Origin of the sequence: Massilia luteola (genome assembly GCF_034420155.1) — a bacterium.
Taxonomy (GTDB): Bacteria; Pseudomonadota; Gammaproteobacteria; order Burkholderiales; family Burkholderiaceae_D; genus Telluria; species Telluria luteola.
In genome coordinates, this window is record NZ_JAXOFN010000001.1 from 623,418 (window position 1) to 674,384 (window position 50,967).

Genomic DNA, 50,967 nt, shown 5'->3' on the forward strand with positions numbered 1-50,967 from the left:
GTGGATGCTACGCCAGAGAAAGGGATCGTGCAACAAGGGAAAACCCTGTACTGACAGGGCGTATGCAATTATTTCAATTCCCATGATCCAATCAGATCTTGCTGAATATACAATCGGAGGATTCGGATTTCCGACATCGGACACCATGAGAGTGCGTACGCATCTGGCCCTGTTGGCGGCCGCCGTCTTCCTGCCCGTGATCCTCGGGTCGGCGATCGCCATCCGGCTGCTGCTCGATGCGGAACGCCAGGCGGTGTTGCGCAGCATGCAGGAACTGGCGCGCGCCACCGCGTTGACGATGGACCGCGAGCTCACGGCCGCGCTGGCCAGCGGCCAGGCGTTGACGACGTCGCTGACCCTGTTCCGCGGCGATTTCGCGACGTTCTACAGCCAGGCCAGGAGCGCCAATGCGGGCACCGGCCGCGACACGGCGCTGCTGCGCGCGGACGGCGAGCAGGTGTTCAATACCGCCCGTCCGTACGGCGCGCCGTCCGCGGCACCGTCGGCCGCCACGCGCCTGCGGGTGCGCACGGTGCTCGAGCGCGGCGTGCCGGTCGTGTCGGACCTGATCGTCGGCGCCACGGCGCGCCGCTTCGCGGTGGCGGCCCAGATCCCGGTGACGCTGGGCGACGGCCGCGGCATGGTGCTCGGCCAGCGGATCGATGCGCGCCGCCTGAACGCCATGCTGCCCGGGGATGTGCCGCGCTCGTGGCTGATTTCGGTATTCGACCGCGCCGGCCGCACCATCGCGCGCAACCGGAGCTGGGAGGAATACGTGGCGGGGCAGCCGCGTCCCGCCGTGCTGGCGGCCCTGCGCGCCGGCACGGCGATCGTGCGCAGCGAAAGCCGCGAGGGCACGCCGATGTACGCGGCGCTGGTGCGCTCGCCCCTGTCCGGCTGGACGGCCGCCGTCGGCGTGCCGGTCGCGGAACTGGAGGCGACGGCCGCGCACGCCGTCGCGCTCACGGCCGGCACGCTGTTGTGCGCGGTGGCGCTGGCGTGCCTGGGCGCGCTGCTGTTCGCGCGGCGCCTGCTGCGCGCCACCGAATACCTCAGCACCGCGACGGAAGGCATGGTCGACGGCTGGCTGCCCCCGCCGGCCGACCTGCGCATCACCGAGCTGAACGCGCTGCAGAAGGTATTGCACGCCGTGTCCACCCGCCTGATCCGGCTGGAGGGCGCGCGCCAGCGCCACCTGGCCGAGGCGCAGGCGGCGCGCAGTGTCGCCGAGGCGCAGAACCGCGCGAAGGACGAATTCCTCGCCATGCTGGGCCACGAGCTGCGCAATCCGCTGGGCGCGATCAGTTCCGCGATCGCGCTGATCCAGATGGGCGCCAGCGGCCAGGCGGCCGAGCGGGCGCACCAGATCATCGGGCGCCAGAGCCGGCACCTGGGCCACCTCGTCGACGAATTGCTGGACGCGAACCGCGTGCTGAGCGGCCGCGTGACGCTGGCGCCGGTGCCGCTCGACCTGGCCGCGGCGGTGCGCGAGGTGGCGTCGACGTTGCAGACGCAGGGCACGACGGCCGAGCACACGGTCGACCTCGACCTGGAACCGGTGTGGGTCCACTGCGATCCGACGCGGCTGCAGCAGGTGATCGGCAACCTGATCGAGAACGCCGCCAAGTACACGCAGGCCGGCGGCCGGATCCGCGTGGCGGTCCGCGCCGCGGGCGGCATGGCCGAGCTGGCGGTGGCCGACGACGGCAAGGGCATCGACGCCGACCTGCTGCCGCGCATCTGGGACGTGTTCGTGCAGGGCAAGGTGCTCAGCCGCGCGAAGGGCGGCCTGGGGATCGGCCTGGCCGTCGTCAAGTCGCTCGTCGAGCAGCACCGCGGCAGCGTGGCCGTCGCCAGCGGCGGACCGCAGCGGGGCAGCACGTTCACGGTCCGCCTGCCGCTGACCGGCGCCGCGCACCCTGGCGGCGGCGCGGACGACACGGCCGTTCCCGCGCCGCCGCCGGGCCGGCGCGTGCTGCTGGTGGAAGACAACGACGACCTGCGCGACATGACCTGCGCCCTGCTGCAGGCGCGCGGCTGCACGGTGCTGACGGCGGCCGGCGGCAAGGCCGCGCTCGCGCTGGCCGCGCGCCACCGGCCCGACGTGGCGTTCGTCGACATCGACCTGCCCGACATCTCCGGCTATGACGTCGCGCGCGCGCTGGCGCGCCAGGGCGGCATCCGGCTCGTGGCCGTGACCGGCTACGGCCAGCCCGACGACGTGCGGCGCGCGCTGGACGCCGGGTTCGACCTGCACCTGAAAAAACCCGTGCGGCTGGACGAGCTGGAACGCGCGCTCGGCGAGACCGCCGCCGTGCGCTGAGCGCCGGTTCTTTTGATTATGGCCGCCATGTGATCGCGCGGCGCGGCTGTTATCGCTATCTGTTTTGTAACGGTGAAATGGAATGCTGATCATGCGATCGGGCCTATTTGGCGCCTTCGCTACAATTCCGACGAGCGCCAGCGCGGAATTCTTTAAATTTTGTTAAACATGGCGAACACGATTGAAATTTGATTGGCGGTGATCGGATTGTCAAGTAATCTGGGGTTTCAGAGCGCAGGCAACCAATAATCGAAAACCATGGCCGACTCGACACCCGACGCATCGATCGGCGTCCGCGACGACGGGGGCGTGGAAGCCGTCCTGCGCGAACGCACCGCACACCTGCCCGTGCACGACGGCGTGGAGGAAGCCGGTGCGCTGGCCGGGTTGGCCCAGGCGCTGGCCGACGACCCCGCACATGCCATGCAGCGCCTGGCGGACGCCGTGCGCGCGCTGTGCGGCGCCGATGCCGTCGTCGTCGCCGTACTCGATACCGTGCCCGATACCGCAGCCGATGCCGTGCCCGATGCCGCGCCCGATGGTGCGGACACGGTGCGCTGGTGCGTCGTGTCCGGCGCGCTCGCCGGGCGGCAGGGCGAGCGCTGGCCATTGGACGCCTGCGCGTGCGGCGCGGCCATCCTGACCAACGGCGCCGTCCTGTTCGCGGACCCGGCCTCCCGGTTCCCGTCGCTGCGCGCCGCTGGCCCGGTGCCGGGCGAATTCCTCGGCGTGCCCTGGCGCATCCACGACGGCGCCGTCGGCGCGCTGGGCGCCGTGCTGGGCGCGGACGGCGGCGCGCATTTCGACGCCGAGGACCTGCGCCTGCTGCGTGCCTGCGCCGCCTTCGCCGCGGCCGCCCACCAGGCCGGCGGCAGCAAGGGCGCCGACGGCGTCGAGATCGAACGCAAGGTAGAGGAGCGCCTGCGTCCCGTCCTGGAAAGCAAGGAACACCTGGAGCGCGAGGTCGAGGAGCACCGCGCCGCCGAGCGGCTGCTGCGCGAGCACAAGGCCCTCGTCGACGCCACCCTCAGCATCAGCACCGTCGGCGTGCTGTACTTCGACATCGACGGCACCGTCCGCGACGTCAACGCCGCGTTCGAACGGATGACCGGCTACAACTGCGCCGAGCTGCGCACGATGCCGAACTGGCGCGACATGACGCCGCCCGAATTCCGGGACGCGTCGGCGCGCGCGCTGCGCGACCTCATCGAGCACGGCGTCACGCTGCCGTACACCAAGCAGATGACGCGCAAGGACGGCAGCCGCTGGTGGGGCCTGTTCGCGCCCGCGCGCATCTCGGGCGAGGGCGCGCAGGGGCGCTGCGTGCTGTTCGTGATCGACGTCACGGCGAACAAGGAGACGGAGGCGCGCCTGGCCGAGAGCGAGGAGCGCTTTCGCGCGATGGTCGAGGGCTTCGCGCAGACCGTCTGGGAGACGGATGCGCACGGCCGCCTCAACATGGGCTCGCCCAGCTGGACGACCTACACGGGGCAGTCGGAGCCGGCGTCGCTGGGCGTCGGGTGGATCGACGCCGTGCATCCGGACGACCGCGCCTACGTGCTGCGCGAATGGCGCGCGGCCGTCGGCACGCGGCGCATCTTCAACGCCGAGTTCCGCGTGCAGGCGGCATCCGGCGGTTGGCGCTGGAGCAATGCGCGCGCGGCCCCGCTGTTCAATCCGGACGGCAGCGTGCGCAAATGGGTCGGCATGCACATCGACGTCGACGAGCGCCGCCGCACCCAGGCCGCGCTGGCCGAGAGCGAGCGCCGCTACCGCATGCTGTTCGAGGCCATGGACGAGGGCTTCCTGCTGGCGACGGTGCGCTTCGACGAGGCGGGCAAGCCCGTCGGCCTCGATTATGCCGAGGCGAATCCGGCCGCCGTGCGCATGGCCAATATCGCCTACGTGGGCCCGGGCCAGTTGCGCATGCGTCCCGAGCACGAGCCGTGCTGGCTGGACGCCTGCGCGCAGGTCGTGCGCACGGGCGTGTCCAGCCGCTCGCAATGCTTCTCGCAGCCGCTGGCCAGCTGGTACGACTTCTTCGTCTACCCGGTCGGCGGGCGCCAGGTGCCGCGGGTGGCGATCCTGTTCCACGACATCACCGTGCGCAAGCGCGCCGAGGATGCCCTGCGCGAGAGCGAAGGCCGGTTCCGCGCGCTCGCCGACGCGTCGCCCGCCCTCGTGTACCAGTTCGACGTGGACGGCAACGTCATCTACCTGAACCAGCGCTGCGTGGCGCACGAGGCGGCGGCCGGGGAAGGCAAGGGCGGCTGGAAGGACATCGCCCGGCCGGACGACATGGACGCGTATCTGCGCGACGTGTACGACGGCATCCGCGCGCGCGGCGCCTTTACCCAGCGGCTCCACACGATGGTCAGGGACGGCAGCTGGCACTGGTTCGAATCCCATGCGTCGCCCTGGCATTCGGGCGACGGCGAACACCGTGGCTACGTCGGCATTTCGCTCGACATCACGGGGGCCGTGCAGGCCGAGGAGGCCCTAAAGGAGGCCGACCGTCGCAAGGACGAGTTCCTTGCGACGCTGGCCCACGAACTGCGCAATCCCCTGGCCCCGATCAGCAATGCGGTGCAGCTGATGCGCCGTCCGGACGGGCGGCGCCAGTCCGACCGCGTCGTCGAGATGGTGGGACGCCAGGTGCGCCAGATGGCGCGCCTCGTCGACGACCTGATGGAGGTGTCGCGCATCACGCGGGGCAAGATCGACCTCAAGCTGGAGCGGGTGCCGTTCGCCGAGATCGTGGCCAGCGCCATCGAGACGAGCCAGCCGATGATCGACCGGGCCGGCCACCAGCTCGCCGTGGCCCTGCCGGAGCAGCCCCTGTTCCTCGACGCCGACCGGGTGCGCCTGACGCAGGTGTTTTCCAACCTGCTCAACAACGCCGCCAAGTACACGGACACGGGCGGCCGCATCTGGTTCGACGTGCGGCGCGAGAACGACCAGGTCGTGGCCACCGTGCGCGACACGGGCATCGGCATTCCGGCTGACGCGCTGCCGGGCGTGTTCGACATGTTCGCCCAGGCGCACCGCTCCGCCGGCCGCGGACAGGGCGGGCTCGGTATCGGCCTGACGATGGTGCGCAGCCTCGTCGAGATGCACCACGGCACCGTCGAGGCGCGCAGTCCCGGGGCGGGCCAGGGCAGCGAATTCATCGTGCGGCTGCCGCTGGCGCCCGACCATGACCTCGGGAACGACGTGCCGCAACTGGGCCAGGCGCGCCCGGCCGCGCCGTTCCACGGCCAGCGCATCCTCGTCGTGGACGATAACCGCGACGCCGCGGATACGCTCGGGCTGCTGCTGGAAGCGGACGGGGCCGAAGTGCGCGTCGTGTACGACGGCCGCGCCGCGCTGGCGATGGCGGAAACTTTCCTGCCGACCAGTGTTCTGCTCGATATCGGCATGCCGGGCATGGATGGCTACGAGGTCGCCCGCCGGCTGCGCCAGGACGAACGCTTTTCCGGCCTGCGCATCGCGGCGCTCACGGGCTGGGGCCAGGACGCGGACCGGCGCCAGACCCGCAACCGGGGCTTTTCGCACCATCTCACCAAGCCCGTCACCATCGAGGAGTTGCATAATATTCTTGCGTGACACTGTTTGCATGAGATCGGCGACACAATAAGTTACAAATTTGTGACATATGCGCGCTGCATTTTGTTCCGCTCTGTGCGTTAGCGAACGTCAATACCAACATCGCCTGAGTAGACTGAACTCAACGTCAACCGATGTTGGGAGGCAGCGATGGCGTGGATTTCACAATTTGTCAGGTACCTGGGCGTCTTTGGCGACCCGCAGTCACACCCGGAAACGATTTCGGACCTCCCACCGTTCGCGTTGCGCCAGACACTCGAGGCGTTGCTGCGTACCGGCTGGATGAAGACGTTCGAGTACGATGCGGACGACGCATGGGTCGATTACGCGCGGGTCGATTTGCGCCGGGGGCGATCGAAGCTGAGGCTGGAGTGGGACCAGGACAGTGGCGGCACCGTCGAAGGGCCGCGCGCCGTGCTGGACGGGTTGCGGGTGCTCGATCCGTGGACGCAGATGCGGCACGCGCATTGAGACTCGAGACCGGGTGTCGGCGCCGAGGTGGCCGTGGGGTGGCCTCCCCGAGCCCGTCAACCGCACCGCCGCGTCAGAACTGCTCGTCCGCTCCGAGGTAGCGCCACTGCCCCGCAGGCAATTCGCCGAGCTTCACGCGCCCGATGCGCACGCGCTTGAGGCCGATGACCTTGAGGCCCACCATGTCGCACATGCGGCGGATCTGGCGCTTGCGGCCTTCCTTCAGGGTGAAGCTGAGCTGGTCGTCGTTTTGCCAGCGCACCTTCGCGGGCAGCAGGGGCTTGCCGTCCATCCACAGGCCGTGGTTCAGCTTCCTGAGGTCGGCGTCCGGCAGGCGGCCCGGCTTCGTGTACTGCACGCGCACGAGGTATTCCTTTTCGATGGACGTCGTTTCGCCGATCAGCTGCTTGGCGATGCGGCCGTCCTGCGTCAGCACCAGCAGGCCGACGGAATCGATGTCCAGGCGGCCGGCCGGCACGAGCGATTTCAACTGGGTCGGGTGGAACTGTTCGGGCGACGGATCGTCGGCCCAGCGGTTTTCCGGCTTCACGAGCACGACGGCCGGCTTGTAGCCATCCTCGGCCTGGCCGCTGACGAAGCCGACCGGCTTGTTCAGCAGTACCGTCACGCGCTTCGCCTGCTGGGCGGCGGCCTGGCGCTCGACCGTGATCTTTTGGTGCGGCAAGACTTTGCTGCCGAGTTCGGACACCACCTGGCCGTCGACGCGCACCCAGCCTTTCGCGATCCATTCGTCGGCCTCGCGGCGGGACGAGAGGCCAAGTTCGGACATGCGTTTGGAGAGGCGTACGGGGTCGGTCATGATACTGATTCTGAAATAATGAACCGTCGTCCCCGCGGAGGCGGGGACCCAATCTTGCGCGCGTTATCGCAACGTGGAAGACTTGGCCCCCCGCCTGCGCGGGGGCGACGTTGGTTTGGATTGTTGATATTAAATCGATATTAGATCTTTACGGCGTCCAGCAACTCGGTCTCCAGCTGCACCTGCACGCGCTGGTTGTTCAGCGCCTGGCCGTCGATGAGGAACACGTCCTCGACGCGCTCGCCGAGGGTCATGATCTTCGCGGTGTGCAGGTTGATGCGGTAGCGCGCGAGGACGCTCGCGATTGTGTACAGCAGGCCGTTGCGGTCGTTGGCGCCGATGGACAGCACCCAGAACTGGCCGCGCTCGTCCGGACGCATGTCCACCGTCGGCGTGATGGGAAAGTGGCGCGACATGCGCGACAGCCGGCCCCGCAGCGGCGGCGACAAGGGCTCCTGGTGCACGAGCACCTCGCACAGCTCGTGCTCGATCAGGTTGATGATGTCGCGGTAGCTGTTGGCGAAATGCTCGTCCGTGATGAGGAAGGTGTCGAGCGCATAGCCGTCCTTCGTCGTGTGGATCTTGGCGTCGAGGATGGAAAAATTCTTGCGGTCGAAATAGCTGCAGATGCGCGCGAACAGGTCGGGCTGGTCCTTCACGTACACCGTCACCTGCAGGCCTTCGCCGATCGGCGCCAGGCGCGATTTCACGACGGGTTTGTCGCGCCCCAGCTTGTCGACCAGGCAGCGGGTCTGCCAGGCGATGTCGGACGCGTCGTGGCGCAGGAAATACGCCATGTCGAGCTGCTTCCACAACGCCTCGTGCGCGTCGGCCGCGAGGCCGAACAGGCGCAAGGTCGCCAGCGCTTCCTGCTGGCGCGCGCGCAGTTCGCGGTCGGCCGACGGCGGCTCGCCGCCGAGCACGCGCAGGGTCATCTTGTACAGGTCTTCCAGCAGCTTCGCCTTCCACGCGTTCCACACCTTGGGGCTCGTGCCGCGGATGTCGGCCACCGTCAGCAGGTACAGCGCCGTCAGGTGACGCTCGTCGCGCACGAGGCGGGCGAAGGACTGGATCACGTCCGGGTCCGACAGGTCCTGCTTCTGCGCGACGACCGACATGGTGAGATGGTGCTCGACGAGGAACACGACCAGCTCCGTGTCTTCCTCGGACAGGGCGTGGTCGCGGCAGAATTCCAGCGCGTCCGTCTTGCCCAGTGCCGAGTGGTCGCCGCCGCGGCCCTTGGCGATGTCGTGGAACAGCGCGGCCACGTACAGCAGCCAGCGGTCGCGGAAATTGGCGATCAGCTGGCTGCAGAACGGATATTCGTGCGCATGCTCCGTCATCGTGAAGCGCCGCATGTTCCGCACCACCATCATGATGTGCTGGTCGACCGTGTAGACGTGGAACAGGTCGTGCTGCATCTGGCCGATGATGCGGCGGAAGTTCGGCAGGTAGCGGCCGAGGATCCCCATGTCGTTCATGCGGCGCAGCGCGTGCACGAGGCCGGCGGGCGCCTGCAGCACGCGCAGGAACAGGGCGCGGTGGCGCGGGTCGGTGCGGAAGGCGTCGTCGATGAGGGTGCGCGCATGCCACAGCGCGCGCATCGTGCGGGCCGTCATGCCCTTGATGTCGGGGCGTTCCGTCATCAGCACGAAGATTTCCAGCACGGCGGACGGCGTGGCCTCGAACGTGTCGTCGGCGGCGATGTCGATGAAGCCGCCCACCTCGTTGAAGCGCGGGTTGATCGCGACCGCCTGCGACGGCGTGGGGAACAGCTGCGCCTCGATGTTCTGCAGCAGGATCGTGTTCAGCTGGGTGACCGTCTTCGCGGCCCAGTAATAGCGCTGCATCAGGAATTCGCTGGCGCGGCGCGCTTCCAGGCCTTCGCCCGTCGACGTGAGGCCGAACGTTTCCGCGATCGCCGTCTGGACGTCGAACACGAGGCGGTCTTCGCGCCGGTTCGTCTGCAGGTGCAGGCGGATGCGGATGTCCTTGAAGGCGCGCTCCTTTTCCATCAGCTGGCGCGCTTCCTCGCGCGTGATCAGGCCGCGGATCGCGAGCTGGCTCCACGAATTCGCGAGCCCCGCCGCCTTGGCCACCCACAGGATCACCTGCAGGTCGCGCAGGGCGCCCGGGCTTTCCTTGACGTTCGGCTCCAGCGAGAACGGCGTGAATTCGTACTTGGCGTGGCGCAGCCGCATCTCGGCCGTCTTGGCGTGGAAGAAGGCCTGCGCATCCATCGCGGCGTCGTAGCGGTGCAGCAGCGCGTCGAACACCGTCTCGCTGCCCGTCACGAGGCGCGCTTCCAGCAGGCTGGTCTGGACCGTGATGTCGGCGGCCGATTCGGTCATGCACTCGTCGACCGTGCGGATGCTGTGGCCGATTTCCAGGCCCAGGTCCCACAGGAGTTGCACGAAGTTCTCCAGCTTCGCCTGCACGATGGCGTCGGGCGCGCTGCCCAGCAGGATCAGCAGGTCGACGTCGGAAAAGGGGAACAGCTCGCCGCGGCCGTAGCCGCCCACGCCCACGAGGGCGGCGTTCTGCGGCAGGCCGGCCGCGTGCCAGGCATCCGTCAGCACGCCGTCCACGCTGTGGCGCAGGCCGCGCAACAGTTTTTCCGGCTTGCCGTTCTCGCGGAACTCGGCGATGACGAGCTGGCGCTCGGCCTTCAGGCGCTGCTTCAGTTGCAGCGGCTGCAGGGGCTGGGACGGGGCGATGGTGGCGGTCGACATGGCGGCGCGAGCGGGCGGTTCGGGCTCAGGCCGCGACGGTGTCTTTCGGCCGCACGATGGCCGGCGGCGGCGGGGTGCCGGCCGACGTCGTCAGCACTTCATAGCCGGTCTCCGTCACCAGGATCATGTGTTCCCACTGGGCCGACAGGCTGCGGTCCTTCGTCTTGATGGTCCAGCCGTCCGGCATCTCGCGGATCTCGCGGCGGCCCGCGTTGATCATCGGTTCGATCGTGAAGATCATGCCCGCCTTCAGCTCCTCGCCGGTGCCGGGGCGGCCGTAGTGCAGCACCTGCGGCTCTTCGTGGAAGACCTTGCCGATGCCGTGGCCGCAGAATTCGCGCACGACCGAGTAGCCCGCGTTTTCCGCGTGTTGCTGGATCACGTGGCCGATGTCGCCCAGGTGCGCGCCCGGCTTCACTTTCGAAATACCCAGCCACATGCATTCGTAGGTGATGTCGGCCAGGCGGCGCGCCAGCTTGGACGGCTCGCCGATGAAGAACATGCGGCTGTTGTCGCCGTGGTAACCATCCTTCGTGATGACGGTGACGTCGATGTTGACCACGTCGCCATTCTTCAGGACCTTGTCGCCCGGAATGCCGTGGCAGATCACGTCGTTGACGGAGGTGCAGACGGCTTTCGGGAACGGCGGGTAGCCCGGCGGCGCGTAGTTCAGCGGGGCGGGGACGGTGCCTTGCACATTTACCATGTATTCATGGCACAGGCGATCCAGTTCGCCCGTCGTGACGCCCGGCTTGACGAAGGGGGTGATGTAGTCGAGCACCTCGGCACCGAGGCGGCCGGCGATGCGCATGCCTTCGATGTCTTCCTGGGTCTTGATGGAGATGGTCATGGTGGTCCGTTCTGCAATATGTTCTGTATCGGCCATTATATGTGATTCGGAAGCCGGTCGGGCCGTGGGGCGGCCCGGCCGCGGCGACCCGATGGCGCGCGGCCGGAGAAGCGCACGCGTGCGCAAGCTTGAAATTCGCGTCGAATCCCGCTAGAATCTCGGGTTGCTCGTGTTCGTATCGGGCAAGCTTGTGAAATTACGCTTTTTTTAAATCGCGAATGCGGTCGACAAGGGTGCCCGGAAGGGTGGCTGGCCGTCGTTCAAGAACCAACCCTGGAGAATTACAATGTCTGTCACTATGCGCGAAATGCTGGAAGCCGGTGTTCACTTCGGCCACCAGACCCGTTTCTGGAACCCGAAAATGGCCCCGTTCATCTTCGGTCATCGCAACAAGATCCACATCATCAACCTGGAAAAGACCATGGCGATGTATCAGGATGCGATGAAGACCATCAAGCAGATCGCCGCCAACCGCGGCACGATCCTGCTGGTGGGCACCAAGCGCCAGGCCCGCGACATCATCGCCGCCGAAGCGCAGCGCGCCGGTGTGCCGTACGTCGACCAGCGCTGGCTGGGCGGCATGCTGACCAACTTCAAGACCATCAAGACCTCGATCAAGCGCCTGAAGGACATGGAAGCGCAGATCGAATCGGGTGAAGTCGAGAAGATGAGCAAGAAAGAAGCGCTGATGTTCTCGCGCGAACTGGAAAAGCTGCAGAAGTCGATCGGCGGCATCAAGGACCTGCAGGGCGTGCCGGACGCGATCTTCGTCGTCGACGTCGGCTACCACAAGGGCGCCATCACCGAAGCCGGCAAGCTGGGCATCCCGGTCATCGGCGTGGTCGACACCAACCACTCGCCGGAAGGCGTGACTCACGTCATCCCGGGTAACGACGACTCGTCGAAAGCCATCACCCTGTACGCACGCGGCGTCGCCGATGCGATCCTGGAAGGCCGTGCGAACGCCACCAACGAAATCGTCGAGATGGTCAAGTCGGCCGACGACTTCGTCGAAGTTTCCGAGCAAGCTTAAGTTCCGGCGGGCGCTTGCCCGCCGAGCAGCAAAGGGGCGCCGAGCCTAAGTCGAGCGCCCCTTTTTGCAAGCAATTCCTGGATAGATTAACAATATGCAAGACGTCGCGACCGACGGCTTGCTCCGCTTTTAGGAGAAATGACATGGCAGCGATTACTGCAGCGATGGTTGGCGAACTGCGCGCCAAGACCGACGCCCCGATGATGGAATGCAAGAAGGCACTGAACGAAGCCGAAGGCGACATGGCACGTGCCGAAGAGATCCTGCGCGTCAAGCTGGGCGGCAAGGCCTCGAAAGCCGCATCGCGCATCACCGCCGAAGGCGTGGTGTCCGCCTACGTCGCCGGCAACATCGGCGCGCTGGTCGAAGTCAACAGCGAAACCGACTTCGTCGCCAAGAACGACGACTTCCTGGCCATGTGCAACCTGGCCGCCAAGCTGGTCGCCGAGAACAACCCGGCCGACGTCGCCGCCCTGGCCGCCCTGCCGGTCGACGGCAAGACCTTCGATGACGTGCGTACGGCACTGATCGGTAAAATCGGCGAGAATATGACCGTGCGTCGTTTCCAGCGCTTCGAGACCACCGGCAAGCTGGCATCGTACCTGCACGGCACCCGCATCGGCGTCATCGTCGACTACGCCGGCGCCGACGAGCAGGTCGGTAAGGACGTGGCCATGCACATCGCCGCGATGAAGCCGGTCGCCCTGTCGTCCGAGCAAGTGCCGGCCGAGCTGATCGAGAAAGAGCGTTCGGTTGCTCAGCTGAAAGCCCAGGAAGACGCCGACAAGGCCGTCGCCGAAGGCAAGCAGCCGCAATCGGCCGAGATCGTCGCGAAGCGTATCGACGGTTCGGTGCAGAAGTACCTGAAAGAAGTGTCGCTGCTGAACCAGGCGTTCGTGAAGAACGACAAGCAGAGCATCGAGCAGATGCTGAAGGCCACCAACACCACCGTGAAGGCATTCACGATGTACGTGGTCGGCGAAGGCATCGAGAAGAAGGTCGACGACTTCGCAGCCGAAGTGGCAGCACAGATGGCTGCTGTCAAGCAGTAATAAAGAGAACGGGCCGCAAGGCCCGTTTTCACAACCGGCGGTATCCCGGCCGGAGCAGTACCGAATTCGAAACATCCAATGACCTCAGGAGCCCCATTCATGACAAAACCAGCCTACCAACGAGTCCTTCTCAAACTGTCTGGCGAAGCGCTGATGGGCGACGATCCGTTCGGCATCAACCGCGTCACCATCGAACGCATGGTCGCCGACGTCGCGGAGGTGTCGAAGCTGGGTGTGGAACTGGCAGTGGTGATTGGCGGCGGCAACATCTTCCGCGGCGTGGCGCCGGGCGCGCAGGGCATGGACCGCGCGACGGCCGACTACATGGGCATGCTGGCCACCGTGATGAATGCGCTCGCGCTGGCCGACGCCATGCGCCAGCAGGGCATCACCGCGCGCGTGATGTCGGCCATCGGCATCGAGCAGGTGGTCGAGCCGTACGTGCGCCCCAAGGCGCTGCAATACCTGGAAGAGGGCAAGGTCGTCGTGTTCGCCGCGGGCACGGGCAACCCGTTCTTTACCACCGACACGGCCGCCGCACTGCGCGGTTCGGAAATCTCGGCGCAGATCGTGTTGAAGGCAACCAAGGTCGATGGCGTATATACTGCCGATCCCAAGAAGGATCCGCACGCGACCCGCTACGAGTCGATCTCGTTCGACGAAGCGATCGCCAAGCACCTGCAGGTGATGGACGCCACCGCGTTCGCCCTGTGCCGCGACCAGAAGCTGCCGATCAAGGTGTTCTCGATCGTCAAGCCGGGCGCGCTCATGCGCGTGATCATGGGCGAGGACGAGGGTACACTGGTACACGTTTAACTCAATATTTGGAAACACAGGAGAGCAGCATGTCCGTCGCTGACGTTAAAAAAAGTGCCCAGGATAAGATGGCGAAGTCCATCGAAACCCTGAGAGGCAACCTGGCCAAGGTTCGCACCGGCCGCGCCCACACCGGCATCCTGGACCACGTGATGGTCGATTACTATGGCTCGCCGACCGCGCTGCCGATGGTCGCCAACCTGACCCTCATCGACGCCCGCACGATCGGCGTTCAGCCCTACGAAAAGAAGATGCTGAACGTCATCGAAAAGGCGATCCGCGAATCCGACCTGGGCCTGAACCCGTCGACGTTCGGCGAGCTGGTCCGCGTGCCGACCCCGGCCCTGACGGAAGAGCGCCGCAAGGAAATGGTCAAGTTGTGCAAGTCGGAAGCGGAAGATGCGAAAATCGCCGTTCGTAACGTGCGCCGCGATGCCAACGAACAGTTGAAGAAACTGGTCAAGGACAAGGCGATCTCGGAAGACGACGAGCGCCGCGCCCAGGACGATGTCCAGAAGATGACCGACAAGGCCGTCATCGACATCGACAAGCTGGTTGCCGAAAAAGAAAAAGAAGTCATGACTGTGTGATCCGTATTGCGGCGCCCGTTGCGGCCGCGTATCGTTGTGGACGTCGGACCGGCAGGCAAGGCCTGACCGGTCCGTTCCACCTTTTGTCTCAGTTCAATTGCAGTCCGTTAGACCACCGCCGCCATTTGGCCAGATTTATGATTTTCAAAAGTTCGACCACCGCAGTCCCGGAAGCGCCCAAGGTGCCGCGTCACATCGCCATCATCATGGACGGCAATGGCCGCTGGGCGACCAAGCGCCTGCTGCCCCGCGTCGCCGGCCACGTCAAGGGCGTGGACGCCGTGCGCAAGATCGTCGAAGCCTGCGTGGATCGTGGCGTTGAATACCTGACGCTGTTCGCGTTTTCGTCGGAAAACTGGCGCCGTCCGGCCGATGAAGTGTCCTACCTGATGGGCCTGTTCGTCACGGCGCTCGAGCGCGAAGTGTCGAAGATGCATGCGAATAACATCCGCCTGAAGGTCGTGGGCGACCTGGCGCGCTTCGATTCGAAATTGCAGGACATGATCGCCAACGCCGAGCGCCGCACCGCCAACAATTCGCGCCTGACCGTCACCGTGTGCGCCAACTACGGCGGCCGCTGGGACATCATGCAGGCGACCGGCAAGATGGTGGCCGCGAATCCGGGCACGACCGACTACACCGAAGAGATGCTGGCCCCGCACCTGGCCATGGCCTATGCGCCCGAGCCGGACCTGTTCATCCGCACCGGCGGCGAGGAACGCATCTCCAACTTCCTCCTGTGGCAGCTCGCGTATTCCGAGCTGTACTTCACCGACGCCTTCTGGCCGGACTTTTCGCCCGAGTCGCTCGACACGGCGATCGCGTCCTACCAGAGCCGCGAGCGCCGCTTCGGCCGCACCGGCGAACAGGTCGCAAACAAGGCCAAGACAAACTGATGCTCAAGACCCGCGTCATTACCGCCGTCGTGCTGCTGGCAGTGTTGCTGCCGGTGCTTTACTTCAACAACTACACGGCGTTCGCGGTGGTGGCGACGGCGTTCTTCGGCGCCGCCATCTGGGAATGCTTCCGGCTGTTCAATCCTGACACGCACAACGCCCACGTGATCGCCATCGTGTGGGCCAGCGTGTTCGCCATCTCCGTGTTCACGGGGCACACGAACCTGTCGTTCTGGGCCGCGCTCAGCGTGGCCTTGTGGATCGCCCGGTTCGCGCCGTCGCTCAAGACCGGCCTGCCGCCGCTGGGCACGCCGGCCAATACGCTGCTGTCGCTCGTGTACGCGTTCGCGGTGGTCGGCTGCTTCGCCGCCATCGTCGACCTGTACTCGCACTCGCCGCTGTTCCTGCTGTCCGTGCTCGCGATCGTGTGGGTGGCCGACATCGGCGCCTATTTCTCGGGCAAGGCATTCGGCAAGCGCAAGCTGGCGCCATCGATCTCGCCGGGTAAATCGTGGGAAGGCGCGATCGGCGGCGGCATCGCCGTGCTCGTGCTGGCCGGCCTCTCGGTCCAGTTCGGCGGCGACGCCTTTGCGAACACCTTCGCCGCGCGCGTCCAGCACCACTACGGCTGGCCGGCGCTGGTCGTGGTGCTCGTACTGATGGTTGCCGCCAGCATCGTCGGTGACCTGTTCGAATCCCAGCTCAAGCGCCGCGCCGGCATGAAGGACAGCAGCAACCTGCTGCCCGGCCACGGCGGCGTGCTGGACCGGATCGACGCGCTGATCCCCGTGCTGCCCCTCGCGGCCCTGATCGGCTCGCGCCTCTGATAAAGCTGGACAACGGGTCGTTCAACGCGGGCGGGCGCCATCGCGGCGCGCGCCGTGCAAGAATCCCATCATGCCGGCGGCCAGCGCCGCGCCAGCCCATGTTGGAACGACCTTGACAATGGAACGCAACATGCAACGCATCACTATTCTGGGCGCCACCGGTTCGATCGGCGTCTCGACCCTCGACGTGCTCGCCCGTCATCCCGGCCAATACCGTGTCCATGCCCTGAGTGCGCATGAACGCGTGGACGCGCTCGCCGCGCAATGCCGCGTCTTCCGCCCGCAGCGGGCCGTCGTCGGCACGGCGGAAGCGGCCGCGCGCCTGCGCGAGCTGCTGGCCGGCCTGCCGATCGACGTCGCCCACGGCGAAGCGGCGCTGTGCGAGATCGCGTCCAGCCCCGAGACGGACACCGTGATGGCCGCCATCGTCGGCGCCGCCGGCCTCGCGCCCACGCTCGCGGCCGCGCGCGCGGGCAAGAAGGTCCTGCTGGCGAACAAGGAAGCGCTCGTCATGTCCGGCCAGCTGTTCATGGACGCCGTCAAGGAGCACAAGGCCACCTTGCTCCCCATCGACAGCGAACACAACGCCATCTTCCAGTCGCTGCCGGGTACGTATGGCCGGTCGCCCGACGCGGCCGGCGTCGCGAAGATCCTGCTGACGGCATCGGGCGGCCCGTTCCTCAATCGCGCGGTCGAGACGCTGGAAGCCGTCACGCCGGAAGAGGCGTGCAAGCATCCGAACTGGTCGATGGGCCGCAAGATCTCGGTCGACTCGGCCACGATGATGAACAAGGGCCTCGAAGTGATCGAGGCGCACTGGCTGTTCGGCGCGCCGGCCGACCGGATCGACGTCGTGATCCACCCGCAAAGCGTGATCCACTCGATGGTGTCGTACGTCGACGGCTCCGTGCTGGCCCAGCTGGGGAACCCGGACATGCGCACGCCCATCGCCCACGCGCTGGCCTACCCGGAGCGCATCGCATCCGGCGTGGAGCAGCTCGACCTGACGCAGTGGGCCGCGCTGCAATTCCACAAGCCCGATTTCGACCGCTTCCCCTGCCTCGCGCTCGCGTTCGACGCCTTGCGCGCGGGCGGCACGGCGCCGGCGTTGCTGAACGCGGCGAACGAAATCGCGGTCCAGGCCTTCCTGGAGCGCCGCATCGGGTTCCGCGCCATCGACCTGGTCGTGCGCCGCGTGATGGACGAGAACCCGCACGGTGCGGCCAGCAGCATCGAGGCCGTGATGGCCCAGGACGCGCGTGCCCGCGCCGCGGCCGAACGCATCGTGCATGCGTTGTCTGCATGATGTGAGCAGATTTCGAGCGGGCACTGACGGGAGACATCCATGAACCTGATCCACACCCTGCTGGCCTTCATCCTGGCGCTGGGGCCCCTGATCATCTTCCACGAGCTGGGTCACTACGTCGTCGCGCGCCTGTGCGGCGTGAAGGTGCTGCGCTTTTCGATCGGCATGGGGCGCATCGTGTGGTCGCGCCGCTTCGGTCCGGACCAGACGGAATGGGCGATCTCCGCGCTCCCGATCGGCGGCTACGTCAAGATGCTCGACGCGCGCGACCCGTCGACCGCCCCCACCGACGACCGCGACCTGCCGCGCGAATTCACGCGCCAGAACGTGTGGAAGCGCATCGCCATCGTGGCGGCGGGCCCGATCGCCAACTTCATCCTCGCCATCGTCCTGATGGCGGGTCTGTTCATGCATGGGAAAGAGGAGCCGGGCACGCGCCTGCGCGCGATGGCGCCGGCGTCCGCCGTGTACCTGGCCGGCGTGCGCGGCGGCGACGTCGTCACGGCCGTCAACGGCCGTCCGGTGCAGTCGTGGACGGAGCTGCGCTGGGAGATTATGCGCGCCGTCGTCGACAAGCACGCGGCCGAGCTGACGCTGCACGGCCCCGGCGCGAGCAGCAGCGCCTCGTACCACGCGGTGCTGCCGGCCGACCGCATGGCCAGCCTGGACGTCGACGGCGACGTGCTGGGCGTGCTCGGCATGCAGATGTGGCGCCCGCGGCCGACCATCGACAAGGTGCTGCCGGGCGGCGCCGCCGCGCGTGCGGGCCTGCGCCAGGGCGACCTCGTGACGGCCATCGACGGCAAGCCCATTCTCGACGGTATCGCCTTCATCGACGCCGTGCGTGGCGCGGCCGGCAAGACGCTGCAGGTCGCGGTGCGGCGGGGATCGGAGCAGCTCGTGCTGCCCGTCACGCCGGAGCGCGAACCGCAGTCGGGCCGGGGGCTCGTGAAGCTGATGATCGCGCAGGCGCCCGAGATGGTGACGGTGCAGGCGGGCCCGCTGGCCGCCGTCGCGAAGGGCGCCCAGCGCACGTGGGAGACGAGCGCGCTGACCGTCAAGATGATCGCCAAGATGATCGTCGGCGAGGTCTCGCTGAAAAACGTGACGGGCCCGATCACGATCGCGGACGTGGCCGGACAGACGGCGCGCTCGGGCCTCGAGCCCTTCCTCGAGTTCATCGCGTTCATCTCGATCAGCCTGGGTGTAATGAATCTGTTACCAATTCCCGTTCTGGACGGTGGCCATTTGCTGTATTATTCGCTGGAAGTTTTGACCGGGCGACCCTTGCCCGCGCGGATCGGCGAGATCGCGCAGCGTGCCGGGGTGGGCCTGCTGTTCATGCTGATGGCGCTTGCCGTCTTCAACGACCTGGTGCGACTGCTCTGAACACACGGCACTCCGATATGTACGCTGCGCCTGCGGCGGGCGTCGGAGTGTCCGGCCAAGCGGTACAAGCCCGGGCGACGATACGTAACGTTGTCCAATGACTGACCCATTGATCTAACCGATGAATCTACAACCCGAACGTTTTGCCCAATCGCGTTTTGCCTTGCCCTCCCGTCGCAGCATGATCGGCGCAGCCGTGCTGGCCCTGTGTGCCGGCCACGCTTCTGCCGTCGCTCCCTTCGTCGTGAAGGACATCCGGGTCGAAGGCATCCAGCGCACCGAGGCAGGCACGGTGTTCAGCTACCTGCCGGTGCGCGTGGGCGAGACCTTCGACGACGAAAAAGGCACGGCGGCGATCAAGGCCCTGTATGCCACCGGCTTCTTCAAGGACATCCGCCTGGAAGAGGAAAACGGCGTGCTCGTCGTGCTGGTCGAGGAACGTCCGGCCATCGCCGCGGTGGACTTCACCGGCACCAAGGAATTCGAAAAGGACATGCTCGTCAAGGCGCTGAAGGAAATCGGCGTCGGCGAGACCAAGATCTTCGACAAGGCATCCGTCGACCGCGCCGAGCAGGAGCTCAAGCGCCAGTACCTGTCGCACGGCCTGTACGGCGTCAAGATCACGACCACCGTCACCCCGATCGAGCGTAACCGCGTGAACATCATGTTCAACGTGGACGAGGGCGACGTCGCGAAGATCAAGCAGATCAACATCGTCGGCAACAAGGCGTTCTCGGACAAGGAACTGCGCGCGCTGCTGCAGCTGAACACGTCCGGCTGGTTCACCTGGTATTCGAAGGCCGACCAGTACTCGAAGCAGAAGCTGACGGGCGACCTGGAATCGATCAAGTCGTGGTACCTGAATCACGGCTACCTGGAGGTGAACGTCGAGTCCACGCAGGTCTCGATCACCCCGGACAAGAAGGACATCTACCTCACCATCAACATCACGGAAGGCGAGAAGTACACCGTCTCCGGCGTCAAGATGGATGGCGAGATGTTCGGCCGCGAGCAGGAGCTGAAGAACCTGATCCTCCTGAAGCCGGGCCAGACCTATTCCGGCGACCTGCAGGAAGCGTCGAACAAGCGCATCGCCGACCGCCTCGCGAGCTTCGGCTACGCGTTCGCGAACGTCACCGCGAACCCCGAGATCAACCGCGAGAAGCGCGAAGTCGCGTTCACGTTCCTCGTCGACCCGGGCAAGCGCGCCTATGTGCGCCACATGACCATCTCGGGCAATACGATCACGCGCGACGAAGTGATCCGCCGCGAATTCCGCCAGTTCGAAAGCTCGTGGTACGACCCGAACCGGGTGAAGCTGTCGCGCGACCGCGTCGACCGCCTCGGCTACTTCAAGGACGTGACGGTCGAGACGCCGGAAGCGCAGGGCACCAACGATGCCGTGGACGTGAACATCGCCGTCGTCGAAAAACCGACCGGTAACTTCATGGTCGGCGGCGCGTTCTCGCAGGCGGAAAAATTCACCTTCACGGCGTCGGTCACCCAGGCCAACTTCGCCGGCAGCGGCAATACGGTCGGCGTGGAACTGAACACGAGCCGCTACAACCGCACGATCTCGTTCGCCCAGACGAACCCGTACTTCACGGACGACGGCATCTCGCGCGCGTTCCAGCTGTACCTGCGTACCTCGCGTCCGCCGGCACTGAACATCGGTTCGTACACGGTGCGCCAGCAGGGCGGCAACCTGACGTTCGGCGTGCCGTTCTCGGAAATCGACACCGTCTACTTCGGCGCCGGCCTGGAACGTACCCGCCTCGAGACGGACGAGAGCTCGCCGACGCTGTACAAGCAGTTCGTGATGCAGAACTCGAAGGATGCGGAGGCAAAGAGCACCGGCGTGGGCACGGCGACGACGAACGCGATCCCGCTGACCGTGGCGTGGGGCCGCGATTCGCGCGACTCCGCCATCACCCCGACCCGCGGCCGCTACCAGCGCGCCAACTTCGAGATCGACGCCGTCGGCGACGCCAAGTACTACCGCATCATCTACGAACACCAGTGGTACCGTCCGATCACGCGCTGGATGACCCTGGCGCTGAAGGGTGAGCTGGACTACGGCGCGGGCCTCGGCGGCCACTCGTACCCGGTCTTCAAGAACTTCTACGGCGGCGGCATCGGCTCGGTGCGCGGCTACGAGAGCTCGTCGCTGGGCATCGTCGACCCGTACACGTACGACGCCCTGGGCGGCGCCAAGCGCGTGATCGGCAACGCCGAGCTGCAGTTCCCGTTCCCGGGCAGCGGCCAGGATCGTTCGCTGCGCTGGTTCACCTTCGCCGACGGCGGCCAGGTCTACCAGGAACATGAGCCGATCCGCACGTCCCAGCTGCGCTACTCGGCGGGTATCGGCCTGTCGTGGATTTCCCCGGTGGGACCGCTCAAGTTGAGTTATGCTAAGCCCTTGAACGCGAAGCCGGGCGATCGCCTGGAGCGCTTCCAGTTCCAGATGGGCACCGGTTTCTGATACGGCCCATCGCCGAGACAAGGATTGCGAAGAATGATGTTGAAAAAATCGTTAGCCTCGCTGCCGCGTAGCCTCGTGCTGGCGCTGCTCTGCGCCGGTGCGATGGCGCAGGCGTCCGCGCAGACCGCGGTACCGAGCCGCATCGGCTTCGTCTACACGGAACGCCTGATGACCGAGTCCAAGCTGGCCAAGGCGGCGGACGCGAAGCTCCAGGCGGAATTCTCCAAGCGCCAGAAGCAGGTCGACGACATGCTGGCGCGCTACAAGCAGAGCCGCGAGAAATTCGACGAGGAAGCGCCGAAACTGTCCGACATCGACCGCACCAAGCGCACGCGCGAGCTGCTCGACATGGAAAAGGACGTGCAGCGCATGCAGCGCGAGTACAACGAGGACCTGTTCCAGCGCAAGAACGAGGAGCGCGCCGCCATCGCGCAGAAAGCCTATAAACTGATCGAACAGGTGGCCGAGCAGGACCATCTCGACGTCGTGCTGCAGGAAGCCATCTGGACCAGTCCGCGCATCGACATCACCGATCGCATCCTCAAACTGCTCGACAAGTAAGCGAGCAAGCAGGCCACTATGGCTCTGGATGCCGGCCGGCTTGATGAGCGGCCGGCAGTTTTCAATTCTTTTACGGAACGACCACGATGGGCACTCGACTGGGTGATTTGGTCGAACGCTTCGGTGGGCAGTTGGTGGGTGACCCGAACCTCGAGGTTCAGGGCATCGCACCGCTCGACAGCGCAGGCGATTCGCACATCAGCTTTCTCAGCAACAGCAAATTGCGCGCCCTGGCCGCACAGAGCCAGGCGGCGGCGCTGATCGTCTCGCCGCTCGACGACGCCACCGTCGCCACGACGTATGCCGGCGCGCGCATCGTCACCACCAACCCGTACGCCTACTTCGCCCGCGCCGCCCAGTATTTCGTGGCGCTGGACGAGATCGTCCCGCCGGCCGGCATCCATCCCGGCGCCGTCGTGCACGAGACGGCGCGCATCGCCCCGAGCGCGCACATCGGCCCGAACGTGACGGTGGAGGCGGGCGCCGTGGTCCACGCGGGCGTGCGCATCGACGCCGGCTGCTTCGTCGGCCGCGACGCCGAGATCGGGGAAGACACGCACCTGTTCGCGAACGTCACGTTCCACGCGCGCTGCAAGGTCGGCAAGCGCGGCATCCTGCATTCGGGCGCCGTGATCGGCACCGACGGTTTCGGCTTCGCGCGCGAGAACGGTGTGTACATCAAGATCCCGCAGACGGGCCGCGTGCTGCTGGGCGACGACGTCGACGTCGGCGCCAACACGACCATCGACCGCGGCGCGCTGGCCGACACCGTGATCGAGGACGGCGTGAAGCTCGACAACCAGATCCAGATCGGCCACAACTGCCACATCGGCGCGAACACGGCGATGGCCGGCTGCGTGGGGGTAGCCGGCAGCGCGAAGATCGGCAAGAATTGCACGTTCGGCGGCGCGGCCATGGTGCTGGGGCACCTGGAAATCGCGGACAACGTCCATATCTCCTCCGGCAGCATGGTGTCGCGCTCCGTGCTGGAGCCGGGGCAGTACACGGGTTTTTATCCGCTGGCCAAGAACGCCGAATGGGAAAAGAGTGCCGCCATCGTGCGCAACCTGTCCGCGCTGCGCGAGAAGATGCGCAGCCTGGAAAAACAGATCAAACAACTCACTGAACAATCAGAACAAAAATGACGACCGAAGCCACGACGAATAAAACCCTGGGGATCAACGAGATCAAGGAATACCTGCCGCACCGCTATCCGCTGCTGCTGGTGGACCGCGTGGTCGACTACGAGATCGGCAAGACCATCACCGCCATCAAGAACGTGACCGTCAACGAGGAATTCTTCAACGGCCACTTCCCGCACAAGCCGGTGATGCCGGGCGTGCTGATGATCGAGGCGCTGGCGCAGACGGCCGCGATCCTGTCGTTCATGACCATGAACGTCAAGCCGGACGAGAACTCCGTCGTGTACTTCGTCGGCATCGACAACGCGCGCTTCAAGCGCCCCGTCGAGCCGGGCGACCAGCTCAAGATGGACGTCGAGATCCTGCGCACGTCGCGCGGCATCTGGAAGTACAAGGCTGTCGCCAGCGTCGACGGCAAGGTCGCCGTCGAGGCGGAACTGATGTGCACCATCCGGGCAAACGACAAAGCGGGGCAGTGATGAGCAAGGTCCACCCGAGCGCGATCGTCGACCCGAAGGCGGAGCTGGATTCCACCGTCGAAGTCGGCCCGTATTCGATCATCGGCCCCGATGTGCGTATCGGCGCCGGCACCGTGGTGGGGCCGCACGTGGTCATCGAGGGCCACACGACGATCGGCCGCGACAACCGCATCTTCCAGTTCGCATCGCTGGGCGCCGCCCCGCAGGACAAGAAGTGGGCCGGCGAGCCGACCTGCCTCACGATCGGCGACCGCAACACGATCCGCGAATTCTGCACGTTCAACCTCGGGACCGCGCAGGATGCCGGCGTGACGCGCCTGGGCGACGACAACTGGATGTCGGCATACACGCACCTGGCGCACGACTGCCAGGTCGGCAGCAACACGATCTTCTCGAACAATGCGCAGCTCGCGGGCCACGTGCACGTGGGCGACTGGGCGATCCTGTCCGGCTACTGCGGCGTGCACCAGTTCTGCAAGATCGGCGCGCACGCGTTCATCGGCATGTACACGAGCCTCACGCAGGACGTGCCGCCGTTCGTCCTCGTCTCCGGCAACCCGGCCGAGGCGCACGGCGTGAACATCGAAGGCCTCAAGCGCCGCGGTTTCACGCGCGAGCAGATCAACGCCATCCGCGCCGCGTACAAGCACATCTACCGCTCCGGCCTCACGCTGGAAGAGGCCAAGGCCAAGCTGGCGGAAGAGGAAGCCGCCGCCGGCGACGCCGCGCCGCACATCCGCGCGCTGCGCGACTTCCTCGACAACACGAACCGTGGCATCGTCCGCTGATCCGACGGCGGCCCCGGTCTCGCTGGCCCTCGTGGCAGGCGAACTGTCGGGCGACCTGCTGGCGGCGCGCCTGATGGCGGGCGTGAAGCCGCACCTGCCGGGCGTCGCTTTTTCCGGCATCGGCGGCCCGCGCATGCTGGAGCAGGGCCTGTCGTCCGACGTGCCGATGGACACGCTCACCGTGCGCGGCCTGCTGCCCGTGCTGCTGCGCTACCGCGAACTGAAGGGCATCCAGAACCGCCTGCGCGACCGCCTGCTGGCGGAACGTCCGTCCGCGTTCATCGGCGCCGACTACCCAGGCTTCAACCTCGGCCTCGAAGAGCAGTTGCGCGCGGCCGGCATCCCGACCGTGCACTTCGTCGGTCCGCAGATCTGGGCGTGGCGGGGCGGCCGCATCAAGAAGATCCAGCGCGCCGTCTCGCACATGCTCGTGATCTTCCCGTTCGAGGAAGAGATCTATCGACAGGCCGGCGTACCCGTCACGTACATCGGCCATCCGCTGGCGGAGACGATCCCGCTCGAGCCGGACGTGCGTGCGGCGCGCCGCACCCTCGGGCTGGCGGAAGACGCACGGGTCGTCACCGTGATGCCGGGCAGCCGCATGTCGGAAATTAAATACCTGACGGCGCCGTACGTCCGGACAGTAAAACTGCTGGCGGCGCGCGATCCGTCGATCCGCTTCATCGCACCGATGGCGGGCGCGCGCCAGAAGGCGTATTTTATGGAGCTGATGGCGAAAGCCGGCTTGCAGGACGTGCCGCTGCAGCTCGTCGACGGCGAGTCGCACGCGTGCATCGCGGCGGCCGACGCCGTGCTGGCGGCGTCCGGCACGGCCACCTTGGAAGTGGCGCTGTTCAAGAAGCCGATGGTGATCGCCTACAAGGTCTTGCAGGCCGAGTGGCTGCTCATCCGGAACATGGGCTACCTGCCGTGGATCGGGCTGCCGAACATCCTGGCGCGCGAGTCCGTCGTGCCGGAATTCCTGCAGCACGCGGCGACGCCCGAGGCGCTGGCGGATGCCGTCTGGTTCCAGCTGACGGACGACAACAACCGGGTGCGGCTGCGGCAGCGCTTCACCGAAATGCATCACAGCCTGCTGCGCGACAGCGCGCGCGAAAGCGCCCGCGCCGTGCTGCAGGTGATAGGCAAAGCATGAGAAACACGAGAAAGAAGGCGGTCGATTTCTACCCGGGCCTGCCGCCGAAGAACCGCCCGTTCACGCTGGACGACATCGTCTGCGGCGTGGACGAGGCGGGGCGCGGCCCGCTGGCCGGCCCCGTGTACGCGGCGGCCGTGATCCTCGATCCGGCGCGCCCGATCGAGGGCTTGCGCGACTCGAAGAAATTGACGGAAGCGCGGCGCGACGAACTGGCGCCGCTCATCAAGGAATATGCGCTGGCGTGGGCCATCGCCGAGTGCTCGCATACGGAAATCGACACGCTGAACATCCTGCAGGCGACGATGCTGGCGATGCGCCGCGCGGTCGAGCTGCTCGCGACCGTGCCGACCATCGCGCTGATCGACGGCAACCGCTGCCCGCAGTTCGCGCCGCATATCCGCGCGCATGCCGTGGTGGAGGGCGACGACAAGGTGCATGCGATTTCGGCCGCGTCGATCCTCGCCAAGACGGCGCGCGACGCCGCGCTGGTCGCGCTACACGCCACGTATCCGCAATACGCATTCGACCAGCACAAGGGCTATTCGACGGCGCTGCACCTCGCGCGCCTGCGCGAGCACGGTCCGAGCCCGGTGCACCGGCGCACCTTCGCGCCCGTGCGCGCCCTGATCGAGCCCGACCTGTTCGGGGCGCCCGCATGAAGGGCGCGATCAAGAGCGTCACGTCGCGCGACAACCCGTTCTACAAGGAACTCAAGCATCTCGCCGGCAGCAGCCAGGCGCTGCGCAAGGCGGGGCGCTCGCTGCTGGACGGCGTCCATCTGTGCCAGGCCTACCTCGACCTCGTCGGGCAGCCGGTGCATTGCGTCGTGTCCGAAGGCGCGCTGGCGAATCCGGAAGTGGCCGCCATCGTCGACCGCGTGCAAGGGCCCATCACGGCGCTGCCGGACGCGCTGTTCGGGGCGCTGAGCCAGGTCGAACACGGCATCCACCTGCTGTTCCTGGTCGACACGCCGCGGCCCGCGCCGCCCGCCGCGTTGGCCGAATCGGCCGTGCTGCTGGACGGCGTGCAGGATCCGGGCAATGCGGGCTCGATCCTGCGCAGCGCCGGCGCGGCCGGCATCCGGCAGGTGTATTGCAGCCCCGGCACGGCCTCGATCTGGTCGCCCAAGGTGCTGCGCGCCGCGATGGGCGCCCATTTCGTGCTCGAGATTTTCGAAAACGTCGACCTGGCGCCGCTCGTGCGCGCGGCGCAAGTGCCGGTGCTGGCGACGAGCGGCTATGCGAGCGAACGGATCTACGACGTCGACCTGTCGCGCCCGGCCGCCTGGCTGCTGGGCCACGAAGGGCAGGGCGTGTCGGACGCGCTGCTGGACCTGGCCACGCACCGCGTCGCCATCCCCCACGCGGGCGCCGTGGAATCGCTGAACGTGGCCGCCTGCGCGGCCGTGTGCTTCTTCGAACAACTGCGCCAGCAACAGCGGCAGCGCCAGGCATAGACGCGCCAGGCCCGTTCGGTTACGCTTCGTGCAGGTAACGACGGAGTCATGATGGACATGGGGCAATCGCAGTTGCAGTCTTTGCACTTTCTGGTGGCGGAAGCGGACCCGGTGCAGCGCCGCGCGCTGATCGAGGCGCTAGCGCAGGTGGGCGCCACGCGCGTCACCGACGTGCCGGACGGCCCGACGGCCCTGCGCACCTTGCAGGCCAGCTTCACGCCCAGGGTGGACGTCGCCGTCATCGACCTCGACCTGGGCGGCATGGACGGCCTCGAACTGCTGCGCGCCATCGCCGCGCTGAAGTCGGCGGTGCGCCTGATCGTCGTCGGCGCCCAGCCGTCCAGCGTCCTGTTTTCCGTCGAGAGCCTCGCGCAGGCGCATGGCGTGGACCTGCTCGGGACGATCGCCAAGCCCGTCACGAGCACCAAGCTGCGCGCCCTGCTGGACAATTACCAGCCGCCGAAGCCCACGCGGGCCGGCACGCCGGGTCCGAGCTTTTCGTTCGCCGAGGTCGGCGTCGGCCTGCAGAAGCGCCAGTTCGAACCCTTCTTCCAGCCCAAGATCGAGCTCGCGACGGGCCAGGTGAAAGGCCTGGAGACGTTCGCCCGCTGGCGCCATCCCGAGCACGGCATGCTGGGACCGTCGTCCTTCATCGGCGCGCTGGAGCAGAACGACCGCATCGACTTCCTCGACTGGACGATGCTGGAGATGTCGGTCGAGCGCTGCCGCCGCTACCACGACCAGGGCATCCCGATCTCGATCTCGCTGAACCTGGCGCCGGCGACGCTGGCGCATCCGAACTTCATCCGCCAGGTGGCGTCGACGATGAAGCGCCACGGCGTGCTGCCCGACTACCTGACGTTCGAGATGACGGAATCGGCGATCCTCAGCTTCGACGCCGACTTCATCGAGCGCCTCGTGCGCCTGCGCATGATGGGCTTCGGCCTCGCGATCGACGACTACGGCACGGGGCGCTCGAACCTGCAGATCCTGGCCCGCATCCCGTTCTCCGAACTCAAGATCGACCGCTCGTTCGTGGACGGCGCATCGAAGAAACGCCCGCTGGGCACCGTGCTGAAATCGTGCCTGGGGCTGGCGCACAGCCTGGACCGGATGTCGGTCGCCGTGGGCGTCGAGACCCGCCAGGACTGGGATTTCCTGCAGGGGCTCGGGTGCACGTACGCGCAGGGGTACCACATCGCCAATCCGATGGCGGCGGACGAGTTTCCGGGCTGGCTGGAAGACTGGCGCCACTTCTTCTGAGGAGGGGAGCGGAGGGGATGGGTCAGAGCCCGGTGTTTCTTTTGGGGCTCTGACCCTGGTGCCTGGCGGCGGCGCGTCCGAGCACCAGCGTCCGAGCACCGGCGGCGCGTCTGAGCACCGGGGTCAGAGCCCAACCGGCAACACCGGGCTCTGACCCCTGCCCGTCAATACTCGCGGCGATCTGGCTTGATCTCCTGGAGAATGGTCGTCGAAATCTCTTCGATCGACTTGGTCGTCGACGACAACCAGCGAATGCCTTCGCGCCGCATCAGCTGCTCGGCCTCGTTCACCTCGTAGCGGCAGTTCTCCAGCGACGCATACTTGCTGCCCGCGCGCCGCTCGTTGCGGATCTCGGACAGCCGCTCCGGCGTGATGGTCAGGCCGAAGATCTTGTGCTTGAACGGCGGCAGCGCCGACGGCAGCTTGTCGCGTTCGAAATCGTCCGGGATCAGCGGGTAGTTCGCCGCCTTGATCCCGTATTGCATGGCCAGGTACAGGCTCGTGGGCGTCTTGCCCGAGCGCGACACGCCCACGAGGATCACGTCCGCATCCGCCAGGTTCTTGTGCGACTGGCCGTCGTCGTGCGCCAGCGAGAAGTTGATGGCCTCGATGCGGTTCTTGTACTCCTCGGTATCGACGACGTTGTGGATGCGGCCGATCGTGTGCGTCGACTTCACCCGCAGTTCCTGCTCGAGCGGGGCGACGAAGGTCTGGAACAGGTCCATGTGCATGCCCTGCGCGGCGCGGATCACGGCGGACAGGTCGTGCTTGACGAGGGTGGAGAACACGATCGGGCGCTGGTTGTCGGCGATGGCGACGTCGTTGATGCGGCGCGCGGCCTCGTAGGCTTTTTCGATCGTATCGATGAACGGCAGGCGGATCTGCCGGAAGCGCATTTCGAATTGGCTCAGCACCGCGTGGCCGAAAGTTTCCGCCGTGATGCCGGTGCCGTCGGACACGAAGAAGACGGTGCGCGCGGCGTCTGGACTCGCTGGAGTGCTCGGGAGGGACATGATGTTTTTTTGGACAGATAATGACAAAGTTGCAGCCCCAGGGCTGTGAAACCCAGTCGCGCGGGGTAAAATGTTGGGCAACGGGTTGTGAGATTGTGCTGTACGACGCCAAGAATAACAAGAAATCCCCCGGAAACCGACCAGCCTGCCGCGCGAAGCCGGCCAGGAGCACGCGTGTGTTTCATGCGCAGTGCCCGGCCCGCCGCCGCCTCGCCAGGCTTGTCCGTCATCCGGCCGTCGGCCGATCCGCCGTGCAGATTTCCATCATCAAAAAGGTGTTTTACCATGACTAACCTGTCGAATGCAGTACTGAAGGTGCCCGACCCAACAGCGTCCGCGGAAAGTGTGTATGTCGCGTCGTTCGAGAACCTGCGCATGACCGACGTCGAGTCGGTCGGCGGCAAGAACGCGTCGCTCGGCGAGATGATCAGCCAGCTGGCCGAAGCCGGCGTGCGCGTGCCGGGCGGCTTCGCCACGACGGCGCAAGCCTTCCGCGACTTCCTGAACCACGGCATCGACGGCGGCCCATCGCTGGGCGACCGCATCGCGACCCGCCTCGAAGGCCTGGACATCGACGACGTCCGTTCGCTGGCAGCAAGCGGCGCGGAGATCCGCCAGTGGATCGTCGACACCCCGTTCCAGCCGCGCCTGCAGCAGGAAATCGAAGCCTTCTACGACCGCCTCGTCGCCGACTCCGACACCGAGGTCTCGTTCGCCGTGCGCTCGTCCGCCACGGCGGAAGACCTGCCGGACGCCTCGTTCGCGGGCCAGCAGGAGACCTTCCTGAACGTGGTCGGCATCGACAACGTGCTGGAAGCGATGAAGCACGTGTTCGCATCGCTGTACAACGACCGCGCCATTTCCTACCGCGTGCATAAAGGCTTCACGCACGCCGAAGTCGCCCTGTCGGCCGGCGTGCAGCGCATGGTCCGTTCCGACACCGGCGCCGCCGGCGTCATGTTCACCATCGACACGGAATCCGGCTTCAAGGACGTCGTGTTCGTCACGTCGAGCTACGGCCTGGGCGAGACCGTCGTGCAGGGCGCCGTCAACCCGGACGAGTTCTACGTGCACAAGCCGATGCTGGAGCAGGGCAAGAAGCCCGTCATCCGCAAGAACATCGGCTCGAAACTGATCAAGATGGAATTCACCGCCGAGGCGAAAGCCGGCCGCTCGGTGCAGACCGTCGACGTGCCGATCGAAATGCGCAACCGCTACTCGCTGCTGGACGAGGAAGTCGTCGAGCTGGCCAAGTACGCCGTGATCATCGAGAAGCACTACGGCCGCCCGATGGACATCGAGTGGGGCAAGGACGGCCGCGACGGCAAGCTGTACATCCTGCAGGCGCGCCCGGAAACCGTGAAGTCGCAGCAGAAGGCGACCGACTCCCAGCAGCGCTTCAAGCTGAAGGGCACCGGCACCGTGCTGACGTCGGGCCGCGCGATCGGCCAGAAGATCGGCGCCGGGCCGGTCCGCGTGATCCACGATCCGTCGGAAATGGAGCGCGTGCAGCCGGGCGACGTCCTCGTTGCCGACATGACGGACCCGAACTGGGAACCCGTCATGAAGCGCGCCTCCGCGATCGTGACGAACCGCGGCGGCCGCACCTGCCACGCGGCGATCATCGCCCGTGAACTGGGCGTACCCGCGGTCGTCGGCTGCGGCGACGCGACCGAGACGCTGAAGGACGGCACGTTCGTGACCGTGTCCTGCGCCGAAGGCGACGAAGGCCGCATCTACGACGGCCTGCTGGAAACGGAAGTGACGGAATCGGTGCGCGGCGAGCTGCCGAAGATCCCGACCAAGATCATGATGAACGTCGGTAACCCGCAGCTGGCGTTCGACTTCCAGGCGATCCCGAACAACGGCGTGGGCCTGGCCCGCCTGGAGTTCATCATCAACAACAACATCGGCGTGCACCCGAAGGCGATCCTCGAGTACCCGAACATCGACAACGACCTGAAGAAGGCCGTGGAGTCGGTCGCGCGCGGCCACGCGTCGCCGCGCGCGTTCTACGTCGACAAGCTGGCCGAAGGCGTGGCGACGATCGCCGCCGCGTTCTGGCCGAAGCCCGTCATCGTGCGCCTGTCCGACTTCAAGTCGAACGAGTACAAGAAGCTGATCGGCGGTTCGCGCTACGAGCCGGACGAGGAAAACCCGATGCTGGGCTTCCGCGGCGCCGCGCGCTACCTGGCCGACGACTTCGCCGAGTCGTTCGAAATGGAATGCATGGCCATGAAGCGCGTGCGCGAAGAGATGGGCCTCACGAACGTCGAGATCATGATCCCGTTCGTGCGCACCCTGGGCCAGGCCGAGAAGGTCATCGCCCTGCTGGGCAAGTACGGCCTGAAGCGCGGCGAGAACGGCCTGCGCGTCATCATGATGTGCGAGGTCCCGTCGAACGCCATCCTGGCCGAGCAATTCCTGCAGTACTTCGACGGGTTCTCGATCGGCTCCAACGACCTCACGCAGCTCACGCTGGGCCTGGACCGCGACTCCGGCATGGAGCTGCTGGCCAAGGACTTCGACGAGCGCGACCCGGCCGTGAAGGCGATGCTGTCGCTGGCGATCAAGGCCTGCCGCGCACAGGGCAAGTACATCGGCATCTGCGGCCAGGGGCCGTCCGACAATCCCGACTTCGCCGTGTGGCTGGTGGAGCAGGGCATCGAGTCGATGTCGCTGAATCCGGACTCGGTGATCGATACGTGGCAAAAGCTGGCGTCGCTGTAAGCGGCTGAACGCCCGATGAAAAACCGCTGCGGGGTCGATGGCCCCGCGGCGGTTTTTTTATGCGCGCGCGATACGGCGGCATCACGCGTGGCGCCTGATCGACGCGCCGGCGTCAATCATCCCGCGCTACGTTCGCATGCCGCGGGACGCGTCACCCTTGGGCCCCTGCCTTCGCAGGGGCGACGGTCTTACGGCTGGCGAAAGAAGCCGGTCGGATCGACCCTGGTGCCCGAGGCAGGACCGTAGGGCGGGCTCCCCGAGCCCGCGCGGACGCGCGCGATGCGGCGGCATCACGCGTGCGCCGTGTTCCCGTGCAGCTGCCGGAACGCCCGCTGGAACTCGTCGAGGTGGCGCGTGAACGGCGCCGGCGCGAGCGGGCGCAGGCGCGCGAGCAGCGCTTCGCCCTCGGCCACGCGCTCCGTCTCCAGGCAGGCGCGCAGCAGGTTGAAACCGGCCTGCGGACCGTGCTTGGCCGGTTCGTAGACAGGCCCCACCAGCGTGACGATCAGGCCCGTGTGGCCGTGCCGGCCCAGGTCGGCGGCCATCGTCATCAGCGCGCCGCCGTCCACCTCGGCCGCGGCCAGCACGGCCGTGTACTGGTCGCGCGCCGCCGGCAGGTCGCCCGCCGCCAGGTGGTGCCGGGCCAGCACGAGCTGCGCGCGCCAGCTGCCCGGCAAGCCGCACACATCCCGCAGGGCCGCCAGGAAGCCGGCCTCGCCGGCGCGCTCGCGCTCGATGGCGAGCCAGCCGTTCAACGCGTGGTCGAAGTTCGGATCGAGCCGGACGGCGCGCCGCAGCAGGTCGGACGTCGCCGCAGCAATGCCCCGGTCATGCGCCACCTTCGCCAGATTTGTCAGCAGCGCGGCCGTTTCGCCGACGGCCCGGATGCCGGCCCGCAGCGCGGCGTCGGCGTCGTCCAGCCGTCCGCTTTCCAGCAGGACGATGCCGTGCGCGACGTGGCTGCGTTCAGGCAGGCCGTCGATCTCGACGAGGCGCGCCGCTGCTGTCATCAACTCGGGCGCGAAGCCGTCGGACAGCGCGGACATGATCGTGGCGTACAACGCATCCGGGCTGTTCCAGTGCAGCTTGAGCTGCGGATGCAGAACGGTGTCGCGCCATTCCGCGCGCGGCATCATCACCTGGCGGCCGTGTTCGTCATAGGCCGCGATGGCGTCGTGCGTCGCGGGGGCCGGCAGTGCGGGTTTGCGGGGACGGAAGGCGGCAAGAAGGCGTCGAAACATGGCATTCTCCAGGTGGGCAATACAGCGCATTATCGATTTCATTTCCACATGGAAATTGATTTTCCCCGGTGGCCAGGTCGCGATCCGATCTGGGTCAATGTCGCGGCGACGCAGGATAATAGAAAAACTTAATTCATGCGCAACAAAAGTTGCACTTCGTAAATTTCTCAGCCACGGAATTTGTTGAGCCAAGAGCAACAAATAGTTGACGTGGGGCGCAGAAACGTTACACTTTGGCAAACTTGTTTTGACGGAGACCGTTGATGAAACGCTTGGCCTTGTTGTCGATCATGGCAGGTGCGATGTGGGCGGGCGCCTGCCAGGCCGCCGAGCCCGGCTTGTGCAAATCCATGTGCGATGCCGATCAGCGCGAATGCCGGGCGCATGGCCGTGAACTGGCCGCGGAAAATGGCTCGCCGCTGCTCGACATGCCGGAGAAAAACCCATTGGCGCGCGGCGCGCAGTTGCAGGTGCCCACCGAATCGTCGCGCGCGATCGACAATGCGGGCACGCAAGCGCGCAGGATGGGCCATGCCGGCGCCTGCGACGCGACTTACCTGCGCTGCACCCGTGCCTGCGCCGCGCCGTCCGCTTCTTCCGTCGTGAAGCCGGCGACCGCCCAGCGCGACGGCATCCGACCGGCGCTTGTCCGTTGACTCCGCGCGTAGACGCAGTAGACTGGGATAGCGCCCATGCAACCCTCGTCACCCGGAGCGGGCGGCGGGGGTTTTTCATTTGTTCGATCCGACATGGAGGAAACCATGGCTGACTGGATGGGCTGGCTGGTCGCAGCCGGCGTACTCGTGATCCTTGAATTGTTCACCGGGACCTTTTACCTGTTGATGGTCGCCATCGGCCTCGCGGTGGGCGGCGGCGTCGCGCTGGCCGGCGCCGCAGCGCCGGTGCAGGCGATCGCCGCCGCCGTCGTGGGCGTGCTCGCCACGGGCCTGCTGCACCGCTCGCGCTTCGGCCGCGCCACCAAGACCGACGCCCGGCGCGACCGCAACGTCAACCTTGACATCGGCCAGCGCGTCACCGTGCCGGCCTGGGACAACGGCCGCGCGCGCGTGATGTACCGCGGCGCGCTGTGGGACGTCGAGCTCACGCAGGGCATCGCGCCCCATGCGGGCGAGTTCCGCATCGTCGAGGTGCAGGGCAGCCGGCTCGTGGTGGCGAATCCATGAAGACGGCGCACGTCCTCATCCTGCTGGTCGCGGTGACGCTGGTGGCCGGCGTCGTCGATGCGCGCGACATGGCGCTGCACATCCAGTCCAACGGCTGGGCCGTCCTGTCCACTGTGCTGTTCAGCTTCCTGAGCTTTTGCTGGTATCGCATCGACAGCGAGGCGCGCCGGTACCGGCGCTCGCGCTGGCTCAACGTCGGCATCGTCATGCTGGCGATCGTCGCCGTACCGTACTACATCGCGCGCAGCCGTCCGGCCGGGCAGAAGAGCCGCGCCCTCCTGCGGCTGGCGGGGTTCTGCGTGCTGCTCGGCGCCGCGGGGGCGCTCGGCGGCATCGCCTACGAATGGCTCGGCCCATCCCCCATCTGATTCGTCGTTCAACCGTCAACCCAAAGGATGACCATGGAATTCTCGTTTGGAACCGTCGCGCTGGTGATCTTCATCGTCGCCCTGGTGTTCGTCTTCAAGACCATCAACGTCGTGCCGCAGCAGCACGCGTGGGTGGTCGAACGGCTCGGCAAATTCCACGCCACGCTGGCGCCGGGCCTGAACATCGTCGTGCCGTTCATCGACCGCATCGCCTACAAGCACAGCCTGAAGGAGATCCCGCTCGACGTGCCGCCGCAGGTCTGCATCACGAAGGACAACACGCAGCTGCAGGTGGACGGCATCCTGTACTTCCAGGTGACTGACCCCATGCGTGCGTCGTACGGCTCGTCCAACTATATCCAGGCCATCACGCAGCTGGCGCAGACGACGCTGCGTTCCGTGGTCGGCCGCATGGAGCTGGACAAGACGTTCGAGGAGCGCGACCACATCAACACGACGGTCGTCAACGCGATCGACGAATCGGCCGCCAACTGGGGCGTCAAGGTGCTGCGCTACGAGATCAAGGACCTCACGCCGCCGGCCGAGATCCTGCATTCGATGCAGCGCCAGATCACGGCCGAGCGCGAGAAGCGCGCGCTGATCGCCGCGTCCGAAGGCCGGCGCCAGGAAGCCATCAATATCGCGAGCGGCGAGCGCGAGGCGGCCATCGCCCGTTCCGAAGGCGAGAAGCAGGCCGCCATCAACCGCGCGCAGGGCGAGGCCGCGGCGATCATCGCGCTGGCCGACGCCAGCGCCAGCGCGCTGCGCCAGGTGGGCGAGGCGATCCGCGCGCCGGGCGGCATCGATGCCGTCAACCTGCGCGTGGCCGAGCACTACGTCGACGCCTTCGGCAAGCTGGCCAAGACGAATAATTCGATCATCGTCCCGGCCGACATGGGCGATATGAGTGGCCTGATCGCATCGGCGCTCACGATCGTGAAGTCGCAGAGAACCTGAACATGATGATGGTCAACGGCAACTTCTGCCGCTTCCTTAAGCTGGCAGGCGACATCAAGCCGCGCTGACCGGGGGCGGGGGACGCCCCCGCCGGCGGCGCACGGGAGCCGCGATGAGTCACCAGCGTGTCGTGTTGTGGATCATGGCCTTGATGGCCGGTACGGGCCTGGTCGACGCCGGCCATGCCGACGACGCCGCCCAGCTGCATCCGCTGGTGGGCGTCGTCGTCAGCTACCTGTGCTTCTTGTGGTATCGCGGCGATAGCGACGCGCGCGGCTACCGCAGGTCGCGCTGGCTCAGCGTGGCCGTCGTGGCGTTCGCGGTGGCGACGATTCCGTACTACCTCGTGCGCAGCCGGCGCGACGGCGAGCGCGGGGCCGCATTGATGGCGTACGCCGCCTACCTCGCGGCGGCGGCGTTTGCCGTGTGGGTCGGCATGGCCATCCACATCGGGTTGGCCTAGCCCTGCTCAGAAATCGACGGTCGCCGACACGGTCACGGTGCGCGGCGCCCCGAGCACCAGATAGCCATAGCCCGGATACCCGCCGGCCGACGCCCAGTCATCGCGCCCCAGCGCATTGTCCACGCGCGCGCGCAGCGTGACGTCGCGGTCGAGCACGCGCGTCGCATAGCTGGCGCCCAGGTCGAGGCGCGTCCACGCCGGCAGCTTCTGCGTGTTGGCCGCATCCGCGTACTGGTTCGACGTGTAGACGGCGCGCGCGTTCAGCGACAGGCCGGCCACCTGCGGCACGTCCCAGTCGGCGCCGACGTTCAGCTGTGTGTCCGGCACCCCGATCGCATCCTTGCCTTCGTTGACCGCGCCCGCCGTGCGGCGCTGCTCGGTGTCCAGCAGGGTGAGGCCGCCGAGCACGCGCAGGCCGCGCATCGGCATGCCGAACACGGACAGTTCCAGGCCCTGGTTGCGCTGCTCGCCGTACACACCGAAGTGGCGATTTTTCACATAGCCCATCGGCTGCGATGTCGTGAACAGGGCGGCGCTCATGCCAAGCTTGCCGCTGTCGTACTTGACCCCGACCTCCTTCTGGCGGGACGTGTACGGGGCGAAGATTTCGCCCTGGTTGTCGATGTTCGTGCCCGATGCGACGGGGCCCTGCTGCAGCGCCTCGATATAGTTGGCATAGACCGACACGTTCTTTAGCGGCTTGTAGACGATGCCCGCGACCGGCGTGTTGGCGCTCGCGTCGTACGCGCTGTTCTGCGCACCGGTGTTGTAATCGTAGCCGTAGGACTTGATGCGCTGGTGGCGCACGCCGGCCGTCACGCGCACGGTATCGTCGAGGAACGACAGCGTGTCCGCGACGGCGTAGCTGGACAGGATGGATTTCTGCGTCAGCAGCGGGTTCGCCAGCACGCCGCCGACGAACGCGGTGGCGGAAGGCGGCGCCACGTCGACGGGGCGGTACAGGTCCGACGGCCAGCCGGCGAAGTCGCCGAACGCGTACGCATTGTCCGACCTGAGTTCGAACGCCGACGCGGTGGCGCTGATCGTGTGTTGTACGCCGCCCGTGGCGAGGTCGCCGCGCACGCCGATCTCGCCCGTGCGCACATGGTCCTCGCGCTCGTTGTCGAAGCGCGTCATGACGGTGGCGCCGTTGTCGTCGGTCGTCGTCGGCGACGAGATCGTGTTCGATTCGCGGCCGGTGCGCGCGCCCATCGCGGCCCACGCGACCACGCCCGGCGCGAGGTCGACCTCGCCGCGCACCGTGCCGAACGTGTCGCGCTCGTTCGAATGCGTCCACGGCTGCGCGAAATTGCTGCTGGCGTCCGGCGCGGCGGGGAGCGCGAGGCCGGTGCCGGCCGTGACGCTCGGGCGGCCGTTGCGCAGCCGGTGGTCCTGGTAGCCGACGTCGGCCGAGAGACGGTAGTTGTCGCCGCGGTAGTCCAGGCCGACCGCGAACACCGACAGCGCGCGCTTCTCGCGGTCGACCGCTGTGTCGCCGTCGCGCCGCACGGCGTTCACGCGGATGCCCGCGTGGTCGCCGGTACCGAAGCGGCGCGCGACGTCGGCCGCCACGTATTTCTGGCCGCCCGATTCGAGGCCGACGGTGACCTCGTTCAGCGGCTTGTTCGGCGCCCGCTTGGGCAGCAGGTTGATCATGCCGCCGATGCCGCCGCCGCCCGGCGCCGCGCCGTTGATGAAGCTGTTCGCGCCGCGCAGCACTTCCACGCGTTCCAGCAGCTCGCTCGCCACGAACTGGCGCGGCAATAAACCGTATAAACCGTTATACGCGAGGTCGTCCGAGTTCACCGCGAAGCCGCGGATCACGTACAGCTCCTGGTAATTGCCGAAACCGCGCGCCACGCGCACGGACGGGTCGTTCTGCACGACGTCCGCCACGCTCTTCGCCTGCTGGTCCTGGATCAGCGCCTGCGTGTAATTGGTGGCGTTGAACGGCGCGTCCATGATGTCCACGTTCCCCAGCAGGCCGAGACGCCCGCCGCGCGCCACCTGGCCGCCGGCATAGGCGGCGGGCAGGCCCTGGGCCGAGGCGTCGGCGGACGCGGTGACGACGACCGTGGCGATGCCGTCGGCGGTCGTCTGGGCCGCGGCGGATGCGGCGAGGAGCAGGGCGCCGATGGCGATCGGCGTGAGGGCGGTACGGTGAAACGGTGCGAGCGGCATGGAGATTTCTGAGTGGCTTAATGAGAATGGTTCTCATTATAGCGAGCGATCTTGCATTCGTAAATGAGAACCATTATTATCTGGACTCTGCCGCAACACCGCTTCCCATGTCTCCCGCAAACGTCCGCCGCTGGTCCTGGATCCATACCTGGAGCAGCCTGGCCTGCACCGCCTTCATGCTCCTGCTGTGCCTGACCGGCCTGCCGCTGATCTGGCGCCACGAGATCGGCCACCTGCTCGGCAACGACATCGAGGCGCCGCCGCTGGCGGCCGCCCAGGCGTCGGCGCCGCCGCCCAGCCTCGACCGCGTGATCGCCGCGGGCCGGGCCCGCTATCCGCACAAGGTCATGATGTACATGTCGCAGGAGCCGGACGACCCCGCGCTCTGGTTCCTGACGATGGGCGAGCACGCGACCGATCCCGACTTCAAGAGCATCGCCATCGACGCGCGCACCGCGCGATTCGTCGGCGAGCCGCCGATCGAGGGCGGCGGCGTCATGCAGTTCATCTTCCACCTGCACGTCGACCTGTTCGCGGGCGTGTGGGGCAAGCTGTTCCTGGGCGCCATGGGCATGCTGCTGCTGGCCGCCATCGTGTCCGGCGCCGTGCTGTACGCGCCGTTCATGCGCAAGCTCGATTTCGGTACGGTGCGCCGCGGCCGCACGGCGCGCCTGAAATGGCTCGACCTGCACAACCTGCTGGGCATCGTGACGCTCGTGTGGGGCCTCGTCGTGGGCGCGACCGGCGTCGTCAACACGCTGGCCGACGTGCTGCTGCAGGTCTGGCAGGCCACCGAGATCGCCGCGATGACGACGCCGTACGCGGGCCAGCCGGCGCCCGCGGCGTTCGCGCCGGTCGAGGCGACGGTGCGCAATGCGGAGCGCGCGGCGCCGGGCATGCGCGTCGGCTTCGTCGCGTTCCCCGGCACGCCGTTCGCGAGCCCCCATCACTACGGCGTCTACATGCACGGCGACGCGCCCCTGACCGCGCGGCTCTACACGCCGGTGCTGGTCGACGCGCGGACGGCCGCCGTCACCGACCGCCGCGACCTGCCGTGGTACCTGACGACGTTGCTGCTGTCGCAGCCGCTGCATTTCGGCGACTACGGCGGCGCCGGCATGAAGGTCGTGTGGACGCTGCTCGACGTCGCGACCACCGTCGTGCTGGGCAGCGGCCTGTATCTGTGGCTGCGGCGCGGGCGTGCCGCCGCGCGGCCGGCACGCGTGCCCGCGCAGGCCGCGCCCGCGCTCGCGCGCGACGGGGAGGCCGATTGAGCGCGCCGGACGGCACGCTGCGCCGCGTCTGGGCGATGCCGATCGCGCTCGGCGTGCTGACGCTCGCGGGCCTCGTCGCGGGGCTGCTGGCGGATGGCGCATGGGACGTCGCCGCCGTCGCCGCGCTGGCGCTGCCGCTGGCCGTAGGCGCGTGGCATGTGCTCCGGCCCGCGCGTTCGCCGCGTTGAACCGGGCGGCGTGCATGCATACCGCGCTTTAATTCTCTGTTAAGCATGCGCCCGGCGAAGCCGCGTATAACATCCGCAGAATATCCACAAACGAGGAGTCCTGAATGCAGAACTGGGTGCGCAACAACAAGGGTTTCCTGGCGTTTCTCGTCCTGTTCGGCATGTTCCGCACGGCGGTGGCGGACTGGAATCCGATCCCGTCGGCGTCGATGCATCCGAACCTGCTCGAAGGCGACGTCGTGCTCGTGAACCGCCTCGCCTTCGACCTGAAGGTCCCGCTCACGGACGTCGTGCTGGCGCACCTCGGCGAGCCGCGCCGCGGCGACATCGTCACGTTCCGCTCGCCGCGCGACCGTACCCTGTTGATCAAGCGCGTCGTGGCGCTGCCGGGCGACGTCGTCGAGATGCGCAACGAGCGCCTGTTCATCAACGGCCGCGGCGCCGATTACCGCGTCGTCGAACAATCGCTCGATTCCGTCGGCGGCACGGCGATGCGCGCGCTGCAGCTGGCCGAATCGTGGGGCGGCAAGACGGCGCAGCCGCGCCGCCACATCCAGATCATGCCGGACGTGCTGGCGCCGCGCACCTTCGGCCCCGTCACCGTGCCGCAGGGCGAATACCTGATGCTGGGCGATAACCGCGACAACAGCGCCGACTCGCGCGTGATCGGCCTGGTGCCGCGCAAGCTGCTGGTGGGCCGTGCCGAACGCGTGCTCGTCTCCGCCGACTACCAGGGCAACTGGATGCCGCGCACCGAGCGCTTCGGCATGTCGCTGTACCGCCCCGACTGATCGCGTGCGCGCAGGCGGCACTGGCTGCGCCTGCGTGCCCTCGGTGTTCGAGCGCCGCCGCCATCCGGGCGCGGCGGCGCGGCGGCGCCAGGACGGCGCTCGCGTTTCCCGCTACAATTTCGTCCCTCGGACGCTCGCATGGTGCAGTGCCGACGTGTTAACCAAGGCATGCATATGCAAAGACTCCTGACCGTCATCCTGGCCTGCCTGGGCATGGTGGGCGCCCTCGCGATCGATACCTACCTGCCGTCGATCCCCGCCATCGGGCGCGCGTTCGATGTGGGGCCGGTCGCCGTGCAGCAGACGCTGTCGGTGTTCCTGTTCATGTTCGCGTTCATGATGCTGTTCTACGGGACGCTGTCCGATTCCTTCGGCCGCCGTCCCGTGATCATGGTCGCGCTGACGGTCTACACGCTCGCGTCGGCCGGCGCCGCGCTGGCGCCGACGTTCGGCTGGCTGCTGCTGTTCCGCGCGCTGCAGGGCATGTCGGCCGGCGCCGGTTCCGTCATCGGCCAGGCCATCGTGCAGGACCGCTTCACCGGCGCGGACGCCCAGCGCATCATGTCGCACATCATGATGGTGTTCGGCCTCGCGCCCGCCATCGCGCCGATTCTGGGCGGCTGGCTGTACGTGACGTTCGGCTGGCGCGCCACGTTCGTGTTCCTCGCGCTGTTCGGCACCGTCATGCTGCTGGCCACCTGGCGCCTGCTGCCGGAAAGCCTGCCGGTCGAAAAGCGCCACGCGTTCCACGGCGTGGCCATCGCGCGCAACTACCTCAAGGTGCTGGGACATCCGCAATTCCTGCTGCTGTCGCTGTCCGTGGGCCTCGCGTTCGGCGGCCTGTCGCTGTACATCGGCTCCGCCGCCAACTTCGTGATGGAGATCCTGCACCTGCCGGAAACGGCGTTCGCGTGGATGTTCATCCCGCTGATCAGCGGCATGGTGATCGGCTCGGCCTGGGGCGGCAAGCGCGCGGCGCGCGTGGCGCCCGCGCGCATGCGCGCCATCGGCTTCGTCACGATGGCAGTGGCGTGCGTGCTGAACGTGGGCTACACGGCGCTGGCTGCCGATGCGGTCGCGGTGCCGTGGGCGGTGCTGCCGCTGATGGTCTATACGTTCGGCCTGGCCGTGGCGATGCCGGCGATCCAGGTGGGCGCGCTCGGCCTGTTCCCGGACAACCGCGGCCTCGCGTCGTCGATGCTGGCGTTCATCCAGATGATGTCGTTCGCGCTCGTCTCCGGCCTCGTGGCGCCGCAACTGTTCGGCAGCGCGTTCAAGCTCGCGTGCGGCGTGGCGGTCGGCCTCGTCGCCAGCTTCTGCGCCTGCCAGCTGGCCAACACCGGGGTCAGAGCCCGATGTTTCCGTTAGGGCTCTGACCCCGGTGTTGGCCCAGGTGTCGACCAGCGTCAGCGGCGATGCTGCTTCATCGCCTTCTCGACTTCGCGCTTGGCGTCGCGGTCCTTCTCGGTGTCGCGCTTGTCGTGCTGTTTCTTGCCCTTGGCGAGGCCGACTTCGCATTTCACGCGGCTGCCCTTGAAGTGCAGGTTGAGGGGGACGAGGGTGTAGCCGGAACGTTCGACCTTGCCGACCAGCTTGTCGATTTCCGCCTTGTGCAGCAGCAGCTTGCGGGTGCGCAGCGCTTCCGGATGGCTCCAGGCGGAGGCGGTCGTGAGCGCGCTGATGTGGGCGCCGAACAGGTACAGCTCGCCGTTGCGCACGACGACGTACGCTTCCTTGATCTGCACGCGGCCGTCGCGGATCGCCTTCACTTCCCACCCTTCCAGCACGAGGCCGGCCTCGTAGCGGTCCTCGATGAAGTAGTCGAAAAAGGCTTTTTTATTGTCAATAATACTCATGAAATCGCTAATTTCCGCGCGTCGGTTAAACTACCGTTGTCGCGCTCTCGAAAGGATTCCGCGAGCGCAGGATGCAACGTAACCAACATCATAACAAACGGTTGACCAATGGCAGTAGTGCACAAATCAGTTTTCCTCGGGTATAGCGCCGAGCAGATGTTCGATCTGGTCGCAAAAGTCGAGGACTATCCGAAATTCCTCCCCTGGTGCAGCGGCGTGAAAGTGCTCGAACGCGGCGACGAGAAGCTGGTGGCCTGCCTGCAGATCAATTTCCACGGCGTTAAGCAAAGCTTCACGACGTCCAACCACAACCAGCGTCCGAGCCAGATGAAGATGCACCTCGTCGACGGCCCGTTCAAGATGCTGGAGGCCACGTGGAGTTTCAAGTCGCTGCGCGCCGACGCCTGCAAGATCGACTTCGACATGCAGTACGAGTTTTCGAGCATTATCCTCGAACAACTCGTCGGGCCCGTGTTCGGCATGATCGCCAACACGATGGTCGATTCGTTCTGCAAGCGCGCCGAGGCGGTTTATGGCTGAGCCGGCGGAATTGGAAGTCTCCGTGATGTATGCGCTGCCGCAGCAGGAATTCCTTCGTCCGCTGCGCGTGGCGCCCGGCACGACCGTCGGCCAGGCTATCGAGCGGAGCGGCGTGCTCGCCAGCTTCCCGGACATCAACCTGGTGACGCAGCCGGTGGGCATCTACGCCAAGAAGAAGTCGCTGGACACCGTGCTGCGCGACGGCGACCGCGTCGAGATCTATCGCCCGCTCGTGGCCGACCCTAAGGATTCGCGGCGCAAGCGCGCGGCCAAGAAGCAAACCGGGCAGGCGGCGCCGGTCGCGTAGGGTGGGCACCCCGTGCCCACGCGTGACGTGTGCAGCGTGTTGGCGTTACCTGCGGGCTAGTGACGTGTGCGGTGCCTCGGCGTTACCTGCGGGCTAGTGACGTGTGCGGTGTGTCGGCATGACGCGCGGCAGTTTTCATTCGAGGCCACCTGCCTCGAACGCCCACCCTAGCGGCAGTCGGCCAGCACGTGCCGGGCCTGCGCCAGCCGGCGTGCCTTTTCCTCTTCCGTCACGACGACGCGTTCGCCCTGGTCATCCACGTCCGTCAGGCGCCGTCCCGACGTCAGCTTGACTTCGCTGCGGCGTGCCGCCGCGCATTGCTCATCCTGGGCGGCCTTGCGCTTCGCGTCCTCGGCCGCCTGGCGCTCGGCGGCGTCGCGCTCGGCCGCGCGCTTGCGGAAGTCGGCGTCCCGCTCGGCCAGCGAGGGCGGTGCGGCTTTCGTTGGCGCGGCCGGTACCGCGGGCGCCGCCGGTACCGCGGTCGCCGCCGGGGCGGGCAGGGGATAGGGCGTGGCGGGCGCCGGCGCATGCGGCGCCTTGAGGATGCGCGCCGGGGGCGTGCCGGGCGGCGGCGGGCGGTCGGAGAACACGCGCGTGCCGTGGTCGTCGATCCACGAGTACTGGGCATGCGCGGGCGCCTGCGCGGCCAGCGCCGCGAGCAGCAGGAATAAAAAGCGTTTCAAATCCATTGGTCTGTTTCCTTACGTCACTCACCTGATTTCGCCACGGTTGGCGGCCGCTGTCAATCGCCGGATTCCTCGCGCATCCAGTCGTTTTTCGGCAAGCCGGCGACGTTTTCCTGGAGTTTCTGTATAATTCGCTTTTGCGCCTATAGGAAATCAACTATGCGTCTTCTCCAGAAAGCACTCACGTTCGATGACGTGCTGCTCGTCCCGGCCTACTCCAACGTCCTCCCGGCCAATACGTCCCTGCGCACCAAGCTGACCCGGAATATCTCGCTGAATATTCCGCTGCTGTCCGCCGCCATGGACACCGTGACCGAAGCCCGCCTCGCGATCGCGATGGCGCAGGAAGGCGGTATCGGCATCATCCACAAGAATCTGCGTCCGGCGGACCAGGCGCGCGAAGTCGCGCGCGTCAAGCGTTTCGAAGCCGGCGTGCTGCGCGACCCGATCACGATTCCGCCGACGATGAAGATCCGCGAAGTCCTGGCCCTGGCCCAGCAGCACGGCATCAGCGGGTTCCCGGTGGTCGAGGGCAAGCAGGTGGTCGGCATCATCACCAACCGTGACCTGCGTTTCGAAGAAGACCTGGACGCCGAGGCGCGCGCCAAGATGACCCCGCGCGACAAGCTCGTGTACGTCAAGGAAGACGCCGGCACGGAAGAAGCGAAGCGCCTGATGAACAAGTTCCGCCTGGAGCGCGTGCTGGTCGTCGACGACGAGTTCGAACTGCGCGGCCTCATCACCGTCAAGGACATCCTGAAGTCGCACGAGCACCCGAACGCGTCGAAGGACGCACAGGGCAAGCTGATCGTCGGTGCGGCGGTCGGCGTGGGCGACAAGGACAAGGAGCGCGTGGACCTGCTGGTGAAAGCCGGCGTCGACGTGCTGGTGGTCGATACGGCGCACGGCCACTCGCAAGGCATCCTCGACCGCGTGAAATGGATCAAGACCACGTATCCGCACGTCGACGTCATCGGCGGCAACATCGCGACGGCCGCCGCCGCACGCGCGCTGGTGGAAGCGGGCGCGGACGCCGTGAAGGTCGGCATCGGCCCGGGCTCCATCTGCACCACGCGTATCGTGGCCGGCGTGGGCGTGCCGCAGATCACCGCGATCTCGAACGTGACCGAGGCGCTGGCCGGCACGGGCGTGCCCTGCATCGCCGACGGCGGCATCCGCTACTCGGGCGATATCTCGAAGGCACTGGCCGCGGGTGCGCACACCGTCATGATGGGCTCCATGTTCGCCGGCACCGAAGAAGCGCCGGGCGAAGTGATCCTGTACCAGGGCCGCAGCTACAAGGACTACCGCGGCATGGGTTCGCTGGGCGCGATGGCCGAAGGCTCGGCCGACCGCTACTTCCAGGAAGCGTCGAGCAAGGCCGACAAGTTCGTCCCGGAAGGCATCGAAGGCCGCGTCGCGTACAAGGGCAGCGTGCTGGCGATTATCTACCAGCTGGTCGGCGGCGTGCGCCAGTCGATGGGCTACTGCGGTTGCGCGACGATCGACGAACTGCGCGAGAAGGCGGAATTCGTCGAGATCACGTCGGCCGGCATGCGTGAATCGCACGTGCACGACGTGCAGATCACCAAAGAAGCGCCGAACTACCGTACGGAATAATCGATCGGCCAAGGTGGGCACGTTTCATTTGAGGCCACTGGCCTCAAATGCCCACCCTGCGAATACCATCTGACGTAGGGTGGGCATCCCGTGCCCACCATTCAACCATCACCATTACATGCATTCCAAGATCCTCATCCTCGACTTCGGTTCCCAGGTTACCCAACTGATCGCCCGCCGCGTGCGCGACGCCGGCGTGTTCTCCGAGGTCTATCCCTACGACATCGGCGACGACTTCGTGCGCAACTACGGCGCGTCCGGCGTGATCCTGTCCGGCAGCCACAACTCGACGCTCGAAGGCGATTCGCCGCGCGCCCCGCAAGCCGTGTTCGAACTGGGCGTGCCCGTGCTGGGCATCTGCTACGGCATGCAGACGATGGCCGCGCAACTGGGCGGCAAGGTCGAGAACGGTAAAGTCCGTGAATTCGGCTACGCCGAGGTGCGCGCCCGCGGCCACACGGCACTGCTGAACGGCATCAACGACTTCGTGACCAGCGAAGGTCACGGCATGCTGAAGGTCTGGATGAGCCACGGCGACAAGGTCCTGGAAATGCCGTCCGGCTTCAAGCTGATGGGCAGCACCGATTCCTGCCCGGTCGCCGCGATGGCCGACGAGGAACGCCGTTTCTACGCGCTGCAGTTCCATCCGGAAGTGACGCACACGACGCAGGGCGAAGCCATCATCGGCCGCTTCGTGCACGAGATCTGCGGCTGCAAGAGCGACTGGAACATGCCGGACTACATCGGCGAGGCGGTCGAAAAGATCCGCGCCCAGGTCGGCAGCGATGAAGTCATCCTCGGCCTGTCCGGCGGCGTCGACAGCAGTGTCGCCGCAGCCCTGATCCACCGCGCCATCGGTGACCAGCTGACCTGCGTCTTCGTCGACCACGGCCTGCTGCGCAAGGACGAGGGCAAGATGGTCATGGACATGTTCAGCAAGAACCTCGGCGTGAAGGTGCTGCGCATCGACGCGTCCGACCAGTTCATGGGCCACCTGGCCGGTGTCAACGACCCGGAGCAGAAGCGCAAGATCATCGGCCGCGAATTCGTCGAAGTGTTCCAGGAACAGGCCAAGCAACTGACGGCGGCCCGCTGGCTGGCGCAGGGCACGATCTACCCGGACGTGATCGAATCGGCCGGCAAGGGCAAGAAGGGCCAGACGATCAAGAGCCACCACAACGTGGGAGGCCTGCCGGAAACCCTGAACCTCAAGTTGCTGGAACCGCTGCGCGAACTGTTCAAGGACGAAGTGCGCAAGCTGGGCGTCGCCCTGGGCCTGCCGCACGACATGGTGTACCGCCACCCGTTCCCCGGCCCGGGCCTGGGCGTGCGCATCCTCGGCGAAGTGAAGCGCGAGTTCGCCGACCTGCTGCGCGAAGCGGACGCGATCTTCATCGAGGAGCTGCGCAACACCCCGTTCGAATCGCCGCGCGTGCCGGGCATCGACGCTGGCAAGGCACCGGTGAACTGGTACGAAGCGACGTCGCAGGCGTTTGCCGTGTTCCTGCCGGTGAAATCGGTGGGCGTGATGGGCGACGGCCGCACCTACGAATACGTCGTCGCGCTGCGCGCCGTGCAGACGCTGGACTTCATGACGGCGCAGTGGGCGCATCTGCCGCACGAGTTGCTCGGGAAGGTGTCGAACCGGATCATCAACGAGGTGCGCGGGATTAATCGCGTCGTGTATGACATTTCGGGGAAGCCGCCGGCGACGATTGAGTGGGAGTGATAGGAACTCTCTAAGTAACTGATTTTGAATTAAAATCTAGAGAGCCGTTGATCATTCGAGGAATGATCAACGGCTTTTTTTATTTCTTTAATGGAAATATGGCGTTGGCTGCGACGGCTGGCGCCCGGCGAATTGCAGGGCCATCTCGATAAGGCACAGGCGTCACATCAATTGACCGGCCTCTTATATGGCACCGTTGGTCCGAGTCCTATACTCGAATCACTACACCAAATAACGAGGAGACGATATGCCACGGTCTAGCAATCCGATTAACATTCCTATTGAGGACGTGCCTCTCAATAGCTTTCATAAAAAACTCGCAGTCTATTCGTCAGCTGCTCCGTTCCTGGACGGCTACGTACTAAGCATCATCGGCGTCGTCATGATGCAGATTACGGGCGCGCTGCATCTGAACGCGCTCATGGAAGGGCTCGTCGCAGCGGCGTCCCTCGTCGGTATGTTTCTGGGCGGCTTCGTCGGTGGACTGTTTACCGATAAGCTGGGCCGCAAGACGCTGTACCTGCTCGACCTGTTTGCCATCGTCGCTTTCTCGGTCGCCCAGTTCTGGGTCGAGTCGGCCTGGGCACTGGTGTTCTGGCGGCTGTTGATCGGCGTGGCCATCGGCGCCGATCACCCGCTGGCGACATCGCTGTTGGCGGAGTTCCTGCCGAAGAAGCAGCGTGGCCCGGTGCTGGCGGCGCTGGTCATGATGTGGTTCGTCGGCGCGGCGGCGGCGTACGTGGTCGGAGAAATCATTGTGCGCGTCGGCGGCCCCGATGCGTGGCGCTGGGCACTCGGCAGCGCCCTCGTGCCGGGAGCGATCTTCCTGCTGATGCGTGCCGGTACGCCCGAATCGCCGCGCTGGCTGCTGAATCATGGCCGCGCCGAGGAAGCTGATCAGGTCATCAAGCGCGTGTATGGTCCGACTTATTCGATCCGCGACCTGCCCGAACAGGTGTGCGACAACGAAGTGTCCCTCAGCCATCTGTTCCACTCCGGTTATGGCAAGCGTATTTTCTTCGTCAGCATGTTCTGGAGCTGCTCCATCATCCCGCAGTTCGCGATCTATGCCTTTGCGCCGAAACTGCTGCTCGCGATGAACCTCACGGGTAACTGGGCTTCCTGGGGATCCGTGGCCATCACTTCGCTGTTCGTCGTCGGTTGCCTGGCGGCCGTCAAGCTGATCACGCCGATGGGGCGCCGCGGCCTGCTGATCCATAGCTTCCTGTGGTCCGGCCTGGCACTGCTGCTGCTTGGCGTGTTCCCGGACAGCGATCCGATGCTGACGCTGGCACTGTTCTCGGCATACGCCTTTTTCATCGGTGGTGCGCAGGTTCTGCAATACGTCTATCCGAACGAGCTGTTCCCGACCAAGATTCGTGGCTCGGCGGTCGGCTTGTGCACATCGATGTCGCGCATCGGCGCAGCAGCGGGTACATACTTGGTGCCCTTGTCGTTGTCGTCCATCGGCATCGCCAACACGATGTACGTGGCGGCCGGCGTATCGTTGGTCGGACTCTGGGTGTCCTGGCTGATGGCGCCTGAAACGCGCTCGCTGGACCTCCACCAGGCAGCTTCACTGTCTACTTGATACAAAAAACCAGGAGTAAACATGGGATTCAAACGAACCATCCACGCCGTCGATACGCATGCGGGCACCCCGATGCGGGTGATCACCGGGGGCGTGCCTAACGTCCCGGGCAAGACCGTGTACGAAAAGATGAAGTGGCTGGAGGAGAACGATGACCAGCTGCGCAAGTTGATGCTGCGCGAACCGCGCGGATACCCCGCGCATTGCTGCAACATCATCGTGCCGCCGACCCATCCCGAGGCGGATGCGGGGTACATCATCATGGAGCAGATCGAGTATCCGGTGATGTCTGGCGGGAACACCATCTCGGTGGTCACCGTTCTGCTTGAAATGGGCATGCTGCCGATGAAGGAGCCGGTCACCGAGCTGGTCCTGGAGGCGCCGGCCGGCCTGATCCGTGTGCAGGCCGAATGCCGGGAAGGCAAGGTCAAGAACGTCACCTTCCAGAACGTGCCGGCATTTGCCGCCCACCTCGATGCGGTGATCGATGTGCCGCACCTGGGCAAGGTCAAGGTCGACGTGGGTTGGGGCGGCATGTTTTATGTGATTGCCGACGTGCGCCAGTTCAAGGATCTGCAACTGATTCCCGAGCACGGCGCCGAGATCGCACGGGTCTCGTCGATGATCCGTGAGGCCGCCATCGAACAGTTGCCGGTCGCGCACCCCGACTATCCGGGTGTCGGTATCACGATCTCGCAGCTGTCCGGACCGTCCGACGATCCCCGTGCGGATTGGAAGAACGTGGTGACGATGGCCTCCGGCGATTTTTCGTGGGATAACCCGGCAACGTGGACCGGCGCGTTGGACCGTTGTCCTTGCGGTACGGGAACGTGCGCCAAGATGGCCGTCCTCCACGCGAAGGGCGAGCTCCCGTTGAATCAGCCGTTCCGTCACCAGGGCATTCTCGGCAATATCTATACCGGCAAGCTGATCCAGGAGACGACCATCGGCGGCAAGCCGGCGGTCGTGCCGACCATTACCGGAACCAGCTGGATCTACGGCATGAACACCTTCGTGCTCGACCATGACGATCCATTCACCGAAGGCTTCACGGTGGGCGATATCTGGGCATGACCGGCGCGGTCCGATCGACCTTGATCGGACCGTTTTTTTTTCGAACGTGTTCCCAATAGTTTTAAACCGAAAAAGGATAGCGATGACCCAAGTTTTAACAGTAATCCGCCAGGCCGAAACGGCAGCCATGGGCGCGCCGAATCCGGCCAGACTGCCTGTCGGCGAACCGGTGGCAAGCCAGGCCACCGCACAGCATCAGGACGATGCGGCGGTCGGGGCAGGTGTGGGCGTGTGGGAGAGTTCGCCGGGCGTATTCCGCCGCCACCTGAAAAACCGCGAGTTCAGCCATATCGTCAGCGGGTGGTGCATCTTCACGCCCGACGGTGGCGAACCGGTCGAGCTGCGCGCCGGCGACGCGGTGTTGTTCCCGGCAAATTGCGAGGGTGTCTGGGATATCCGCGCGACGCTGCGCAAGACGTACGTGTTGTTCTGAAGAGGGCAAGATGAACGAGATCAAGCGTTTTGCTCTCAGTGCGCGCAGCAGTGGCCTCGTCGTTGCGGGCGGACGCCTGGAAACCAGCGGCATCGTCGCAGCGCCGGGCGTCGCCCGTGATATTGCGGCGCAAACCCGCTCCGTGCTGGATCAACTGGAAGGCCTGTTGCGGCTGGCCGATGCCGACAAGCGCAACCTCACCACCATGCAGATCTGGCTGGCGGACATGAAGGATTTTGACGCGATGAATCGGGTCTACGATCAGTGGGTCGGCAACGTCGACCAGCCTGCACGTGCTTGTGTCGGCGCGGCTTTGGCGACGGACGATTACCTGATCGAGATCCGGGCAACGGGCGTGCTGTAGCCCGAGGGTGTAAATAATATTGTGTAAACGGTCATTTGGCAGGACACTGCCGCCACTAGGAGAAACAATGACCGTTGTAAAGCGTAACAAGCGTGCCAAGCCCGATCCGGAACTGCTCAAACTGGCCGACAGCCTGCTGGCGAACTATCAGAAGCCGGAGGACCTGATTGGCGAAAATGGCCTGCTCAAGCAGCTCACCAAGATGCTGGTCGAGCGCGCGCTGGAAGTCGAGATGACCGATCACCTGGGCCACGACAAAAGCGGCGAGGTGACCAACAGCACCGCCAACACCCGTAACGGCCATAGCACCAAGACGCTCAAGGGCGATTTCGGCGC

General features: G+C 66.2%; 47 protein-coding genes. 39 read left to right on the top strand and 8 right to left on the bottom strand.

Translation table 11 applies throughout. The features are described 5' to 3' along the window. The first annotated feature begins 145 nt into the window (after positions 1-145). From U9J41_RS02815 to U9J41_RS02825, 3 genes are all read left to right on the top strand, one after another. Positions 146-2,323, top strand: a complete 2,178-nt coding sequence (locus tag U9J41_RS02815) for a hybrid sensor histidine kinase/response regulator (protein ID WP_322400061.1) — start codon at positions 146-148, stop codon at positions 2,321-2,323. A 258-nt stretch (positions 2,324-2,581) separates the two neighbouring features. Further along, positions 2,582-5,929, top strand: coding sequence for a PAS domain-containing hybrid sensor histidine kinase/response regulator (locus U9J41_RS02820; RefSeq protein ID WP_322400062.1), 3,348 nt, complete (start codon positions 2,582-2,584; stop codon positions 5,927-5,929). A gap of 150 nt (positions 5,930-6,079) precedes the next feature. Further along, entirely contained in the window at positions 6,080-6,400 is a 321-nt protein-coding gene (locus U9J41_RS02825; RefSeq protein WP_056435582.1) for a hypothetical protein, read from the top strand. A 73-nt stretch (positions 6,401-6,473) separates the two neighbouring features. Here the strand turns inward: U9J41_RS02825 and U9J41_RS02830 are convergent, their stop codons facing one another. The 3 genes from U9J41_RS02830 to map all read right to left on the bottom strand — a co-directional run bounded on the left by U9J41_RS02830 (position 6,474) and on the right by map (position 10,802). Then, the gene (locus U9J41_RS02830; protein WP_322400063.1) at positions 6,474-7,220 is read right to left on the bottom strand and encodes a pseudouridine synthase; all 747 of its coding nucleotides are present in this window, start codon (positions 7,218-7,220) and stop codon (positions 6,474-6,476) included. Positions 7,221-7,360: 140 nt separating this feature from the next. Then, positions 7,361-9,952, bottom strand: a complete 2,592-nt coding sequence (locus U9J41_RS02835) for a [protein-PII] uridylyltransferase (protein WP_322400064.1) — start codon at positions 9,950-9,952, stop codon at positions 7,361-7,363. Positions 9,953-9,977: 25 nt separating this feature from the next. Next, positions 9,978-10,802 (bottom strand): type I methionyl aminopeptidase, encoded by an 825-nt coding sequence (map, locus tag U9J41_RS02840; protein WP_056435573.1) that lies wholly within the window; start codon positions 10,800-10,802, stop codon positions 9,978-9,980. A 286-nt stretch (positions 10,803-11,088) separates the two neighbouring features. On the opposite strand from map, the gene rpsB reads away from it, so the two are divergent. From rpsB to U9J41_RS02925, 17 genes are all read left to right on the top strand, one after another. Further along, a complete protein-coding gene (rpsB, locus tag U9J41_RS02845; RefSeq protein WP_056435570.1) occupies positions 11,089-11,835 on the top strand; it encodes a 30S ribosomal protein S2 in 747 nt (248 codons plus the stop codon). Positions 11,836-11,978: 143 nt separating this feature from the next. Beyond that, complete coding sequence (gene tsf, locus U9J41_RS02850; RefSeq protein ID WP_322400065.1) at positions 11,979-12,887, top strand: translation elongation factor Ts; 909 nt, start codon at positions 11,979-11,981, stop codon at positions 12,885-12,887. Positions 12,888-12,986: 99 nt separating this feature from the next. Next, positions 12,987-13,703, top strand: a complete 717-nt coding sequence (gene pyrH / locus U9J41_RS02855; protein WP_322400066.1) for a UMP kinase — start codon at positions 12,987-12,989, stop codon at positions 13,701-13,703. Positions 13,704-13,732: 29 nt separating this feature from the next. Beyond that, positions 13,733-14,293 carry a ribosome recycling factor gene (gene frr / locus U9J41_RS02860; RefSeq protein WP_322400067.1) on the top strand — a complete coding sequence of 187 codons (561 nt, stop codon included), beginning with the start codon at positions 13,733-13,735 and terminating at the stop codon, positions 14,291-14,293. 137 nt (positions 14,294-14,430) lie between these two features. Then, positions 14,431-15,189 carry a polyprenyl diphosphate synthase gene (gene uppS, locus U9J41_RS02865; protein WP_322400068.1) on the top strand — a complete coding sequence of 253 codons (759 nt, stop codon included), beginning with the start codon at positions 14,431-14,433 and terminating at the stop codon, positions 15,187-15,189. Continuing rightward, complete coding sequence (locus tag U9J41_RS02870; RefSeq protein WP_322400070.1) at positions 15,189-16,016, top strand: phosphatidate cytidylyltransferase; 828 nt, start codon at positions 15,189-15,191, stop codon at positions 16,014-16,016. The genes uppS and U9J41_RS02870 overlap by 1 nt, the downstream gene beginning before the upstream one ends. 130 nt (positions 16,017-16,146) lie before the next feature. Further along, positions 16,147-17,322, top strand: coding sequence for a 1-deoxy-D-xylulose-5-phosphate reductoisomerase (gene ispC / locus U9J41_RS02875; RefSeq protein WP_322400071.1), 1,176 nt, complete (start codon positions 16,147-16,149; stop codon positions 17,320-17,322). A 39-nt stretch (positions 17,323-17,361) separates the two neighbouring features. After that, positions 17,362-18,711, top strand: coding sequence for an RIP metalloprotease RseP (gene rseP, locus U9J41_RS02880; RefSeq protein ID WP_322400073.1), 1,350 nt, complete (start codon positions 17,362-17,364; stop codon positions 18,709-18,711). 121 nt (positions 18,712-18,832) lie between these two features. Then, on the top strand, positions 18,833-21,193 hold the full coding sequence (gene bamA, locus U9J41_RS02885) for an outer membrane protein assembly factor BamA (protein ID WP_425259900.1): 2,361 nt from the start codon (positions 18,833-18,835) through the stop codon (positions 21,191-21,193). Between the two features lie 33 nt (positions 21,194-21,226). Further along, on the top strand, positions 21,227-21,754 hold the full coding sequence (locus U9J41_RS02890) for an OmpH/Skp family outer membrane protein (protein WP_322400076.1): 528 nt from the start codon (positions 21,227-21,229) through the stop codon (positions 21,752-21,754). Positions 21,755-21,840: 86 nt separating this feature from the next. Then, positions 21,841-22,899 (top strand): UDP-3-O-(3-hydroxymyristoyl)glucosamine N-acyltransferase, encoded by a 1,059-nt coding sequence (gene lpxD, locus U9J41_RS02895; RefSeq protein ID WP_322400078.1) that lies wholly within the window; start codon positions 21,841-21,843, stop codon positions 22,897-22,899. Beyond that, positions 22,896-23,375 (top strand): 3-hydroxyacyl-ACP dehydratase FabZ, encoded by a 480-nt coding sequence (gene fabZ, locus U9J41_RS02900; RefSeq protein ID WP_322400079.1) that lies wholly within the window; start codon positions 22,896-22,898, stop codon positions 23,373-23,375. Before lpxD ends, fabZ begins: the two co-directional genes overlap by 4 nt. Next, a complete protein-coding gene (gene lpxA, locus U9J41_RS02905; protein WP_322400081.1) occupies positions 23,375-24,163 on the top strand; it encodes an acyl-ACP--UDP-N-acetylglucosamine O-acyltransferase in 789 nt (262 codons plus the stop codon). The genes fabZ and lpxA overlap by 1 nt, the downstream gene beginning before the upstream one ends. After that, positions 24,147-25,319 carry a lipid-A-disaccharide synthase gene (lpxB, locus tag U9J41_RS02910; RefSeq protein ID WP_322400083.1) on the top strand — a complete coding sequence of 391 codons (1,173 nt, stop codon included), beginning with the start codon at positions 24,147-24,149 and terminating at the stop codon, positions 25,317-25,319. Before lpxA ends, lpxB begins: the two co-directional genes overlap by 17 nt. Then, a complete protein-coding gene (gene rnhB, locus U9J41_RS02915; protein WP_322400084.1) occupies positions 25,316-25,981 on the top strand; it encodes a ribonuclease HII in 666 nt (221 codons plus the stop codon). Before lpxB ends, rnhB begins: the two co-directional genes overlap by 4 nt. A gap of 8 nt (positions 25,982-25,989) precedes the next feature. Then, a complete protein-coding gene (locus tag U9J41_RS02920; RefSeq protein WP_322400146.1) occupies positions 25,990-26,778 on the top strand; it encodes a TrmH family RNA methyltransferase in 789 nt (262 codons plus the stop codon). Between the two features lie 48 nt (positions 26,779-26,826). Continuing rightward, positions 26,827-28,041 carry an EAL domain-containing response regulator gene (locus U9J41_RS02925; protein ID WP_322400086.1) on the top strand — a complete coding sequence of 405 codons (1,215 nt, stop codon included), beginning with the start codon at positions 26,827-26,829 and terminating at the stop codon, positions 28,039-28,041. A 164-nt stretch (positions 28,042-28,205) separates the two neighbouring features. On the opposite strand, the gene ppsR is transcribed toward U9J41_RS02925, so the two are convergent. Next, positions 28,206-29,054 carry a posphoenolpyruvate synthetase regulatory kinase/phosphorylase PpsR gene (gene ppsR, locus U9J41_RS02930; protein ID WP_322400087.1) on the bottom strand — a complete coding sequence of 283 codons (849 nt, stop codon included), beginning with the start codon at positions 29,052-29,054 and terminating at the stop codon, positions 28,206-28,208. Positions 29,055-29,429: 375 nt separating this feature from the next. On the opposite strand from ppsR, the gene ppsA reads away from it, so the two are divergent. Next, entirely contained in the window at positions 29,430-31,784 is a 2,355-nt protein-coding gene (gene ppsA / locus U9J41_RS02935) for a phosphoenolpyruvate synthase (protein ID WP_322400148.1), read from the top strand. Between the two features lie 290 nt (positions 31,785-32,074). Here the strand turns inward: ppsA and U9J41_RS02940 are convergent, their stop codons facing one another. Beyond that, positions 32,075-33,025: a tetratricopeptide repeat protein gene (locus U9J41_RS02940; protein WP_322400089.1), complete on the bottom strand. Its 951-nt coding sequence runs from the start codon at positions 33,023-33,025 to the stop codon at positions 32,075-32,077. Positions 33,026-33,303: 278 nt separating this feature from the next. Here U9J41_RS02940 and U9J41_RS02945 point away from each other — a divergent pair, with 278 nt between their 5' ends. From U9J41_RS02945 to U9J41_RS02965, 5 genes are all read left to right on the top strand, one after another. Then, positions 33,304-33,681: a hypothetical protein gene (locus U9J41_RS02945; protein ID WP_322400091.1), complete on the top strand. Its 378-nt coding sequence runs from the start codon at positions 33,304-33,306 to the stop codon at positions 33,679-33,681. 105 nt (positions 33,682-33,786) lie between these two features. Beyond that, the gene (locus U9J41_RS02950) at positions 33,787-34,209 is read left to right on the top strand and encodes an NfeD family protein (protein WP_322400092.1); all 423 of its coding nucleotides are present in this window, start codon (positions 33,787-33,789) and stop codon (positions 34,207-34,209) included. After that, positions 34,206-34,577 (top strand): hypothetical protein, encoded by a 372-nt coding sequence (locus tag U9J41_RS02955; protein WP_322400093.1) that lies wholly within the window; start codon positions 34,206-34,208, stop codon positions 34,575-34,577. Before U9J41_RS02950 ends, U9J41_RS02955 begins: the two co-directional genes overlap by 4 nt. A gap of 33 nt (positions 34,578-34,610) precedes the next feature. Continuing rightward, entirely contained in the window at positions 34,611-35,534 is a 924-nt protein-coding gene (locus U9J41_RS02960) for an SPFH domain-containing protein (RefSeq protein WP_322400095.1), read from the top strand. Between the two features lie 112 nt (positions 35,535-35,646). Further along, positions 35,647-35,997, top strand: a complete 351-nt coding sequence (locus U9J41_RS02965; RefSeq protein ID WP_322400097.1) for a hypothetical protein — start codon at positions 35,647-35,649, stop codon at positions 35,995-35,997. A 6-nt stretch (positions 35,998-36,003) separates the two neighbouring features. On the opposite strand, the gene U9J41_RS02970 is transcribed toward U9J41_RS02965, so the two are convergent. Continuing rightward, on the bottom strand, positions 36,004-38,178 hold the full coding sequence (locus U9J41_RS02970; RefSeq protein ID WP_322400098.1) for a TonB-dependent receptor: 2,175 nt from the start codon (positions 38,176-38,178) through the stop codon (positions 36,004-36,006). A gap of 107 nt (positions 38,179-38,285) precedes the next feature. On the opposite strand from U9J41_RS02970, the gene U9J41_RS02975 reads away from it, so the two are divergent. The 4 genes from U9J41_RS02975 to U9J41_RS02990 all read left to right on the top strand — a co-directional run bounded on the left by U9J41_RS02975 (position 38,286) and on the right by U9J41_RS02990 (position 41,799). Beyond that, entirely contained in the window at positions 38,286-39,452 is a 1,167-nt protein-coding gene (locus U9J41_RS02975; protein WP_322400100.1) for a PepSY-associated TM helix domain-containing protein, read from the top strand. Then, entirely contained in the window at positions 39,449-39,640 is a 192-nt protein-coding gene (locus tag U9J41_RS02980; protein WP_322400102.1) for a hypothetical protein, read from the top strand. The genes U9J41_RS02975 and U9J41_RS02980 overlap by 4 nt, the downstream gene beginning before the upstream one ends. Positions 39,641-39,744: 104 nt before the next feature. Further along, complete coding sequence (gene lepB / locus U9J41_RS02985; RefSeq protein ID WP_322400104.1) at positions 39,745-40,431, top strand: signal peptidase I; 687 nt, start codon at positions 39,745-39,747, stop codon at positions 40,429-40,431. 174 nt (positions 40,432-40,605) lie between these two features. Continuing rightward, entirely contained in the window at positions 40,606-41,799 is a 1,194-nt protein-coding gene (locus tag U9J41_RS02990) for a multidrug effflux MFS transporter (protein ID WP_322400105.1), read from the top strand. Positions 41,800-41,837: 38 nt separating this feature from the next. Here U9J41_RS02990 and smpB read toward each other — a convergent pair whose 3' ends face one another. Continuing rightward, on the bottom strand, positions 41,838-42,287 hold the full coding sequence (gene smpB, locus U9J41_RS02995; protein ID WP_322400107.1) for an SsrA-binding protein SmpB: 450 nt from the start codon (positions 42,285-42,287) through the stop codon (positions 41,838-41,840). Between the two features lie 108 nt (positions 42,288-42,395). Here smpB and U9J41_RS03000 point away from each other — a divergent pair, with 108 nt between their 5' ends. Next, the gene (locus U9J41_RS03000) at positions 42,396-42,827 is read left to right on the top strand and encodes a type II toxin-antitoxin system RatA family toxin (RefSeq protein ID WP_322400109.1); all 432 of its coding nucleotides are present in this window, start codon (positions 42,396-42,398) and stop codon (positions 42,825-42,827) included. Then, the gene (locus U9J41_RS03005; RefSeq protein WP_322400111.1) at positions 42,820-43,134 is read left to right on the top strand and encodes an RnfH family protein; all 315 of its coding nucleotides are present in this window, start codon (positions 42,820-42,822) and stop codon (positions 43,132-43,134) included. The genes U9J41_RS03000 and U9J41_RS03005 overlap by 8 nt, the downstream gene beginning before the upstream one ends. A gap of 167 nt (positions 43,135-43,301) precedes the next feature. Here the strand turns inward: U9J41_RS03005 and U9J41_RS03010 are convergent, their stop codons facing one another. Then, positions 43,302-43,823 (bottom strand): DUF4124 domain-containing protein, encoded by a 522-nt coding sequence (locus U9J41_RS03010; RefSeq protein WP_322400113.1) that lies wholly within the window; start codon positions 43,821-43,823, stop codon positions 43,302-43,304. A 156-nt stretch (positions 43,824-43,979) separates the two neighbouring features. Here U9J41_RS03010 and guaB point away from each other — a divergent pair, with 156 nt between their 5' ends. From guaB to U9J41_RS03045, 7 genes are all read left to right on the top strand, one after another. Then, a complete protein-coding gene (guaB, locus tag U9J41_RS03015; protein WP_322400114.1) occupies positions 43,980-45,440 on the top strand; it encodes an IMP dehydrogenase in 1,461 nt (486 codons plus the stop codon). Between the two features lie 118 nt (positions 45,441-45,558). Next, entirely contained in the window at positions 45,559-47,169 is a 1,611-nt protein-coding gene (gene guaA, locus U9J41_RS03020) for a glutamine-hydrolyzing GMP synthase (RefSeq protein WP_322400116.1), read from the top strand. Between the two features lie 247 nt (positions 47,170-47,416). Next, complete coding sequence (locus U9J41_RS03025) at positions 47,417-48,760, top strand: MFS transporter (protein ID WP_322400119.1); 1,344 nt, start codon at positions 47,417-47,419, stop codon at positions 48,758-48,760. 21 nt (positions 48,761-48,781) lie between these two features. After that, positions 48,782-49,834 (top strand): proline racemase family protein, encoded by a 1,053-nt coding sequence (locus tag U9J41_RS03030; protein WP_322400121.1) that lies wholly within the window; start codon positions 48,782-48,784, stop codon positions 49,832-49,834. Between the two features lie 82 nt (positions 49,835-49,916). Then, positions 49,917-50,267, top strand: a complete 351-nt coding sequence (locus tag U9J41_RS03035) for a cupin domain-containing protein (RefSeq protein ID WP_322400122.1) — start codon at positions 49,917-49,919, stop codon at positions 50,265-50,267. Positions 50,268-50,277: 10 nt separating this feature from the next. After that, positions 50,278-50,631: a RidA family protein gene (locus U9J41_RS03040; protein ID WP_322400123.1), complete on the top strand. Its 354-nt coding sequence runs from the start codon at positions 50,278-50,280 to the stop codon at positions 50,629-50,631. Positions 50,632-50,698: 67 nt separating this feature from the next. Continuing rightward, on the top strand, positions 50,699-50,967 hold a 269-nt coding region (locus U9J41_RS03045; RefSeq protein ID WP_322400125.1), incomplete at its 3' end, for a transposase.

What these genes read in the sequence shown, in the direction of transcription:
- U9J41_RS03010 (WP_322400113.1), bottom strand. Translation starts at nt 43,823, where the DNA reads ATGGATTTGAAACGCTTTTTATTCCTGCTGCTCGCGGCGCTGGCCGCG.
- guaA (WP_322400116.1), top strand. Translation starts at nt 45,559, where the DNA reads ATGCATTCCAAGATCCTCATCCTCGACTTCGGTTCCCAGGTTACCCAA.
- fabZ (WP_322400079.1), top strand. Translation starts at nt 22,896, where the DNA reads ATGACGACCGAAGCCACGACGAATAAAACCCTGGGGATCAACGAGATC.
- U9J41_RS02830 (WP_322400063.1), bottom strand. Translation starts at nt 7,220, where the DNA reads ATGACCGACCCCGTACGCCTCTCCAAACGCATGTCCGAACTTGGCCTC.
- frr (WP_322400067.1), top strand. Translation starts at nt 13,733, where the DNA reads ATGTCCGTCGCTGACGTTAAAAAAAGTGCCCAGGATAAGATGGCGAAG.
- U9J41_RS02940 (WP_322400089.1), bottom strand. Translation starts at nt 33,025, where the DNA reads ATGTTTCGACGCCTTCTTGCCGCCTTCCGTCCCCGCAAACCCGCACTG.
- U9J41_RS02870 (WP_322400070.1), top strand. Translation starts at nt 15,189, where the DNA reads ATGCTCAAGACCCGCGTCATTACCGCCGTCGTGCTGCTGGCAGTGTTG.
- lepB (WP_322400104.1), top strand. Translation starts at nt 39,745, where the DNA reads ATGCAGAACTGGGTGCGCAACAACAAGGGTTTCCTGGCGTTTCTCGTC.
- rseP (WP_322400073.1), top strand. Translation starts at nt 17,362, where the DNA reads ATGAACCTGATCCACACCCTGCTGGCCTTCATCCTGGCGCTGGGGCCC.
- ppsR (WP_322400087.1), bottom strand. Translation starts at nt 29,054, where the DNA reads ATGTCCCTCCCGAGCACTCCAGCGAGTCCAGACGCCGCGCGCACCGTC.
- guaB (WP_322400114.1), top strand. Translation starts at nt 43,980, where the DNA reads ATGCGTCTTCTCCAGAAAGCACTCACGTTCGATGACGTGCTGCTCGTC.
- lpxD (WP_322400078.1), top strand. Translation starts at nt 21,841, where the DNA reads ATGGGCACTCGACTGGGTGATTTGGTCGAACGCTTCGGTGGGCAGTTG.
- uppS (WP_322400068.1), top strand. Translation starts at nt 14,431, where the DNA reads ATGATTTTCAAAAGTTCGACCACCGCAGTCCCGGAAGCGCCCAAGGTG.
- U9J41_RS02955 (WP_322400093.1), top strand. Translation starts at nt 34,206, where the DNA reads ATGAAGACGGCGCACGTCCTCATCCTGCTGGTCGCGGTGACGCTGGTG.
- tsf (WP_322400065.1), top strand. Translation starts at nt 11,979, where the DNA reads ATGGCAGCGATTACTGCAGCGATGGTTGGCGAACTGCGCGCCAAGACC.
- U9J41_RS02925 (WP_322400086.1), top strand. Translation starts at nt 26,827, where the DNA reads ATGATGGACATGGGGCAATCGCAGTTGCAGTCTTTGCACTTTCTGGTG.
- U9J41_RS03000 (WP_322400109.1), top strand. Translation starts at nt 42,396, where the DNA reads ATGGCAGTAGTGCACAAATCAGTTTTCCTCGGGTATAGCGCCGAGCAG.
- U9J41_RS03005 (WP_322400111.1), top strand. Translation starts at nt 42,820, where the DNA reads ATGGCTGAGCCGGCGGAATTGGAAGTCTCCGTGATGTATGCGCTGCCG.
- pyrH (WP_322400066.1), top strand. Translation starts at nt 12,987, where the DNA reads ATGACAAAACCAGCCTACCAACGAGTCCTTCTCAAACTGTCTGGCGAA.
- U9J41_RS02965 (WP_322400097.1), top strand. Translation starts at nt 35,647, where the DNA reads ATGAGTCACCAGCGTGTCGTGTTGTGGATCATGGCCTTGATGGCCGGT.
- rnhB (WP_322400084.1), top strand. Translation starts at nt 25,316, where the DNA reads ATGAGAAACACGAGAAAGAAGGCGGTCGATTTCTACCCGGGCCTGCCG.
- U9J41_RS02975 (WP_322400100.1), top strand. Translation starts at nt 38,286, where the DNA reads ATGTCTCCCGCAAACGTCCGCCGCTGGTCCTGGATCCATACCTGGAGC.
- U9J41_RS02825 (WP_056435582.1), top strand. Translation starts at nt 6,080, where the DNA reads ATGGCGTGGATTTCACAATTTGTCAGGTACCTGGGCGTCTTTGGCGAC.
- map (WP_056435573.1), bottom strand. Translation starts at nt 10,802, where the DNA reads ATGACCATCTCCATCAAGACCCAGGAAGACATCGAAGGCATGCGCATC.
- U9J41_RS03025 (WP_322400119.1), top strand. Translation starts at nt 47,417, where the DNA reads ATGCCACGGTCTAGCAATCCGATTAACATTCCTATTGAGGACGTGCCT.
- U9J41_RS03035 (WP_322400122.1), top strand. Translation starts at nt 49,917, where the DNA reads ATGACCCAAGTTTTAACAGTAATCCGCCAGGCCGAAACGGCAGCCATG.
- U9J41_RS02890 (WP_322400076.1), top strand. Translation starts at nt 21,227, where the DNA reads ATGATGTTGAAAAAATCGTTAGCCTCGCTGCCGCGTAGCCTCGTGCTG.
- rpsB (WP_056435570.1), top strand. Translation starts at nt 11,089, where the DNA reads ATGTCTGTCACTATGCGCGAAATGCTGGAAGCCGGTGTTCACTTCGGC.
- U9J41_RS02835 (WP_322400064.1), bottom strand. Translation starts at nt 9,952, where the DNA reads ATGTCGACCGCCACCATCGCCCCGTCCCAGCCCCTGCAGCCGCTGCAA.
- U9J41_RS02990 (WP_322400105.1), top strand. Translation starts at nt 40,606, where the DNA reads ATGCAAAGACTCCTGACCGTCATCCTGGCCTGCCTGGGCATGGTGGGC.
- U9J41_RS03040 (WP_322400123.1), top strand. Translation starts at nt 50,278, where the DNA reads ATGAACGAGATCAAGCGTTTTGCTCTCAGTGCGCGCAGCAGTGGCCTC.
- U9J41_RS02815 (WP_322400061.1), top strand. Translation starts at nt 146, where the DNA reads ATGAGAGTGCGTACGCATCTGGCCCTGTTGGCGGCCGCCGTCTTCCTG.
- lpxA (WP_322400081.1), top strand. Translation starts at nt 23,375, where the DNA reads ATGAGCAAGGTCCACCCGAGCGCGATCGTCGACCCGAAGGCGGAGCTG.
- U9J41_RS02970 (WP_322400098.1), bottom strand. Translation starts at nt 38,178, where the DNA reads ATGCCGCTCGCACCGTTTCACCGTACCGCCCTCACGCCGATCGCCATC.
- U9J41_RS02960 (WP_322400095.1), top strand. Translation starts at nt 34,611, where the DNA reads ATGGAATTCTCGTTTGGAACCGTCGCGCTGGTGATCTTCATCGTCGCC.
- smpB (WP_322400107.1), bottom strand. Translation starts at nt 42,287, where the DNA reads ATGAGTATTATTGACAATAAAAAAGCCTTTTTCGACTACTTCATCGAG.
- U9J41_RS03030 (WP_322400121.1), top strand. Translation starts at nt 48,782, where the DNA reads ATGGGATTCAAACGAACCATCCACGCCGTCGATACGCATGCGGGCACC.
- bamA (WP_425259900.1), top strand. Translation starts at nt 18,833, where the DNA reads ATGAATCTACAACCCGAACGTTTTGCCCAATCGCGTTTTGCCTTGCCC.
- ispC (WP_322400071.1), top strand. Translation starts at nt 16,147, where the DNA reads ATGCAACGCATCACTATTCTGGGCGCCACCGGTTCGATCGGCGTCTCG.
- ppsA (WP_322400148.1), top strand. Translation starts at nt 29,430, where the DNA reads ATGACCGACGTCGAGTCGGTCGGCGGCAAGAACGCGTCGCTCGGCGAG.
- U9J41_RS02820 (WP_322400062.1), top strand. Translation starts at nt 2,582, where the DNA reads ATGGCCGACTCGACACCCGACGCATCGATCGGCGTCCGCGACGACGGG.
- U9J41_RS02950 (WP_322400092.1), top strand. Translation starts at nt 33,787, where the DNA reads ATGGCTGACTGGATGGGCTGGCTGGTCGCAGCCGGCGTACTCGTGATC.